Source organism: Rhizobium centroccidentale (genome assembly GCF_030182565.1).
GTDB lineage: Bacteria > Pseudomonadota > Alphaproteobacteria > Rhizobiales > Rhizobiaceae > Rhizobium.
In genome coordinates this window covers 1-53,012 of sequence record NZ_JAQJCG010000032.1, presented here as the reverse complement: position 1 = coordinate 53,012, position 53,012 = coordinate 1, and the positions used below count along the sequence as shown (strand labels likewise).

General features: G+C 59.1%; 56 protein-coding genes and 1 tRNA gene. 29 read left to right on the top strand and 28 right to left on the bottom strand.

The window, feature by feature from the left end:
- Positions 1 to 202 precede the first annotated feature (202 nt).
- A complete protein-coding gene (gene gnd / locus PH562_RS28675) occupies positions 203 to 1,228 on the bottom strand; it encodes a phosphogluconate dehydrogenase (NAD(+)-dependent, decarboxylating) (protein ID WP_285177151.1) in 1,026 nt (341 codons plus the stop codon).
- Between the two features lie 304 nt (positions 1,229 to 1,532).
- On the opposite strand from gnd, the gene tehA reads away from it, so the two are divergent.
- Together tehA and PH562_RS28665 are read left to right on the top strand one after the other, a co-directional pair.
- Complete coding sequence (tehA, locus tag PH562_RS28670) at positions 1,533 to 2,534, top strand: dicarboxylate transporter/tellurite-resistance protein TehA (RefSeq protein ID WP_285177149.1); 1,002 nt, start codon at positions 1,533 to 1,535, stop codon at positions 2,532 to 2,534.
- A gap of 30 nt (positions 2,535 to 2,564) precedes the next feature.
- Positions 2,565 to 2,936, top strand: coding sequence for a VOC family protein (locus tag PH562_RS28665; protein WP_285177147.1), 372 nt, complete (start codon positions 2,565 to 2,567; stop codon positions 2,934 to 2,936).
- 32 nt (positions 2,937 to 2,968) lie between these two features.
- Here the strand turns inward: PH562_RS28665 and PH562_RS28660 are convergent, their stop codons facing one another.
- Complete coding sequence (locus PH562_RS28660) at positions 2,969 to 4,102, bottom strand: citrate synthase (protein ID WP_285177146.1); 1,134 nt, start codon at positions 4,100 to 4,102, stop codon at positions 2,969 to 2,971.
- 84 nt (positions 4,103 to 4,186) lie between these two features.
- Here PH562_RS28660 and PH562_RS28655 point away from each other — a divergent pair, with 84 nt between their 5' ends.
- Entirely contained in the window at positions 4,187 to 5,275 is a 1,089-nt protein-coding gene (locus PH562_RS28655; protein WP_285177145.1) for a citrate synthase/methylcitrate synthase, read from the top strand.
- A 23-nt stretch (positions 5,276 to 5,298) separates the two neighbouring features.
- On the opposite strand, the gene PH562_RS28650 is transcribed toward PH562_RS28655, so the two are convergent.
- Positions 5,299 to 6,174 (bottom strand): LysR family transcriptional regulator, encoded by an 876-nt coding sequence (locus PH562_RS28650; protein ID WP_208409507.1) that lies wholly within the window; start codon positions 6,172 to 6,174, stop codon positions 5,299 to 5,301.
- A gap of 99 nt (positions 6,175 to 6,273) precedes the next feature.
- Between PH562_RS28650 and PH562_RS28645 the strand changes: the two genes are divergently transcribed.
- Positions 6,274 to 6,873 carry a LysE family translocator gene (locus PH562_RS28645; RefSeq protein WP_285177139.1) on the top strand — a complete coding sequence of 200 codons (600 nt, stop codon included), beginning with the start codon at positions 6,274 to 6,276 and terminating at the stop codon, positions 6,871 to 6,873.
- A gap of 25 nt (positions 6,874 to 6,898) precedes the next feature.
- Here PH562_RS28645 and PH562_RS28640 read toward each other — a convergent pair whose 3' ends face one another.
- The 4 genes from PH562_RS28640 to PH562_RS28625 all read right to left on the bottom strand — a co-directional run bounded on the left by PH562_RS28640 (position 6,899) and on the right by PH562_RS28625 (position 10,971).
- Positions 6,899 to 8,758 (bottom strand): CHASE2 domain-containing protein, encoded by a 1,860-nt coding sequence (locus tag PH562_RS28640; RefSeq protein WP_285177137.1) that lies wholly within the window; start codon positions 8,756 to 8,758, stop codon positions 6,899 to 6,901.
- A 12-nt stretch (positions 8,759 to 8,770) separates the two neighbouring features.
- On the bottom strand, positions 8,771 to 9,304 hold the full coding sequence (locus tag PH562_RS28635) for a FecR domain-containing protein (RefSeq protein ID WP_285177136.1): 534 nt from the start codon (positions 9,302 to 9,304) through the stop codon (positions 8,771 to 8,773).
- Positions 9,305 to 9,389: 85 nt separating this feature from the next.
- Positions 9,390 to 10,439 carry a HoxN/HupN/NixA family nickel/cobalt transporter gene (locus PH562_RS28630; protein WP_285177135.1) on the bottom strand — a complete coding sequence of 350 codons (1,050 nt, stop codon included), beginning with the start codon at positions 10,437 to 10,439 and terminating at the stop codon, positions 9,390 to 9,392.
- A gap of 139 nt (positions 10,440 to 10,578) precedes the next feature.
- Positions 10,579 to 10,971, bottom strand: coding sequence for a rhodanese-like domain-containing protein (locus PH562_RS28625; RefSeq protein WP_285177134.1), 393 nt, complete (start codon positions 10,969 to 10,971; stop codon positions 10,579 to 10,581).
- 63 nt (positions 10,972 to 11,034) lie between these two features.
- On the opposite strand from PH562_RS28625, the gene ftrA reads away from it, so the two are divergent.
- Complete coding sequence (gene ftrA / locus PH562_RS28620) at positions 11,035 to 12,087, top strand: transcriptional regulator FtrA (protein ID WP_285177133.1); 1,053 nt, start codon at positions 11,035 to 11,037, stop codon at positions 12,085 to 12,087.
- A 33-nt stretch (positions 12,088 to 12,120) separates the two neighbouring features.
- Here ftrA and PH562_RS28615 read toward each other — a convergent pair whose 3' ends face one another.
- The 4 genes from PH562_RS28615 to PH562_RS28600 all read right to left on the bottom strand — a co-directional run bounded on the left by PH562_RS28615 (position 12,121) and on the right by PH562_RS28600 (position 16,328).
- Complete coding sequence (locus PH562_RS28615; RefSeq protein ID WP_015339947.1) at positions 12,121 to 13,758, bottom strand: CTP synthase; 1,638 nt, start codon at positions 13,756 to 13,758, stop codon at positions 12,121 to 12,123.
- A 134-nt stretch (positions 13,759 to 13,892) separates the two neighbouring features.
- Positions 13,893 to 14,411 (bottom strand): preprotein translocase subunit SecG, encoded by a 519-nt coding sequence (secG, locus tag PH562_RS28610; protein ID WP_285177131.1) that lies wholly within the window; start codon positions 14,409 to 14,411, stop codon positions 13,893 to 13,895.
- A gap of 113 nt (positions 14,412 to 14,524) precedes the next feature.
- A complete protein-coding gene (tpiA, locus tag PH562_RS28605) occupies positions 14,525 to 15,295 on the bottom strand; it encodes a triose-phosphate isomerase (protein ID WP_092715299.1) in 771 nt (256 codons plus the stop codon).
- Positions 15,296 to 15,431: 136 nt separating this feature from the next.
- Positions 15,432 to 16,328, bottom strand: a complete 897-nt coding sequence (locus PH562_RS28600; protein ID WP_285177129.1) for a dienelactone hydrolase family protein — start codon at positions 16,326 to 16,328, stop codon at positions 15,432 to 15,434.
- A 206-nt stretch (positions 16,329 to 16,534) separates the two neighbouring features.
- Here PH562_RS28600 and parE point away from each other — a divergent pair, with 206 nt between their 5' ends.
- Together parE and PH562_RS28590 are read left to right on the top strand one after the other, a co-directional pair.
- Positions 16,535 to 18,598, top strand: a complete 2,064-nt coding sequence (gene parE / locus PH562_RS28595) for a DNA topoisomerase IV subunit B (protein ID WP_285177128.1) — start codon at positions 16,535 to 16,537, stop codon at positions 18,596 to 18,598.
- Between the two features lie 185 nt (positions 18,599 to 18,783).
- Complete coding sequence (locus tag PH562_RS28590; protein ID WP_285177126.1) at positions 18,784 to 19,962, top strand: AI-2E family transporter; 1,179 nt, start codon at positions 18,784 to 18,786, stop codon at positions 19,960 to 19,962.
- Between the two features lie 4 nt (positions 19,963 to 19,966).
- On the opposite strand, the gene PH562_RS28585 is transcribed toward PH562_RS28590, so the two are convergent.
- The 4 genes from PH562_RS28585 to PH562_RS28570 form a co-directional block, all read right to left on the bottom strand.
- Positions 19,967 to 20,434 (bottom strand): GNAT family N-acetyltransferase, encoded by a 468-nt coding sequence (locus PH562_RS28585; RefSeq protein WP_285177125.1) that lies wholly within the window; start codon positions 20,432 to 20,434, stop codon positions 19,967 to 19,969.
- Between the two features lie 120 nt (positions 20,435 to 20,554).
- The gene (locus PH562_RS28580) at positions 20,555 to 21,709 is read right to left on the bottom strand and encodes a DUF2336 domain-containing protein (RefSeq protein WP_285177154.1); all 1,155 of its coding nucleotides are present in this window, start codon (positions 21,707 to 21,709) and stop codon (positions 20,555 to 20,557) included.
- 113 nt (positions 21,710 to 21,822) lie between these two features.
- Positions 21,823 to 22,428 (bottom strand): flavin reductase family protein, encoded by a 606-nt coding sequence (locus PH562_RS28575; protein ID WP_285177124.1) that lies wholly within the window; start codon positions 22,426 to 22,428, stop codon positions 21,823 to 21,825.
- On the bottom strand, positions 22,428 to 23,015 hold the full coding sequence (locus PH562_RS28570; RefSeq protein WP_285177123.1) for a nitroreductase family protein: 588 nt from the start codon (positions 23,013 to 23,015) through the stop codon (positions 22,428 to 22,430). The genes PH562_RS28575 and PH562_RS28570 overlap by 1 nt, the downstream gene beginning before the upstream one ends.
- A gap of 153 nt (positions 23,016 to 23,168) precedes the next feature.
- On the opposite strand from PH562_RS28570, the gene PH562_RS28565 reads away from it, so the two are divergent.
- Entirely contained in the window at positions 23,169 to 24,239 is a 1,071-nt protein-coding gene (locus PH562_RS28565; protein WP_285177121.1) for a hypothetical protein, read from the top strand.
- A gap of 83 nt (positions 24,240 to 24,322) precedes the next feature.
- Here PH562_RS28565 and PH562_RS28560 read toward each other — a convergent pair whose 3' ends face one another.
- The 5 genes from PH562_RS28560 to PH562_RS28540 form a co-directional block, all read right to left on the bottom strand.
- Positions 24,323 to 25,162, bottom strand: a complete 840-nt coding sequence (locus PH562_RS28560) for a lysophospholipid acyltransferase family protein (RefSeq protein WP_285177120.1) — start codon at positions 25,160 to 25,162, stop codon at positions 24,323 to 24,325.
- Positions 25,163 to 25,308: 146 nt separating this feature from the next.
- Positions 25,309 to 27,297: a threonine--tRNA ligase gene (gene thrS, locus PH562_RS28555; RefSeq protein WP_285177118.1), complete on the bottom strand. Its 1,989-nt coding sequence runs from the start codon at positions 27,295 to 27,297 to the stop codon at positions 25,309 to 25,311.
- A 129-nt stretch (positions 27,298 to 27,426) separates the two neighbouring features.
- Complete coding sequence (locus tag PH562_RS28550) at positions 27,427 to 27,954, bottom strand: DUF1697 domain-containing protein (protein ID WP_285177153.1); 528 nt, start codon at positions 27,952 to 27,954, stop codon at positions 27,427 to 27,429.
- A 5-nt stretch (positions 27,955 to 27,959) separates the two neighbouring features.
- Positions 27,960 to 28,382: a membrane protein insertion efficiency factor YidD gene (gene yidD, locus PH562_RS28545; RefSeq protein ID WP_285177115.1), complete on the bottom strand. Its 423-nt coding sequence runs from the start codon at positions 28,380 to 28,382 to the stop codon at positions 27,960 to 27,962.
- A gap of 15 nt (positions 28,383 to 28,397) precedes the next feature.
- Positions 28,398 to 28,862, bottom strand: coding sequence for an iron-sulfur cluster assembly scaffold protein (locus PH562_RS28540; protein WP_285177113.1), 465 nt, complete (start codon positions 28,860 to 28,862; stop codon positions 28,398 to 28,400).
- Positions 28,863 to 29,263: 401 nt separating this feature from the next.
- On the opposite strand from PH562_RS28540, the gene folE reads away from it, so the two are divergent.
- The 3 genes from folE (at position 29,264) to PH562_RS28525 (ending at position 31,418) form a co-directional block, all read left to right on the top strand.
- Entirely contained in the window at positions 29,264 to 29,875 is a 612-nt protein-coding gene (gene folE / locus PH562_RS28535; protein WP_075856928.1) for a GTP cyclohydrolase I FolE, read from the top strand.
- Positions 29,876 to 29,900: 25 nt separating this feature from the next.
- Positions 29,901 to 30,350, top strand: coding sequence for a phosphoribosyl-AMP cyclohydrolase (hisI, locus tag PH562_RS28530; protein ID WP_285177112.1), 450 nt, complete (start codon positions 29,901 to 29,903; stop codon positions 30,348 to 30,350).
- Between the two features lie 108 nt (positions 30,351 to 30,458).
- The gene (locus tag PH562_RS28525; protein ID WP_113229827.1) at positions 30,459 to 31,418 is read left to right on the top strand and encodes a patatin-like phospholipase family protein; all 960 of its coding nucleotides are present in this window, start codon (positions 30,459 to 30,461) and stop codon (positions 31,416 to 31,418) included.
- 148 nt (positions 31,419 to 31,566) lie between these two features.
- Here the strand turns inward: PH562_RS28525 and PH562_RS28520 are convergent, their stop codons facing one another.
- On the bottom strand, positions 31,567 to 32,001 hold the full coding sequence (locus tag PH562_RS28520) for a CBS domain-containing protein (RefSeq protein ID WP_015339966.1): 435 nt from the start codon (positions 31,999 to 32,001) through the stop codon (positions 31,567 to 31,569).
- 165 nt (positions 32,002 to 32,166) lie between these two features.
- A complete protein-coding gene (locus PH562_RS28515) occupies positions 32,167 to 32,937 on the bottom strand; it encodes a rhomboid family intramembrane serine protease (RefSeq protein ID WP_285177111.1) in 771 nt (256 codons plus the stop codon).
- Positions 32,938 to 33,343: 406 nt separating this feature from the next.
- Here PH562_RS28515 and PH562_RS28510 point away from each other — a divergent pair, with 406 nt between their 5' ends.
- From PH562_RS28510 to PH562_RS28480, 7 genes are all read left to right on the top strand, one after another.
- Positions 33,344 to 34,003 carry a PAS domain-containing protein gene (locus PH562_RS28510; RefSeq protein WP_285177109.1) on the top strand — a complete coding sequence of 220 codons (660 nt, stop codon included), beginning with the start codon at positions 33,344 to 33,346 and terminating at the stop codon, positions 34,001 to 34,003.
- Positions 34,004 to 34,085: 82 nt separating this feature from the next.
- Positions 34,086 to 34,715, top strand: a complete 630-nt coding sequence (locus PH562_RS28505; protein WP_113229822.1) for a PilZ domain-containing protein — start codon at positions 34,086 to 34,088, stop codon at positions 34,713 to 34,715.
- 71 nt (positions 34,716 to 34,786) lie between these two features.
- Positions 34,787 to 35,749 carry a prolyl aminopeptidase gene (gene pip, locus PH562_RS28500; protein ID WP_285177107.1) on the top strand — a complete coding sequence of 321 codons (963 nt, stop codon included), beginning with the start codon at positions 34,787 to 34,789 and terminating at the stop codon, positions 35,747 to 35,749.
- A 392-nt stretch (positions 35,750 to 36,141) separates the two neighbouring features.
- Positions 36,142 to 36,747, top strand: a complete 606-nt coding sequence (locus tag PH562_RS28495) for a transglutaminase-like cysteine peptidase (RefSeq protein ID WP_285177105.1) — start codon at positions 36,142 to 36,144, stop codon at positions 36,745 to 36,747.
- Positions 36,748 to 37,083: 336 nt separating this feature from the next.
- The gene (locus tag PH562_RS28490) at positions 37,084 to 37,854 is read left to right on the top strand and encodes a hypothetical protein (protein ID WP_285177104.1); all 771 of its coding nucleotides are present in this window, start codon (positions 37,084 to 37,086) and stop codon (positions 37,852 to 37,854) included.
- A gap of 117 nt (positions 37,855 to 37,971) precedes the next feature.
- The gene (locus tag PH562_RS28485) at positions 37,972 to 39,477 is read left to right on the top strand and encodes a D-alanyl-D-alanine carboxypeptidase (RefSeq protein ID WP_285177102.1); all 1,506 of its coding nucleotides are present in this window, start codon (positions 37,972 to 37,974) and stop codon (positions 39,475 to 39,477) included.
- A 124-nt stretch (positions 39,478 to 39,601) separates the two neighbouring features.
- Positions 39,602 to 39,877, top strand: a complete 276-nt coding sequence (locus PH562_RS28480) for a hypothetical protein (protein ID WP_285177100.1) — start codon at positions 39,602 to 39,604, stop codon at positions 39,875 to 39,877.
- On the opposite strand, the gene PH562_RS28475 is transcribed toward PH562_RS28480, so the two are convergent.
- Together PH562_RS28475 and PH562_RS28470 are read right to left on the bottom strand one after the other, a co-directional pair.
- Positions 39,874 to 40,308, bottom strand: a complete 435-nt coding sequence (locus PH562_RS28475; RefSeq protein ID WP_113229817.1) for a DUF1489 family protein — start codon at positions 40,306 to 40,308, stop codon at positions 39,874 to 39,876. The two genes, PH562_RS28480 and PH562_RS28475, sit on opposite strands and share 4 nt — an antisense overlap.
- 58 nt (positions 40,309 to 40,366) lie before the next feature.
- Positions 40,367 to 41,776: an L-serine ammonia-lyase gene (locus PH562_RS28470; RefSeq protein ID WP_285177098.1), complete on the bottom strand. Its 1,410-nt coding sequence runs from the start codon at positions 41,774 to 41,776 to the stop codon at positions 40,367 to 40,369.
- Between the two features lie 198 nt (positions 41,777 to 41,974).
- Here PH562_RS28470 and PH562_RS28465 point away from each other — a divergent pair, with 198 nt between their 5' ends.
- The 3 genes from PH562_RS28465 (at position 41,975) to PH562_RS28455 (ending at position 44,204) form a co-directional block, all read left to right on the top strand.
- Positions 41,975 to 42,667, top strand: coding sequence for a DUF599 domain-containing protein (locus PH562_RS28465; protein ID WP_113229815.1), 693 nt, complete (start codon positions 41,975 to 41,977; stop codon positions 42,665 to 42,667).
- 61 nt (positions 42,668 to 42,728) lie between these two features.
- The gene (locus PH562_RS28460; RefSeq protein WP_285177094.1) at positions 42,729 to 43,718 is read left to right on the top strand and encodes an acetyltransferase domain-containing protein; all 990 of its coding nucleotides are present in this window, start codon (positions 42,729 to 42,731) and stop codon (positions 43,716 to 43,718) included.
- 12 nt (positions 43,719 to 43,730) lie between these two features.
- Positions 43,731 to 44,204, top strand: a complete 474-nt coding sequence (locus PH562_RS28455) for a methyltransferase family protein (RefSeq protein WP_285177091.1) — start codon at positions 43,731 to 43,733, stop codon at positions 44,202 to 44,204.
- 23 nt (positions 44,205 to 44,227) lie between these two features.
- On the opposite strand, the gene PH562_RS28450 is transcribed toward PH562_RS28455, so the two are convergent.
- Positions 44,228 to 44,617 carry a MerR family transcriptional regulator gene (locus PH562_RS28450; protein WP_069612249.1) on the bottom strand — a complete coding sequence of 130 codons (390 nt, stop codon included), beginning with the start codon at positions 44,615 to 44,617 and terminating at the stop codon, positions 44,228 to 44,230.
- A gap of 422 nt (positions 44,618 to 45,039) precedes the next feature.
- Between PH562_RS28450 and PH562_RS28445 the strand changes: the two genes are divergently transcribed.
- A complete protein-coding gene (locus PH562_RS28445) occupies positions 45,040 to 45,534 on the top strand; it encodes a peptide deformylase (protein ID WP_285177088.1) in 495 nt (164 codons plus the stop codon).
- 60 nt (positions 45,535 to 45,594) lie between these two features.
- Here PH562_RS28445 and PH562_RS28440 read toward each other — a convergent pair whose 3' ends face one another.
- Positions 45,595 to 46,134, bottom strand: a complete 540-nt coding sequence (locus PH562_RS28440) for a hypothetical protein (protein ID WP_113229811.1) — start codon at positions 46,132 to 46,134, stop codon at positions 45,595 to 45,597.
- A gap of 588 nt (positions 46,135 to 46,722) precedes the next feature.
- Here PH562_RS28440 and PH562_RS28435 point away from each other — a divergent pair.
- Entirely contained in the window at positions 46,723 to 46,878 is a 156-nt protein-coding gene (locus PH562_RS28435; RefSeq protein ID WP_285177086.1) for a hypothetical protein, read from the top strand.
- Between the two features lie 102 nt (positions 46,879 to 46,980).
- On the opposite strand, the gene lipB is transcribed toward PH562_RS28435, so the two are convergent.
- Positions 46,981 to 47,697, bottom strand: a complete 717-nt coding sequence (lipB, locus tag PH562_RS28430) for a lipoyl(octanoyl) transferase LipB (RefSeq protein WP_285177085.1) — start codon at positions 47,695 to 47,697, stop codon at positions 46,981 to 46,983.
- Positions 47,698 to 47,936: 239 nt separating this feature from the next.
- Between lipB and PH562_RS28425 the strand changes: the two genes are divergently transcribed.
- The 3 genes from PH562_RS28425 (at position 47,937) to PH562_RS28415 (ending at position 48,800) form a co-directional block, all read left to right on the top strand.
- Positions 47,937 to 48,021, top strand: a tRNA-Leu gene (locus tag PH562_RS28425).
- A gap of 292 nt (positions 48,022 to 48,313) precedes the next feature.
- A complete protein-coding gene (locus tag PH562_RS28420; protein ID WP_015339986.1) occupies positions 48,314 to 48,529 on the top strand; it encodes a hypothetical protein in 216 nt (71 codons plus the stop codon).
- A gap of 76 nt (positions 48,530 to 48,605) precedes the next feature.
- On the top strand, positions 48,606 to 48,800 hold the full coding sequence (locus PH562_RS28415; protein ID WP_285177083.1) for a hypothetical protein: 195 nt from the start codon (positions 48,606 to 48,608) through the stop codon (positions 48,798 to 48,800).
- A gap of 34 nt (positions 48,801 to 48,834) precedes the next feature.
- Here PH562_RS28415 and PH562_RS28410 read toward each other — a convergent pair whose 3' ends face one another.
- Positions 48,835 to 49,257, bottom strand: coding sequence for a helix-turn-helix domain-containing protein (locus PH562_RS28410; protein ID WP_285177082.1), 423 nt, complete (start codon positions 49,255 to 49,257; stop codon positions 48,835 to 48,837).
- A 218-nt stretch (positions 49,258 to 49,475) separates the two neighbouring features.
- On the opposite strand from PH562_RS28410, the gene PH562_RS28405 reads away from it, so the two are divergent.
- The 3 genes from PH562_RS28405 to PH562_RS28395 form a co-directional block, all read left to right on the top strand.
- On the top strand, positions 49,476 to 50,411 hold the full coding sequence (locus tag PH562_RS28405; protein ID WP_285177081.1) for a DMT family transporter: 936 nt from the start codon (positions 49,476 to 49,478) through the stop codon (positions 50,409 to 50,411).
- A gap of 81 nt (positions 50,412 to 50,492) precedes the next feature.
- Positions 50,493 to 52,502, top strand: a complete 2,010-nt coding sequence (locus PH562_RS28400) for an acetyl-CoA carboxylase biotin carboxylase subunit (protein ID WP_285177080.1) — start codon at positions 50,493 to 50,495, stop codon at positions 52,500 to 52,502.
- Positions 52,503 to 52,664: 162 nt separating this feature from the next.
- The coding region (locus PH562_RS28395) for an alcohol dehydrogenase catalytic domain-containing protein (RefSeq protein WP_285177079.1) at positions 52,665 to 53,012 on the top strand (348 nt) is incomplete at its 3' end.

Below are 53,012 nucleotides of genomic sequence, written 5' to 3'. Positions count from 1 at the left end.
ATCCGGCGACGGCTCATTACAAACCTCTATCTCTCGATAAAGGCATTGAATCATCAATGTTTCCATACGTCTACAAATATCCGCGCACAGGTCTCCTAGCCGCGGTGTCGGCATTTCTTCCGGCATGGCTCTAATTCAGGTAAGCAAAAGCCGGGAGGTTTGACCCACCCGGCTTATATCTCATCCAATCGGTGTCGATCGATTACTTGCCCGGCTTCTCATGGTGGCCGCCGAAGCCGGCGCGCATGGCGGAGAGAACCTTGTTGGCGTAATCGTCATTGCCACGCGAAGCAAAACGGCCGTAAAGCGCAGCGCTCAGCACCGGCGTCGGAACGCCTTCGTCGATTGCAGCCGAGATCGTCCAGCGGCCTTCGCCCGAGTCGGAAACACGGCCGGCATATTGCGAAAGGGCTGCGTCGCCATGCAGCGCGTCGGCCGTGAGGTCGAGCAGCCAGGAGGTAATCACGCTGCCGCGGCGCCAAACTTCCGAGATTTCAGCGATGTCGAGATCATACTGATAATACTGCGGATGCGAGAGCGGCGCGGTTTCGGCGTCCTTCTCGGCGTCCTGCTTGCCGATATTGGCATGGCGTAGAACGTTGAAGCCCTCGGCATAGGCGGCCATTAGGCCGTATTCGATGCCGTTATGGACCATCTTGACGAAGTGGCCAGCGCCGGATGGGCCGCAATGCAGATAGCCCTGCTCTGCCGTGCTGTTCTTGGCAGCCTCTTCCGAGCGCATTGCCGACGGGGCGACATCACCGACGCCAGGGGCCAGCGTTGCGAAGATTGGCGACAGATGCTGGACTGTGTCCTTCTCGCCGCCGATCATCAGGCAATAGCCGCGTTCCAGACCGAAAACGCCGCCGCTGGTGCCGACGTCGACATAGTGGATGCCCTTCGGCTTCAGCTCTTCGGCACGGCGGATATCGTCGTGATAATATGAATTGCCGCCATCGATGACGATGTCGCCCTCTTCCAGCAACGGGACGATCGCGGCCAGTTCCTGATCGACGATTGCAGCCGGCAACATAAGCCAGACGACGCGCGGCTTCGCAAGTTTCGATACGAAATCCGCGAGAGACTTGCTGCCGGTGGCGCCGAGCTGCTCAAGCCCCGCGACGCTTTCCGGACGCGCATCGAAAACAACCGCGCTGTGACCGCCTCTCATCAGGCGCTGCACCATGTTGTTGCCCATACGGCCAAGGCCAATCATTCCGATTTGCATATGTCAGTCTCCTAGGACGGTTTTAATCGTTTGAATGTTCAATAGAGACATTTCGCAGTATTTTCCAATGAACAAATGACGGGCGAGCTATGCACAGGCCGGACAGCGAAGAAAAATTCGCCCCTTCACGCATCTGTGATATCGCTTGGTCAAACCTCCCACTTTTCACCATGATCGCGCTTTGCCGGCTTCGAGGAAAGCTGTATTTTGCTCTGCCATTCGCATCGATGATTTAGCATCGGTCTCGGGTTCTTTGCATTATTCTCTTTGGGGCGGCGCTCATATAGGGCGTCAAAGGGGGCATATGGCTGCGTCTTTGAAATTACCGCTGGTTCCAGCTTCTTTTTTCGGTGTGGTTCTGGGGCTTTCCGGTCTCGCCAATGCCTGGCGCGTGGGCGCACGTATCTGGCACCTGCCGGCACTTGTCGGGGAAGTGCTGAGCTTTCTGGCGCTAGGCGTCTGGCTGATGCTGATCTTGCTCTACGCTTTGAAATGGATGGTGGCGCGCGAGGAGGCATTCAAGGAAGTGGCGCACCCTGTCCAATGCTGCTTCATCGGCCTTGTCGGGGTCGCGACTATGCTGGTGGCCGGGGGCCTCCTGCCTTATTCGCGTATCGGCGCCGAAACCATATTCCTGATCGGCGCCGTCTACACACTGGCCTTCTCCGTCTGGCGTACCGGAGGGCTCTGGCAGGGCGAGCGCGATATCGCCACGACGACAGCGGTGCTCTATCTGCCAAGCGTCGCCGGCAGCTTCGTGACCGCCATCGTCGGCGCCGCACTTGGCTTCCCGCAATGGGCGCAGCTTTTCTTCGGCGCCGGCTTCTTCGCCTGGCTTGCCATCGAATCCGCCCTGCTGCATCGTCTGCTGACGGGACCGGCGCTGGCACCGCCACTAAGGCCGACCCTCGGAATTCAGCTGGCTCCGCCGGCCGTTGGTGCGCTAGCCTATATAAGCGTCACGCAAGGCCCTCCCGATATGCTCGTCCATGCAATGATCGGCTACGGCCTGCTGCAGGCTCTGATCATGTTGCGCCTTCTGCCCTGGATCATGAAGGAGGGCTTCAGCCCCGCCTATTGGGCCTTCACCTTCGGCGCAACGGCACTGGCGACTGCCCCGATGCGCCTTGTCGAACGCGGCGATGTCGGCCCTGTCACGCAACTTGCCCCCATTCTCTTCGCCGCCGCCAATATCGTCGTGGGTTTGATCGCGCTGGCGACAATCTGGCTGATTGCCAACCGCAAACTCGTCATCGGCTGGGTCGCGCTTGCCGACCGCGACGCAGGCGCCGTTGGTCAGCGGTAGTAGAGCTCAATCTCACTTTTGGAGGGTGATGTGCTTGATCATGTGACGATCGGGGTTCGCGATCTCGAGCGATCGAAGATCTTTTATGACACGATACTGCGCTCTATCGGCATAGAGCGTCTTTATGCCGAAGGCGAAAGATTTGCGGGTTATGGTATCGGCCAGAAGGCTTTCTTCTGGATTGGTCAGCGCGGTGCTCTGCAAACAGGCGCCCATATCGCCTTTGCCGCCCCAAACAGAGGGCTCGTCGATGAGTTCCATCGGGTCGGGATCATCGCCGGCGGCATCGATAACGGTGCTCCGGGTCTGCGACCCCATTATCATCCGAACTATTATGGCGCTTTCATTCTTGATCCCGATGGCCACAATGTCGAAGCCGTTTATCACCTGCCGGTGAGTTGAGCAGAAAGCGCCTGCGCTCGGTAAGAATGAGATCATGGTACCGGCGGACCGACATAACGCGCACGCGGCCGAATGAGCCTGCCGCTGGTGGCCTGCTCCATGGCATGCGCAAGCCAGCCGACCGAGCGGGCGAGTGCGAAAATGATCAGCGGCGCATCCTCCGGAAGATGATAGGCGTGGATCATCGCCGTCAAAGCGAAGTCAACATTGACCCGCTCACCGATCAGCTGCTCGCCGACATCGCGAACCTTGGCGAAAAGCGGTGGCAGCGTGAAGCAGCCAAGCAAAGCCTCTCCGCGGATATCGACATCGGGATAAAGCTGATGGCCGAAAGCCGGCAATGGCCGCCCTTCCGCCAGATAGCTGCGGACCGCTTCATCCACGCCTGTCGTGGCTGCCCGCGCGATTAGCGTGCGCACGCTCTGCCACGCACCGCCATGCAGCGGCCCCGTCAGCGTCGAAAGACCGGATAGAGTGGCCGCAGATAATGTCGCGCCGGCGGACGCCGTGATCCGCGCGGTGAAGGTCGAAGCGTTCAGCTCATGATCGGCTAGTAAGACGAAACTACGGCGGATCACATCCTCGGCATCCGGACGGTTCCAGGCCGTAGCGAGGCGCCGATGCAGCGGCTGATCCCATGGGCCGGGAGCCAGTGCTTTGGCCACCGTACTCAACACGCTTTCAGCTTCGTTCTGCAGGGCAGGAAGCGAACGTCCCAGTGACGGCAGATCGCCCGTTATGCGCTCGGCAAGCATGGAGAATGCGCGGTCCAACGAAGGCGGCTCCTGCCGCGTCTCGCTTTGCTCGAATCGCAATGGCCGCTTCATGTCCCAAAGCAGCAGCGCGATATCTTCAAGGCTTGCGCTTTCGGCAAGCATCGCCACGTCCTTGCCGCGATAGAAAAGCCTGCCGTTCGAAACGGTCGATAGTGCCGATGGCAATACCGGATCGCCCCATTGAATAGCCTCGGCGGCCACCGCCTCTGTCTTGCGCCTTCCGGCATGGCGGGCGGCCAATCGTTTGACGTCATCGGCGAAATAGAGGCTGCGCCGTGTATCCGCGGGATCGGCTTTCGCGCGAATGCGCCCGCGGCTGACATTGGCGTAGAGCGTCTGTGATTTCGTTCCCAGCAGGTTCAGCGCCTGCTCCGCCGTCAGCCAGCTCATCGGTCCTCATATTGATCAATTGCATCAAGATTGACGTCAATAGGAATAGAGCCGATCTAATCGGATAGTCAAAGGAGAACCGTAATGAAAAGTGGTCTTGAAGATGTCATTGCCGCAGAAACCAAGCTGTCCGACGTCGACGGCGCTGCCGGTCGCCTAATCATCCGCGGCGTGTCGCTCGATGATCTGGTGGCGACTAGCCGCTTCGAGGATGTTGCGGCGCTGTTGCTGGATGGCCTGTTTGACGAACATATCGACGCAGCTTCCATCCGAACTCAACTCGGCGCGGCTCGCGTCGCGCTTTTTGCGCATGTGAAGGCTGCCGATGCTGCCGTCCTCACGCTGCCGCCGGTGGATGCCGTGCGAGCCTTGCTGGCGCGCGTGGCCGACGGTGAGGATTTCGCCACCGCGATCCGCCTGATGGCGGCACCGGCCGTTTTCCTGCCTGCGGTCTTAAGGCTGCAGAAGGGCGACGCGCCGATCGCGCCGGATGCCTCGCTCTCGCAATCGGGAGATATCCTGCGCATGCTGACAGGCCGTATGCCGACGGCAGAGCAGACGGCAGGCCTCGATGCCTATCTAGTGACGATTTCCGATCACGGCTTGAATGCGTCGACGTTCGCTTCCCGCGTCATCGCGTCGACTCACGCAGGCCTGACCTCTTCTGTGCTCGCGGCAATCAGCGCCCTTAAAGGCCCGCTGCATGGCGGTGCTCCCGGCCCTGTCCTCGATATGTTTGACGGTGTCGGCAAACCGGAAAATGCCCGCGCATGGCTGTCTGACGCGCTCGATCGTGGCGAGCGGCTGATGGGTTTCGGTCACCGCATCTATCGTGTCCGCGATCCGCGCGCGGATGCGCTGAAGACGGCATTGAAGCCGATCTTTGCCAGCGGACAGGCAGATGCCGGACGTATCGCCTTGGCGGAAGCGATCGAGACGGCAGCACTGACGCTGTTGAAAGAGCGCAAGCCGGATCGTCCCTTGGACGTCAATGTTGAATATTACACCGCCCTGCTGCTCGATGCCCTTGGCTTCCCCCGCAGCTCCTTCACCGGCGTCTTCGCGATCGGCCGCACGGTCGGCTGGATCGCTCATGCCCGCGAACAGACGCTTGACGGACGTTTGATCCGCCCGCAGTCGCGCTATGTCGGCCCACTGCCGAAGGCGGCATAAGCCATTCTATCGGAAGACGGAACTTAGGCGGCCGCGGATTGGCGCGGCCGCATCATGCCCTCGCGGATATGGCGGGCAAGCTCCAGCGCCTGTGGCGTCGCGCCACTTTTCGGCAAATGCAGATTGATCGAAAAGACCGGCAATTCGGGCAGACCCTGCTCGACGGTGAGGATATCGAGATCGGCCGGCACGGTCGAAGCGAGCCAGGCAGTGACGGCCAGGTCCGTACGCACAGTTGCCGTGGTCGCCTCGATATTGCCGTTCTCGAAAACCGTCCGCCAGCGCAGACCATCCTTGCCGAGCGCCGCGAAGACGGACGATCGGAAGGCACAGGTATCGGCGACCATCGAGATCGGCAGCGGCACCTTGCGATGGGCATTGCCGGTCTTCGCTCCGACCCAGACGAGCCGTTCCACAGCAAGACATTCACCCTTCGACGTGCCGTATGGTTCCTCCGCCACGCAGAGGTCGATAGCTCCCTTCCCCAGCTCTTTCAGCAGTTCTGGTGATGAAGCGCAGACCAGCGAAATCTCCACCTGCGGATGGCGCTCGGCATAGGATTTCAGCACCGGCGCCAGCGTTGCTCCAACGAGATCATAGGGAACGCCGAGCCGGACGCCGCCGCGAACCGTGCTTTCCGTCATGTCGTCCCAGATCTCGTCATTCAAGACCAGCAGGCGGCGGGCATTGCCGCGCAGGCGTTCTCCGGCTTCCGTCAGCCGCAATCCGCGCCTGTCACGCTCGAACAGGGTACAGCCGAGCATGTCCTCCAGCCGCTTGATCTGCTGGCTGACGGCGCCCTGAGTCATATGCAGCATATTGGCAGCAATCGTCATGCTCCCCTGGTCGGCAACGGTGGCGAAGGTTCTGATGAGGGCTATATCGAAGTTTCGGATCATCTCAGCATTATAAATACTAATGCATTGATCCTTCAATATTCGATTTCGTGATGTAGGAGCGCCCTCTATGCCTTTCTACAATATGGAGGAAGGCTGGATATGACGATCGAATCTCTGCTGCCGCTGATACTCTTCGCATTGGTTTCCACCATAACGCCCGGCGGTGCGACCACGCTTGCGACAGCATCCGGCGCTCACTTCGGCTTTCGCCGATCCATACCGGTCATGGGCGGCTTTGCCTTCGGCCTGGGCTCGATGGCCGGTGCGGCGGCAGCTGGGCTGAGTGGCGTTTTGATGGCCTTGCCGATGCTGCAGATTGCCATGAAGACGCTGGGCTCGCTCTATTTGATCTGGCTCGCTATTCGAATCGGCAGAAGCGGCCAGCCGCAGGAGGCCGGGCAGATGGTGAGGCCGACAGGCTTCCTTGCCGGCGTCTGGATGCTCTGGCACAATCCCAAGGGCTGGGCGATGACGATGGGGGCTGCCGCTTCTTTCGCTGCGTTGACAGAAAGTCCCGTCAGACTTGGAATTCTGCTCGGTTTGACCTTCTGCCTAATTGCAGCCTTCTCGCTCGCCGTATGGTGCCTTCTCGGGCAGATGCTCGGGCGTCTGCTGAAAACGGCATGGCAGTGGCGGGTGGTCAATATCTCTCTTGCGTGCCTGCTGGTGATTTCGATCATTCCGATGTGGAACGAATGAAACCAGACAAACGAGGCTGGTTTGATCACGGCCGGCTGCGCCAGAGCCATATGGCCAAGGTCCCGGCGCGACCACGCAAGCCTGTTTCGATCGGGCCATCGAGGCTCCCTTCACTGAAAGGCGCGCTGTCCCGACCGGCGGAAAGCAGCAGTTCGTCGCTGATGGCGATTTCGGCGCGATTGCTGGCTGCGACCTCCATCAGGCGGCTGGCGATGTTGACGGTGTCGCCAGTTGCCGTGATCTGCTGGCGACCTCCACCACCCAGCCGAGAGGCGACGATGGTGCCGGAATGCGCGCCGATCTTGAAGCCGATGCGAGACGCGACCGTCTCCGGCAGCGCCGAGAGCCAGCCTCTCATCCGCTCGGCCAAACGAATGCAACAACGCGCGGCATCGGCGGGATCGCTCGGCTTCGGCTGCGGTAAGCCGAAAAGGATCATCGCTCCATCGCCCATGAAGCTGGTGATGGCACCGCCGCATGCAGTCACTTCCTCCTCGACGAGATTATAGAAGCCATTCAGGAGTTCCCGTACGGCAGCCGGGCCGATCGTTTCGCTGAGACCCGTGAAACCGTTAATATCAATGAAGACGACAGCAGCTTGCTGATGCACCGGGCTTGCGAGGAAATCGGGATCACGGGCGAGATGTTCGGCAAGGCCGGGCGCCTCGATGCGCTGCAGGAGCTCGCTTTGCTCGGCGAAGCGCGTGGCTCGCCTGCGGTCGAACCAAAGCTGTGCTGCGCCGAACAGCAGCGCCGGCGGCATGGTCGCGGCAATCGGCAGGGCGGCACTCAGCCAGACCCCATGCTTGAAGGCGCTGACATTGATCGCGAACCAGATGAGCATGACGCCGAGGACTGTTATCAGCCCGATGGTGCTGCGTTGCCAGGAGAGAAGGCCGACAACAAGCAGCGGCAAACCGATGGCGAAATAGAGATCGATGAAGCGAATGTTGCGGTTGCGCACCAGACCGTCTCCTGCAATCAGATGCGTGATTGAGGTCGCGATCACTTCGATACCAGGCAGAACGGGATCGAAGGGTGTTGGAAAGACATCGCCACCGCCGGTAACAGTCGCGCCGATAACGACGATGTGATCCCTGATCGCAGCCTCCGGCAATTGCCCATTGAGCGCAGCACTGGCACTGACGGTGCGGATCGTGCCGCGCGGGCCGTAGAAGGAGAGCGGCATGAGATAGCCGGTATCGGTCTGGATGGACCTGTCACCGATCTTGATATGATCGGAGATGACGGTTGTCTGCTCGTTGGTTGCGGTGGAAACGACACGCAGCGAAAAGGATGGTTCGATCCGCTCGCCGCTGCGAAACAGCAGCGGCACGAAACGCGGCGTGCCCGCCTTGTCAGTCTGCACATTGACGATGCCATAGCTTGCGACATCGGCGAACCGCTGCTGTGGTTCGAGGAATTGCAGCGCACTGGGCACGCGGGCGAGAGGTTCCTTGCTATCTTCCGTGACGCGCTGGCGGCTTTCAGGAAAGATACCGGCCGCAGCCAGCACAACCTTGGTCCGTTTGAGCGATTGTTCCAATGCCGCATCGTCGGCATTGTCGCCGGCGTCGACTAGGAGCAGATCGAGCGCGACGGCTTTCGGCCCCAGTGCGGCGATGGCATCGATCATTTTGGCGAGCGTGGCGCGAGGCAAAGGATAGTGTCCCGCCATACGCGACGTCTCATCGTCTATGGCAACGATCGTGACGAGATCGGGTGGCTGGAAGCTACCGCCGAGCGTATTGCGGAGGTTCGTGAGCGTCGCTTCAGCGTTGTCGACGAAGGGAATGTCGCCGCGCAGATGCGCGATGCCGAGGCCCAGTCCCCAGACGGCAGTCAAGAGAAGCGCAATCAACGTCTGCAGCGGTGGTCGGCGCATGGCGTCGCGATCTCATTGACCGAGGCGGGCCATCAGAGCGTTTATGCGCGGCTGTCCCCATTGGATGACACGCAATGGGAAGCGGCTGCGATCGACATCGACGCCTTGCCCTTGGCCGAGCGTGACCCCTTGCCCGGTCGATATCTTGTTGACAGCGACGCGGCCACGCAAGACAAGCACGGACGTGTTGCCCCGCTTCACGTCGACGGCCCAGCGCGTGCCGCGCACGGCGGCGATTGCCTGTGGCGTCACCACTTCGAATCCGCCCCGAACGCGACCGGCATCCACATCGATCAACGCTGCCTTGCCGTCGAGCACAAGAGCATCCACATGGCCATCACGGTTCCGATCCGCAAGCCGATAGTGCGCGCCGCGCTCGACGATGATGCTAAGTCCAGCTTCGCAATTCAAGATCTGGCGCGTCGCGCTGACAGCAGGCTGCAACGGGCAATTCGTGACGGCTTGCGCGGAAGCCGTGCCGGCACTGACGATGCATAGGCTGCCTACTGCCAGCGCCAGGCTGCGAACATTGCTTGTGTGGATCATGATTGTGGCCCCTCATCGCCTATAACTGGAGCCGCGGACGGCGATTTCCAGTCACGGTATGCCCGATCCCTGGGACGATGATGCGTCATGAACGATTGATCTGCAAGTTGTCGTAGCCTCTGACTTTGTAGAGCACGGTCGAAACCAGCCAGCTCAGCAGGAAAATGCCGACGACGGCGAAACCGAAATTGGCAAGATTGTCATTGAGTTCGCCGATGAAGCTCCAGAAGCCGCCTTCAAGGCCGAGCTTGTCGGAAATCAGCCCCAGGGCCTCGATGCCGCCGATGAAGACGGCGACGACGACTGACGCCGCGGTGATGGTCAGATTGTACCAAAGCTTGCGCACGGGCTTGACGAAGGCCCAGCCATAGGCACCCGTCATCAGCGTGCTATCCAGCGTATCCATCAGCGACATGCCGGCGGTGAACAGCGCCGGGAAGACCAGTATGGTCCAGAAAGACATGCCCTGCGCGGCTTGAGCGGCCGAAATGCCGAGAAGCCCGATTTCCGTTGCTGTATCGAAGCCGAGGCCGAAAAGGAAGCCGATCGGATACATATGCCAGGAACGCGTCACGACCTTGAACATCGGACGGAAGATGCGTGCCAGAAATCCGCCGCCGGCAAGCAGCGTGTCGAGGTCTTCCTCTGCGATCCGCTCACCCCTCTGCGCCCGTCTGAAGGCGGACCAGACACCTTTGAGGACAAAGAGATTGGCAATGCCGATCAGCAGCAGAAAGACCGCTGAAACCGTCGTACCGATGACGCCGCCGATATCGTGGAAGGAATCGAGCTGGCTCTGCATGGCAGCGGCTGTGGCGGCAATCAGGATCGAGGCGATCACGACGATCGAGGAATGACCGAGCGAGAAGAAAAAGCCGACGGCATGGGGCTGCTTCTTTTCCTGAATGAGCTTGCGTACGACATTGTCGATGGCGGCGATGTGATCGGCATCGAAAGCGTGGCGTAGGCCGAACATATAGGCAAGAAGCGCAATGCCGAGCGAAGACGGGCGGTCTTCAAAGGCGACCCAGGCCCAAGCCCACGCGGCAATATTGAAAGCGATCAGCAGCGTGAAGGTGATGGCGATCTTCGCTTTCGGCCGCTCGATGCCATCATCAAATGGATTGAGGATCATACTTTTGTTCCCGTTATGCTTACTCGCACAGTGTCACGGAAAGGAAAGCGGCGCGACAGGTAAATGACGTAGATGCCGAAGTTTTTTGCAGTGTCGCAAAAACGGGCAGACCCGGCATATGCCAGCTCTGCCCTCGCGCTCAGCCCTTCTCGAACGGATAACCCTCATCGGCCCAGCCGGTCATACCGCCGATCATGACCTTCACGCGCTTGCCGAGCATGCCCAGGCGCCAAGCCGCCTTGTCGGTGCCGTTGCAATGCGGCCCGGCGCAATAGACGACGAAGAGCGTATCGTCAGGCCATTCCGCCATCTTCCTCGCGGTCATCTTGCCATGCGGCAGGTTGATCGCACCCGGGATATGCTTCTCTTGAAACATGGCTGGGCCGCGGACATCGAGCAGGACGAAATCGACATTGCCCGATGTCATGGACTGGTGGACGTCGGAGCAATCGGTTTCGAAGCCAAGCCTCTTGGCATAGTGCTCGGCGACGAGACTGGGATCTGCGGCGGGGATTTCACTGACTAGCGACATGGACACTCCTTTTTGCTTCGGTGCATTCATGCCTGAGCGATCCCGTGGTTGAAATTGGCCGAAATGCCATATAACGTCGATATCATGCCAAACTCAGGTAACCCCAATCTTCACGGCCCGCATGTTGTCACCCTCGTCTATGACGGGCTGTGCACATTCGAATTCGGCGTCGCCTATGAAATTTTCGGCTTGCCGCGACCGGAGATGGGGGAGGATTGGTATCGCTTTTCCGCCTGCGCGATCGAGGAAGGCCCTCTGCGCGCCGGGGGCGGGCTGACGATACAGGTCGATCATGGCCTTGAGGTCATCGCCGATGCCGATCTGATCGTCGTGCCCGGTTGGCGTGGTATAGGCACGGCAGTCCCTACCCCGCTGATTGCCCAGCTGCAAGCGGCCAGCCGTCGCGGCGTTCGCATTATGTCGCTTTGCTCCGGTGTTGCCGTCCTCGCCGCCGCAGGATTGCTCGCTGGCCGCAAGGCGACGACGCATTGGCGCTATGTCGATTCCATTGCGGCGCGCTATCCGGATATATCAGTCGACGCCGATGTTCTCTATGTCGATGAGGACAAGGTGCTGACCGCCGCCGGCAGTGCCGCGGCGATCGATCTCTGCCTGCATGTCGTGCGTCGGGACTTCGGACCGGATGTCGCCAACGGCGTCGCCCGCCGTCTCGTGGTTCCGCCCCATCGCGAAGGCGGCCAGGCGCAATATATCGAGACGCCGGTTTTGAGGCAGCGCGAGGGAGCGCGTTTGGGCCCCCTGCTTGAATGGATGCGCGAGCGTTTGCAGGAAGATCAGCCCATCTCGGCACTTGCAGCGCGGGCCGGCATGAGTGTTCGGACCTTCCAGCGCCGTTTCGAGGCGACCACCGGCATGGCGCCGGGCGAATGGCTGCTCAGCGAGCGGCTGCGGCGTGCTCGCGATCTCCTGGAGAAACAGGCGGCCATTTCGCTTGACGATGTGGCAGTGGCAAGCGGATTTGGATCGCTCGCCACCATGCGCCATCATTTTCGGGAGAGGCTTGCGGTAAGCCCGAGCGACTACCGCAAGCGATTTGCAGTCCTCAAAGCAGTTCCGGGAAAAGTGCGTAGCGATTTTCCGTCCGGAACTGCGTAAAAGCAAAGATGTAGAGCACTTCGGTGAAGCGCTCTATACCAGCCGGCTTTGTTCCGTCGCTGCTTCGATGAAGCTGGAGAACAGCGGATGCGGTTCCAGGGGACGGGATTTCAGTTCCGGGTGATACTGGACGCCGATGAACCATGGATGATCCGCATATTCGATCGTCTCAGGCAGCACGCCATCCGGTGACATGCCGGAGAAGGTCAGGCCGCAATCTTCCAGCTTATCCTTGTAGTCGATGTTGACTTCATAGCGGTGGCGATGGCGCTCCGAAATATCGGTGGAGCCGTAGATTTCCGAAATCTTCGTGCCCTTCTTCAGCGCCGCCTTGTAGGCGCCGAGGCGCATCGTGCCGCCGAGATCGCCGGATGCCGTGCGTTTCTGCAGCTCGTTGCCCTTCAGCCATTCGGTCATCAGGCCGACGACCGGCTCTTTGGTCGGGCCGAATTCGGTCGACGAAGCATGTTCGACACCCGCCAGATTGCGGGCCGCTTCGATGACGGCCATCTGCATGCCGAAGCAGATGCCGAAATACGGCACCTTGCGCTCGCGCGCGAAACGGGCAGCCAGGATCTTGCCTTCCGAACCACGCTCGCCGAAACCGCCGGGAACGAGAATGCCGTGAACCTTTTCGAGATACGGTGCCGGATCTTCCTTTTCGAAGACCTCGGACTCGATCCATTCGAGCTTCACCTTGACCCGGTTGGCAATGCCGCCGTGGTGCAGTGCTTCGATCAGCGACTTATAGGCATCCTTGAGCCCGGTATATTTGCCGACGATGGCAATGGTCACCTCGCCTTCCGGCGTGCGGATGCGATTGCAGACCTCTTCCCACTGTTCGAGACGCGGCTTCGGAGCCGGCTCGATGCCGAAGGCGGCCAGCACCTCGTTATCCAGGCCTTCCCTGTGGTAAGCCATTGGCACGTCATAGATGTTCGCAACATCGAGCGCCTGAATGACGGCAGATTCCCGCACGTTGCAGAACAGCGAAAGCTTGCGGCGCTCGGCTTCGGGAATTTCCCTGTCGGCACGCACGAGCAGGATATCGGGATGAATGCCGAGTGCCTGCAGTTCCTTGACGGAATGCTGTGTCGGCTTGGTCTTCAGCTCCCCGGCAGCCGGAATATAGGGCATCAGCGTCAGGTGAACGTAGACTGCCGTGCCGCGTGGCAGATCATTGCCGAGCTGGCGGATCGCTTCCATGAAAGGCATGGCTTCGATATCGCCGACCGTGCCGCCGATCTCGCAGATGACGAAATCATACTCGTCATTGCCTTCGGTCACGAAATCCTTGATCTCGTTGGTGACGTGCGGAATGACCTGGACGGTCGCGCCCAGATAATCGCCGCGGCGTTCCTTGTCGATGATGTTCTTGTAGATCCGACCGGTGGTGATGTTGTCGGTCTTGGTGGCCGAGCGGCCGGTGAAGCGCTCGTAGTGGCCGAGATCGAGGTCGGTTTCCGCTCCGTCGTCGGTGACGAAGACCTCGCCGTGCTGGGTCGGGCTCATCGTGCCCGGGTCCACGTTCAGATAGGGGTCGAGTTTGCGCAGGCGGACTCGATAACCACGAGCCTGCAACAACGCTCCGAGAGCCGCAGCCGCAATTCCTTTTCCGAGGGAAGAAACCACGCCGCCAGTGATGAATACATATCGCGCCATGGGAGTCACCGGATACCTTTTCACAAATGATTCCGCTAGCCCTAAAATTCGTTTCCGGAATTTTGGCTACAGAATGCGGAATATGGACAAAACAAAACCGGCAGATCCGAGGACCTGCCGGGGATGATCTTCGACGACCGGGATTACTTGCCGGTCGGGACGCCGCCGTTGTCGGCTGGCGCGGGAGTCGTCGTCGCCGGCGCGGTCTGCTGACCGGTTGCGGCCGGAGCCTGCTGGGCAGGAGTTGCCTCATTCGTCGCGGCAGGCGGTGTCGCCTGCGACTGCGGAGCGACGGCACCGCTGTTCGGCACACCGCTATTGTCGGCCGGCTTCGGTTGGGTCGTGGCCGGAGCAGCGCCCTTCGGGCCGCCGAGCGAATCGAGGATACCGTTGCCCTGGCCGGCCGTGCTCGGAATACGGTTGAGAATATCCGTCGGACGAGCTTCGAAGCGGGATAGCACGTTCATGCCGAGCGCGAGCGCGAAGAACAGCGCCGCAAGAATGGCCGTGGTGCGCGTCAGCGCATTGGCCGTACCGCGCGCAGACATGAAGCCCGATCCGCCGCCGATGCCAAGGCCGCCACCTTCGGAGCGCTGAATCAGCACCACGCCGATAAGGGCGACGACGATCATGAGATAGATGACAAGCAGTACGGTTTGCATAGATCCAGTCCTGCCCGGTGCGGGCATCAAAAATAAAAGCTCGCGGCTCTTTACATGAGGCTCTCGCCTATTCCAAGCCCTTTTAAGGCCGGAACTCCGGGCAAGTTGTTGCTTCAGGCGAACTGCCGTTCGAATGCGGCATAAATGGCGAGAAAATCGGTGGCTTTCAAGCTCTGGCCGCCGACAAGCACACCGTTGACATGCGGAACATCCAGAAGGTCGCGTGCATTGGCGCCGCTGACCGATCCGCCATAGAGGATTCGCATATTCGCCCCCTCCTTGCCGAAGCGCTCGATAAGCTCGGCGCGAATGAAGGCATGTGCCTCCTCGACGTTTTCCTGGGTTGGAACGACGCCAGTGCCGATCGCCCAGACTGGCTCATAGGCGATCACGGTCGTCTGCGCCGTGGAGCCATCCGGAATGGAACCTACGAGTTCCCGCTTCAGCACCTCGAGCGTCTGGCCGCTATTGCGCTCGTAAGCCGTTTCGCCGATGCAGATGATGGCGATCAGCCCGGCATCGTGCGCCGCCTGCGCCTTGGCGCGCACCAGCATATCGCTTTCGGCATGGTTCCTGCGCCGCTCTGAATGGCCCACGATGACATGGGTACCGAAGCAATCGGCAATCATCTCGGCCGAAATATCGCCGGTATGGGCGCCGCTGACCTGCTGGTGACAATCCTGAGCGCCGATTGCAAGCGGACTGTCGTCGCAGAGCGCGGTCGCGACATAGAGCAAGGTGGCCGGGGGGCAGAGCAGCGTATCGATCTTCTCCGACAGCGGCGCCTTGACGCCGTCCGCGATCGCCTTGATCTGATCCAGGCTCGCGCGCGTGCCGTTCATCTTCCAGTTTCCGGCCAGAAGCGGCCGTATGGTCTTCGTCATTCCGATTTTCTCCCCCTTGATCCAGCTTCGGACTAACAAAAAGGAAAGGGAAAGGAAAGTTATCGAATGCGGCCGAAACCAGCTCAAATCGTTTGAAAAATGCTTATCCGGAAAATAAGTCGGATTGCGCCAGCGTTTAAGACGCTTGCGGATCAACGATCCAGTTGAGCACTTTGCGCCAATCGGTCATGCGGACGGGCGTTCCATGATTGCCGGTCTCGAAAAGCGTGAAGCGTGTCGGATAATGCGCTTTGTAAAGCTTCTCAAACAAGGCCTGCTGGTCTGCAGCCGCATAGACCGGATCCTTGCTGCCATGCGTGAACCAGAGCGGCAGCTTTGCCTTGTAGAAAGCGCTCTTGGTGAAATCCGGATCGGTGACACCGCTCAGGATTGCCATGCCCTTCAGCCGCTTGACGCTTTCGGCATCGCGGGTGATGCCCCAGCAGATGAAGCTGCCCATGGAGGCGCAGGTCAGGATGACGGGCTTGCCGCCCGATTGCTCGTAAGAGTAGCGGATCAGCGCGGCGATATCGGCGACGCCATTGCTGTCGAAACCTTTGACGCTCGGTGCGTAATAGGTGCCGCCGTTGCGATAGGCGAGATTCTTCAGCCGGTTGAAATTACCGCCGAATGTATAGTCGTTGGAGCCGAGCCGACGGTCACCGCCGCGGCCATGGATGAAGATCACGGTAAACGCCTGCTTCGATGCGGGACCTATGCGGGTGACATCGACCTTGCGGTCACCGATCTCAAGCGTTTCGTCTTCCTGCGCCTTCCAGCGTACGCCGGTATCAACATAGGCAGGCTTGACGCGCTTTTCCGGAATCTGGTCGCGGCCGTTAATGTCCCGCATTTCCTGGTAATCGATCGTCTGGAACGCGCCGTTGTCATGGCTCTCGATTACCGTCTGGTTGGAAAACAGTTCGTCCTTGAATGGCTTGAGCATCTCGGCAGAGGCTCCAGAGGCGGTCGCGAGTAACAAGATGCCCGAGATTGCGGACAGAACGGGCAAATGAGCTGTGGACATTGGCATGCGGATACTTCCTCCGGTCGGCCATCGGGCTTGCCATTCGTCACCCGGCAACGCAAATCTCTTTCAAGAATCTGCCCCATCGTGGGGCGCCATCGCTCTTGTGCGCTGTTTCTGGCAGAATCACGATGATTCGCGAATAGCGGCGACAAATGCGATAATGAAGGGGTCTGGCCCCACCAGAACAAATCTGAGCAGCTTGAAATTCTATGGACAATAGCAACGATCTCTTCTCCGGACTCCCCCGCTCCCCCAAGCCGGAGGCAGCGGAAAAGCCGGCCGTAAAGACAGAAAAGCCGGCTCCTGCGCCCGCACAGCGCGCGGTTCCGACGACTTCCTCGTCAGAGGAATATGGCGCAAGCTCCATCCGTGTTCTCGAGGGGCTCGAGCCTGTCCGCATGCGTCCCGGCATGTATATCGGCGGCACGGACGAGAAGGCGCTGCACCACCTTTTCGCCGAAGTCATCGACAACTCGATGGACGAGGCCGTGGCCGGTCACGCCAATTTCATCGAAGTCTATCTCGATCGGGAAGGCTACTTGACCGTCACGGACAATGGTCGCGGCATTCCTGTGGAAAACCATCCGCAGGTGCCTGGCAAATCGACGCTCGAAGTCATCATGACCAAGCTGCATGCCGGCGGCAAATTCGACGGCAAGGCTTATGAAACCTCGGGCGGTCTGCACGGTGTCGGCGTGTCCGTCGTCAATGCGCTGTCGGACGACCTGGAAGTCGAAGTTGCCCGTAACCGCAAACTCTATCGCCAGCGCTTCTCGCGGGGCCTGCCGGTCGGCGGCCTGGAAGAGCTGGGCGACGTGCATAATCGGCGCGGCACCCGCGTCCGCTTCCATCCCGATCCACAGATCTTCGGCGATCACGCCCGCTTCGATCCGGCCCGCGTTTTCCGCATGGCCCGTTCCAAGGCCTATCTGTTCGGCGGCGTCGAGATCCGCTGGGGCTGTGACCCAGAGTTGGCACCTGAAGGCGCCGATGTTCCGGAAAAGGCGGTCTTTCACTTCCCGGGCGGCTTGAAGGATTATCTCAAGGCGACGATGGGCAATGAGTTCACCGTCACCCGCGAAATCTTTGCCGGCAAGTCGGAGAAGGAAAGCGGCCACGGCTCGCTCGAATGGGCGATCACTTGGTATGGCGGCGACCCACAGATCCATTCCTACTGCAACACGATTCCGACCCCGGAAGGCGGCACGCATGAGGCGGGCCTGCGCATCGCCTTGACCAAGGGGCTAAAGAGCTACGCCGATCTCACCCAGAACAAGCGTGCGGCCAATATCACGACCGACGACGTGATGATTTCGGGCGTCGGCATGCTGTCGATCTTCATCCGCGAACCGGAATTTGTCGGCCAGACCAAGGACAGGCTCGCGACGGTCGAAGCTCAGCGCATCGTCGAAAACGCTCTGCGTGACCCTTTCGACCATTACCTTACCGACAATCCGGCCGAAGCTGAGAAGCTGCTGGAGTGGGTGATAGAGCGCTCCGAAGAGCGCATGCGCCGCCGCAAGGAAAAGGAAGTCAATCGCAAGACGGCTGTGCGCAAGCTGCGCCTGCCCGGCAAGCTGGCCGACTGCTCGCAGAACTCCGCCGCTGGCGCGGAACTTTTCCTGGTCGAGGGTGACTCGGCCGGTGGCTCTGCCAAGCAGGCGCGCAACCGCATGAATCAAGCGATCCTGCCGCTGCGCGGCAAGATCCTCAACGTCGCCAGCGCCGGTCGCGAGAAGCTCTCCGCCAACCAGCAGATTGCCGATCTGGTGCAGGCGCTCGGTTGCGGCACGCGCTCGAAATACCGTGAAGAAGACCTTCGTTACCAGCGCATCGTCGTGATGACGGATGCCGACGTCGACGGTGCCCATATCGCCTCGCTGCTGATCACTTTCTTCTATCAGGAGATGCCTGAGCTGATCCGCCAGGGCCATCTCTTCCTGGCCGTGCCGCCGCTCTACAAGATCACCCAGGGTTCGAAATCGATCTATGCCCGCGACGACGCGCACCGGCAGGAGTTGATGGCAACGGAATTCAAGGGCAAAGGCAAGGTCGAGATCAGCCGTTTCAAAGGTCTGGGCGAAATGTTGCCGGCCCAGCTCAAGGAAACCACGATGGACCCGGCCAAGCGCACGCTGCTGCGCGTCGAGATCGACGAAATCGATTTCGAGGGAACCCGCGATGCCGTCGATAACCTGATGGGTACCAAGGCCGATGCTCGCTTCCGCTTCATTCAGGAGCGCGCTGCCTTTGCCGAAGACCTGGATATCTGACGCAGAAAACTTAGTCTTTTGCGTCAAGATGCTTCGCCACCTCTTGCTAACTTCATCGCGACGCGCAGGCCAGTCGTGCTATTGTCATGACGACTGAATAAGAAGCGTGAAGCCGTTGCTCTTGAAACGGCCTAGATCATACCCCATAACCGGATGATCTAGTAAAGAGGGGCGAAGTAAGACCGGTGGGTGTATTTGAACGTCATAAGCCAAAGGAACACCGGTGGCTGGGGCCGAGCGCGCATGCGCGCATGCCTTTGATCCCATCCATTTCCGCGGCGCGCTGGCTGCTGATTTTGATTGCGATTGCCGGCATCTATTTCTTTTACGGCTTTCTCGTTCCGGTTCTGGCCGCAGCGGTGATCGGCTTCGCCACTTGGCCGCTTTATAGCGATATCGTGCGCCGTACCGGCGGCAATACGACACTCGCCGCCACCATCGCCATCGCATTCATCGTCACCTTCCTTGTTCTGCCCATCGTCCTATCCGCCATCTATATGGCTGGTGAGGTGCGCGAGTGGTTCAGCTGGGCGATCCATGTGAACCGCGAGGGTGCGCCGCCGCCGCAATGGATTCTCGCTTTGCCGGTCGTCGGCTCCTGGCTCGGCGAGCAATGGACGCAATATGTCGGCAGCCCAGGCTCGCTCGGCGAGTTGGCGCAGCTGGTAAGCGGTGCCCATATTGGCAATATCTACAGAGCAGTGCTTGCAGCCGGTGGTGGTGCATTCCATGTCGTGCTGACCCTGCTCTTCATGCTGATCGCGCTGTTTTTCATCTATCGCGACGGCTCGACCTTCGTTCGTCAAGTCGATCTGCTCGGCGAACGTATCCTTCCCAATCGCTGGGAGCGGATTTCGCGGGTCGTACCGGCGACGATCAGTTCCACCGTCATGGGCATGACACTGATCGCCATCGGTGAAGGCATCGTTCTCGGTGTGGCTTATTGGATTGCCGGAGCTCCATCGGCCATCACGCTCGGCGTTCTCACCGGCGTCATGGCTCTCGTGCCGGGCGGCGCACCGCTCTCGATGTCGCTTGTGTCGATCTACCTCGTCGCCAGCGGCTCGCTTTGGGCGGGTATCGCCCTCTTCCTCTGGGGCACGATCGAACTTTTCATTGTCGATAAGACGCTTCGTCCCAAGCTTGTCGGCGGTCCGATCAAGCTGCCCTTCCTCCCCACCTTTTTCGGCCTAGTGGGCGGCGTGAAGACCATGGGATTTCTCGGGCTCTTCATCGGCCCGGTCCTGATGGCGATCATCGTTGCCATCTGGCGCGAATGGATTCGCGAGGCCGAATTGACCGAGGAACAGCAGGCGCAGGAACCCGAACTGCAACTGCGTGTTCGGGACGCTGCCGAGGGCTGATTGCTCAGCTCGTTTGTTCCAACCGTTTTTCCATGAAGAGGCTCAACGGATCCGGCTGATAGCTGCCGAAAGCCGGAATTTCGCGATAGCCGAATTTCCGGTAGAGGCCGATCGCCTCCGGCTGATATATGCCGGTTTCCAGCCGCACCGCGGACAGGCCCTTTTCGAGCGCCGCCGCTTCGAGCGTTTCCATGAGCCTGCGTGCGACGCTTTGGCCCCTTGCAGCCGGATCGACGAACATGCGCTTGATCTCCGCCGTGCCGTCGCCGGCCTCCACCAGCGCGCAACATCCGACGATCATCTCCTCCACTCTGGCAACCCAGAAGGTCACCTCAGCCTTCTCCAGCGAAGACAGATCAAGCATATGGTTGCTTTCCGCCGGATAGAGCGATTCCGCATAGGCGCTGGACATGTCGAGAAGGCGAATGACGCCTTCCTGATGCGGGGGTTCGATAGCAATCGTCAATGACAAGATAAACCTCGGAACCTAGAGCATGTCGCGCAAAAGTGTGCAGCGGCGCAAAATCAAAGACCTAAAGCGTGGGAAGCGAATCTGAAAGATCGAGCCGCGCTTTAGAACGCCTGCTGAATATCACGCAGCGGCTAGTGTCGCCAGCGCGGCGAAACTCCGTGCTGCCTGCCGCCGTTCGGCATTCGCAAGCTTCTCCACCATGTCGAGGAGCTGTACCGCAGCGGCGGGAGCTGGCTCCGCTAAGCGGAACTTGCGCAGCAGGCGCGAAGAAACATCTTCCAGCATCGCACTGCCGTTCTTGCGGGAGGATTCACGCCATATCATCGTCGCCTCGACGAAGATGGTGCTGATATCTCGGGGCAGTCCGGCGCTTTCGTAGAGCGCCCGAATGGCGTAGACGCGACCCCTCGAGATGATGGAGCGCACGCGCCGTTCGTCGCAGCCGGAAAGGATGGTGATCGCGCAAGCGAAGAAATCGACCTTGCCGGAGCACAGCGCATGCATCAGGAATGCCGGCGTCAGCCAGCCGCTCTGCCTGAGATGCTCGACCAAATCAGGCAATTGCTCGTGCTGCGCCGTTCCTGCGATCGTGACAGTTGCGGATTCGGTTGCTTCACGCGTTACCTGCAGCAGCCTGGAGCTGCCGACAAAACTCTGGACGAGCGCCGATTCCGAAAGCGCGTCGCTGACCTGACGCATCAGCAGGTGCCTGATATCGGAAGATAGCATATCGCGGGAAAGAAGCAGCCCACGTATCTCGGCGCAATCACCCATGCGCTCCGCGATACGTTTGAGCGAAGCCTGTGAAATCAACGCACCGTCATTTTCCAACAGACACAGAATTTCTGTCTCTCCGCCGATCTCGGCAAGAGCGGCGCAGACTGCACGCGATACCTGCCCGCGGGAGGCAATGAGAACCCGTGCCACATCGCTGCCATGTAGTGCGAGATCGACGAGATCGGCATCGGTGAACACGGGCGAAAACAGGATGATTTGCCCTGCAATTTCAGGCTGATCCTGGGCAAGGGACAGAATGACATTGCGTGGCGCGCTGGCCGAATGGGCAACGGCTTCAGCAAGCGCCAGCCGCACGCGGGGAGACGGATCGTCGAGCAGATAGGTCATGGCCATCTCGGCGGCTGCGCGCTCGTCCTTCGGCATCTCCGAGTGCAGATAGGCCCTGCCGAGTGCATTGGCCGCCCGGGTCCTGCTTTCTGCCTTGGCGGTTTCAGCCCAGCGAAGGAATGCTTCTATGATCACGTAACGCCCCGATATCGACGAGGCGATTCTTGCCCCGCAAATTCATATGCTTCACGTTATCGGGCAAAGGTTTACGGGACGTTTACCCTGCTCATTAACCTTTCGCCTATCGGCACGAGGGACGTTCCTCAGGGCGCCTTTGGCCTGATCATTTCGAAGACGTCGCTGCTCTCGCTATAATCCATGTAGCCCATGCGCGCGACGGGACGTGCCAGCGCCATGTCCAGCCTGCCGTCGCGAATGATCGTCTCGTCGATACGGATGCCGACGACCTGGCCGATCACCATGATGTTTTCCGACGCCTCACCATCGAGACCCTTGGGCTGCAGAATTTCGGTCACCCGGCATTCGAGCACGGCAAAGGCCTCGGCGACATAAGGCGCGTCGACCAGCTCGCCCGGCTTCGCCGTCAGTCCGGCGAGCTCGAATTCGTTAATGCCATAGGGAACGGCAATCGATGAATGGTTCATCTTCTCAACAATATGGCGGCTGACGAGATTGGCGGTAAAGACGCCGGTTTCCTCGACATTGCGTACGCTGTCCTTTCGACCGGCGGAAGAGAACATCACCAGCTTTGGCCGATCGCTGACGGCATTGAAAAAGGAATAGGGCGAGAGGTTCAGCGAACCGTCCCTGCCCTTGCTGCCGATCCAGCCGATCGGCCGCGGCGCAACGATTGCCTTGAACGGATCATGCGCCAGACCGTGGCGATTGGTGTCTGTCGTATAGAACATTACGCGTCCTCACCGCCGATCCAGGTCACCGTTTCCGATAATTCCGGGCGTGGGCGTTCGACCGGCGGAAAGCTTGTCGAACCGATATGGATGAAGCCGGCAATCTTCTCGCCCGGCTGGACGCCGAGCAGCGGATAAGCGCGCTCGTCGAAGGCGAACCATTCGGTCAGCCAGTTGGAGACCCAGCCATGCGCATTGGCCGCGATCAACAGGTTCATGCAAAGCGCGCCTGCCGACATCAGCTGCTCCCACTCCGGAATCTTGAAATGCGGCGCCGCCTTGCTGACGACTGCAATCACGACGGGCGCTCGGGTGAAGCGGGTCCGCTCGACCTGGATCATTTCCTCCGACAGGTCAGGCTTGGCTTCCAGCGCTAGTTTCAGCAGCTCTTCACCGATACGGGCACGCTCACCGCCGCGATAGACGATGAAGCGCCAGGGCGCGAGCTTGCCATGATCCGGCACACGCGAGGCCAGTCGGAGAATCTCCTCGATTTCGGCCTTGCCAGGTCCCGGTTCCGACATCTGGAACGCAGGGATGGATCGGCGCACCGCGAGATAGTCGACCAGCTTGATATCGGTTTTCATTGAGGAACTGCCTTCATTTTGGCTTGTGGTATGATGAGGTCTTGAATTTGCCACCGCATTGGTTTTGAAGTGGCGTGTGTTTTATCGGAAGTCAATCGGTTGGTATCCATGTCAGGCATTTCATCCGCTCGCCGATTGAGCGCGGCTTTCGCAATGCTTGCGAGCCTGAGCACTGCCGTGTCGGCACAGGATGCCTTCAAGGAATTCAAGCAGCTCGACGGCAGCGTCAAGATGCCGAAGCTCAACGCCTTCGTGGCACCGAGTGGTGAGAATTCGGCCGCGCGGACATTGCGCGACGTTTCCCTCGAAGCCAAGCTCACGCCCCAGAGCGGCCCACAGCAGCAGGGTCTTGCCTGGTATGTCTTCAGCCCGGTTGCGGGCGCTGACGGCAAACTGCCGCTGGTCGCCAGCTCGCGCGGAGGCTCTGCCTCCTTCCATCTTCTGCCCGGCGATTATTTCGTCAATGTCTCTTTCGGCCGCGCCGGCGTCACCAAGCGGCTGAGCGTGCCTGAAAGCGGCGACACCCAGAAGCAGACGATGGTTCTCGATGCCGGCGGCATGGTCCTGAACGCCGTATCCGGGCCCGATGTCCGCATCCCTCCGAACGAGCTGAGCTTCTCGATCTATTCGAGCGAAACCAAGGAGGACGGCGAGCGCGGTCTTGTCATGGACGACGTCAAGCCGAACACGCTGGTCGGCCTTAGCGCCGGCACCTATCACGTCGTTTCCGAATACGGCGAGGTCAATGCCGTCATCCGGGCCGATATCCAGGTGGAAGCCGGCAAGGTGACGGAAGCGACCATTCAGCACAGGGCGGCAAAGATCACGTTCAAGCTGGTTTCGGATGCCGGCGGCGAGGCGATCGCCGATACCGCCTGGTCGATCCTGACGGCTGCGGGCGATATCGTCGGGGAGAGCGTCAGCGCCTTTCCGACCATGGTGCTTGCGGAAGGCCGCTACACGGCCGTCGCCCGCAACAAGGACAAGATCTACCAGCGCGATTTCACGGTCGCCGCCGGCATGAATACGGATGTGGAAGTGCTGATGAAACAGCAGCAGCCGCAGGATGCCGATACCGAACAGTCGGCCCGACAGCTGCCGATCCAGATGCCGCCAATGCGCCAGAGCCAGACTCCTCCGGCCACGACCAACCAGCAGCCGCTGCCCACCTATGAACAACTGGCGCCGGCCGCTGGCGGCGACGACGGCGATAGCATGGATTGACAACCGAGACTCGCGTTTAATCGTCGGCTGGTGCTATCAATGCAGTCACCGTTCGGTGATGAGGAGCTCGAAACCCTTTTCGCTCATCCTGCCCTGCGCCGCAGCACCTTTCTCGGCGGAGCCATGGAGAAGACTGCGCCATAGAGCTTCGTCAGCAGATCCTTGCGATCGCTGCCCTCGCTGAGCGCCTCCCAGCTCCTGGGAGCACCGATATGTGCCGTTATGGTGCTGCCCGAGAGACGCCGGAATTCGCGGATCAGCAGCGAGATGCGCAGGGTCATCGAGATCCGACTCGCCAAATGGAACAGCCGGCCGTTCTGCCCCTCGAAATAGATGGGGATGACGCTGGCGCGCGCCGCCTGAATGAGTTTTGCCGGGAATATTTTCCAGGGAAGATCTTCTGCCCGGCCGAAACCCTTCTTGGCGGTTGCGACGCCTCCGGCTGGAAAGACGATGATCGTCGTGCCTTCCTTCAGCAGGCGAACGGCCTCATGCCGGGTCTTCATGTTGATTGCCATCGCTTCTTTGGTTTCCTCGAAGGAAACCGGCAGCGAATAATCGCTCATTTCCGGTACTTTCAACAATTCATTGTTGATCAGGACCTTGAAGGGGCGCCCCAGTTGCTCGGCAAGCGCCAGCACCGCGATCCCGTCGCCGATGCCGTAGGGGTGATTGGCGACGATGACGATCGGCGCCTCGGGGATCTGGTTTGGCGGCCACTCGCCCTTGATGAGCAGGCGCACGTCGATGAGATCGAGCATCTTGCCGAAAACCCGCTCGCTCTTGCCGACGATATCGGTGCGCCAGATATCGTAGAGCCGGGCGTAACGGTCCCGGCCGGAAAGACCTTCGATGGAGCGGATGAACCAGCGCTTGATCCGCGTATCCCGTTCATTGGCGTAGGATAATTCTTTGAATTCCAAGTGCGCGACGGGGCTGCCCCGCTCCTATGGTCTCAGTTGCGTCACATGCTGCAGCCACAGCAACGCGTTGATTCATCAACTATATGAAAGCTGTATGTCAGTTCTCTGACGGCACCCTGAAGGTGCCGCCAGATATCGATCGGCCGTCAGGCGGCCTTGACGCGTCGTGCTTCGCGCTTGCGCAGAATGTCCGGCGGCGTTGCTTCGAGAGCAAGCGAGGCGATCGCCTCGTCGAGCGACATTGACGTTTGCGACTGGCTGCCGAGGCGGCGGATATTGACCGAACGTTCTTCGGCTTCCTTCTTGCCGCAGACGATGATCACCGGAACCTTTGTCACCGAATGCTCGCGGATCTTGTAGTTGATCTTCTCGTTGCGGAAGTCGGTCTCGACATCGAGGCCGGCATCGCGCAGCGCTTCGGCAACTTCTTCGCCGTAGGCATCGGCTTCCGAGGTGATCGTCGCGACGACGACCTGCAGCGGCGAGACCCAGAGTGGCATATGGCCGGCGAAGTTCTCGATCAAGATGCCGAGGAAGCGTTCCATCGAGCCGCAGATGGCGCGGTGGATCATCACCGGCTGCGTCTTTTCGGAATGCTGGTCGATGTAGAAGGCGCCGAAGCGCTCCGGCAGGTTGAAATCGACCTGCGTCGTGCCGCACTGCCATTCACGGCCGATGGCGTCCTTGAGTGTATATTCGAACTTCGGACCGTAGAAAGCACCCTCGCCCGGCAGAATGCCGGTCTTGATGCGCCCTTCGGACTGCGCCTCGATCGTCTTCAGCACGTCCATCATCACGCTTTCGGCGCGATCCCAGAGCTCGTCCGAACCGACGCGCTTGTCAGGGCGGGTCGAGAGCTTGACGACGATCTCCTTGAAGCCGAAGTCCTCATAGACTGACAGGATGAGATCATTGATCTTCAGGCACTCGGCCGCCATCTGCTCATCGGTGCAGAAGATGTGCGCATCGTCCTGCGTGAAGCCGCGCACGCGCATCAGACCATGCAGCGCGCCCGAGGGCTCGTAGCGATGGACGGCGCCGAATTCCGCAAGACGGATGGGCAGTTCGCGGTAGGACTTCAAGCCATGCTTGAAGATCTGGATATGGCCTGGGCAGTTCATAGGCTTCAGGGCGAAGACGCGATCGTCGTCGGTATCGTCACCGGCAACTGTCACTTTGAACATGTTGTCACGGTACCAGCCCCAGTGACCCGAGGTCTCCCAGAGCGACTTGTCGAGTACCTGCGGCGCGTTGACTTCCTGATAGTCGCCCTGCAGCCGCCGGCGCATATAGGACACCAGCGTCTGGAACATGCGCCAGCCCTTGCCGTGCCAGAAGACGACGCCGGGGCCTTCTTCCTGGAAATGGAACAGGTCCATTTCGCGGCCGAGACGGCGATGATCGCGCTTTTCGGCTTCGGCAAGAATGTGCAGATAGTTATCGAGATCGGCTTGTTCCGCGAATGCCGTCCCGTAAATGCGGGTCAGCATCGGATTGTTGCTGTCCCCACGCCAATAAGCGCCGGCGACCTTCATCAGCTTGAAGGCGTTGCCGATCTGGCCAGTCGAGGCCATGTGCGGACCACGGCAGAGGTCGAACCAATCGCCCTGGTAATAGATCTTCAGATCCTGACCTTCCGGGATCGCATCGACCAGCTCCACCTTGTAGCGCTCGCCCTTGGCGGCGAAAACTTCCCTCGCCTTTTCGCGCGACCAGATTTCCTTGGTGAACGGCTTGTTGCGCAGAATGATCTCGCGCATCCGCTTCTCGATGACCGGGAGGTCATCGGGCGTGAAAGGCTCGTTCTTGGCGAAATCGTAATAGAAGCCGTTTTCGATGACCGGACCGATCGTCACCTGCGTTCCCGGCCAAAGCTCCTGTACGGCTTCGGCGAGAACGTGAGCAGTGTCATGGCGGATCAGTTCCAGCGCGCGGTCGTCCGAGCGGGTAATGATCTCGATCCTGCCGTCGGTCACCGGATCGGAAAGGTCGCGCACGGTGCCGTCGATAGCGATTGCGACAGCCTTTTTGGCCAGCGACTTGGAAATGGATTCGGCGACATCGCGCCCGGTCGTGCCGGCAGCGAAGCTGCGCACGGAATCATCGGGAAATGTCAGGGAAACGGATTGGGACATCGATATTCTCCTTGTCCAGTCCCGCCAACGAATGCGGGTGGTTTCGAAAGATACGGACTTAAGTAAATGCGTACTTAAGTCCGCGCGCCTGATAGCGGTATTTCGTATTCTAGTAAAGGAAAAGCGGCGCTAGGCCCGGATCATCTCGGCTAAACCGCGCACGGTGTTCCAGTTTCGCATCGTTCCGATGCCGAGCCGCTTTGTCGTCAAAGCCAGTAGCATTTTCGTCTCGCTGGCTTTGAGGCCGAAATCAATCCAGAGATCGCCGTTGACAACGGCCATGCGCTCATCTCGCTTGTATCTCGCGAGCATATCAAGAACGTCCGGTTCGAGCGGCTGGCGCATCACCCGGACGATGACCTCGCTAGCGATCCCGTCGAGGAAAGGATTGCCCTCGGCAAGCTTCAGCCATGCGTCGGCATCACGCGCGATGATATCGACATGCTTGCCGAAAGCCGCGGCGAAACCCGCTTCGAGTTGTGCCTCGATCGACGCAATCGGCTGCGGCTCGGCTTCGAAAACGAGATTGCCGGTCGAGACAAGCGTTCGGGCATTGCGAAAGCCCAAACTCTCCGCCATGGCCTTGAGATCGGCCATAACAACTCTGCGGCCCGGGTCGAGGCCAATGCTGTAGAGCAGTGCGACATAGACCGCCATGCGGGTCAGGCAGCCTTTCGCCCAAGGCGGAAATAGCGCCAGGGCGTCCACCAATGATAGCGGCGCTCCAGTTCGCCGGGCACCGGATCGAGCCCGCTTGTGCCTCCCGGCCCGCAGCGCGCCACGCGAAACAACGTCATCCAGCCGCCAGCCCAAAGTCCGTGGCGGGCAACGGCCTCATAGCCATATTCCGAGCAGGTCGGGATATGGCGGCAGGAATTGCCGATGAAGCCGGAAAGCGTCAGCTGATAGAGGCGAATGAGGCCCATTCCGAAAAGCCGGTCGGGCGTCTTGCGAAAGGGGCCGGAATAATTGCGCGATTTGACCAGCTTGTCGCCGGATGGTGACGCATGACGTCGCGCGGACCTCGGAGGAGCTGCACCACCCTCATCTTCATCGTCGTCCTGCATAAGACAGAATTGGCACATCGCACCAAGCCTCGGTCAAACAGCTTCTGCAGTCTTGGCGATGCCGCCCGTCCGCGCCTCCTCGATCTGCCCGATCGCGTCGACAACGGCATCGAATGTCAGCATGGTCGAAGCGTGACGCGCCTTGTAATCCCTGACCGGCTTCAGATAGCGCATGTCCTCGAAGCGGCCGTCAGGCCCCTCGCCGTCGGCCTTGAGCATGGCGAGCATGTCCTCGCGAGCCTTGCGCACCTCATCGGCGGTGGCGCCGACGACATGAAGCGCCATGATCGAGGATGACGCTTGGCCGAGTGCACAGGCCTTGACGTCATGGGCAAAATCGGTCACCACATCGCCGTCCATTTTCAGCCAGATTTTTACGCGAGAACCGCACAGTCTGGAATGGGCCTGGGCACTGGCATCGGCGTCAGGAAGACTGCCGATGCGGCCGATATTGCCGGCAAACTCTAGGATTTTGCTGTTGTAGATGTCGTCCATCACAGATTTTGCTCCGATGCACCCGCTAGAGCATGATGCCGAAAAGTGTAGGCGGTTTTCGGATGACATCATGCTCTATTTATTTGATCTAGAGCGGATTCAAATTTTAGATCGAGCAGACCTAAAATCATCCGGCTCTAGTGTTTCGTAACAAAAAACACAGCGTGTCCGTTTAGGACACTTTCACAGGGACAATGCCATACTATATGTATGTCGTTCGAAGACCATCGAAATGCAATGGTCTTCTGTAAGTTTGATGGGAAACCGTGCAGGACGGCAGGCTTGTCCGCCAGCCAGAACGCCCCGGAGCCCGCCAAAGGTACAAAATCTCCGTACCTCGGGGAATGCCAGTGGCGAGTCCGACAAGATGACATCCGCACAGCGGATCAGGAGAACCACAGGTAATGGACGCCATTGTAAAGAACTTTCCGCAAGTCACTGATTCTGAACGCCCGTCGCAGCAGGAAGCTGAAGACGCAATCCGCGTCCTCCTTCGCTGGGCCGGCGATGATCCGCGTCGCGAAGGCCTGCTCGATACGCCTGCGCGCGTTGCCAAGGCCTATCGCGAGCTCTTCGGCGGCTACGAGCTGAATCCCGAGGATGTGCTCGGCCGCACTTTCGAAGAGGTCTCAGGCTACGACGACATCGTTCTTGAGCGGGACGTCCCGTTCTACTCGCATTGCGAACATCACATGGTGCCGATCATCGGCAAGGCGCATGTCGCCTATCTGCCGAGCGGTCGTGTCCTTGGCCTGTCGAAAATCGCCCGTGTCGTCGATATTTTTGCCCGCCGCCTGCAGACGCAGGAAGCTATGACTGCCCAGATCGCCAATGCGATCGACGAGTCCCTGCGTCCGCGCGGCGTCGCCGTGATGATCGACGCCGAACATATGTGCATGTCTATGCGCGGCATAAAGAAGCAGGGCTCCTCGACGCTGACGATGACCTTCACGGGTGCCTTCAAGGCCGATCCGGCCGAGCAGGCCCGTTTCATGTCCTTGGTCCGGGGTCGCTGACCGGGCTTCAACGAAAGAGCCGGAAATGAACCTGATTTTCAATGCTCCTTCCGAAGATAAATCCGAGTTGGAGGATGCAGGCGATTTCACGCCCCGTTTCGACGATCGCGGCCTGATCACCGCGATCGTGACGGATGCTCATGACGGCGAGTTACTGATGGTCGCGCATATGAACGCCGAGGCGCTCGAGCTGACGATCAAGACCGGCACGGCGCACTATTTCAGCCGCTCACGCGGCAAGATCTGGAAAAAGGGCGAAACCTCCGGAAACCTTCAGACGGTGAAGGAAATCCGAACGGATTGCGATCAGGATGCAATCTGGCTGAAAGTGGAGGTCGCCGGACATGATGCGACGTGCCATACTGGCCGCCGTTCCTGCTTCTACCGAACGGTCGAACTCGAAGATGGGAAGCCGGTGCTGAATGTGGTCGACGATCACCTGCATTTCAATCCGGAAGAAGTCTACAAGCAGTAGACCTATCGGTGATGGTTGTTTCAACAAGCCACAACCAGTATACGATTTGGAAACGAAAAAGGGACAGTATTTTAGCCGAGGCACACGGAGCCTCGGAGGAGGCGAAAAATGCTGAATTGGGGGTTGAATCGTCACATCGGCGCACAGAGCTCGACCGGTTCAGGCCTTACGCAGGATACGTCTACCCCGCTTCTCCCTCCTGCTCCTCCTAAGAAAGTGAAGATTGCCTTGGCGCTTGGCGGTGGCGCTGCGCGCGGCTGGGCGCATATCGGTGTTTTGCGCGCGCTCGATGAAGCCGGCATCGCAGTCGGCATGATAGCCGGCACGTCGATCGGCGCCCTCGTCGGTGGCTGCTATCTCGCGGGCAAGCTTGACGAACTCGAGGCGTTCGCGCGTTCGCTGACCATGCGGCGCATCGCCAGCCTGCTCGACCTCACCATCGGCGGAAGCGGATTGTTCGGCGGCATGCGGCTCACCAAGCGCATGCAGGAACATCTGGAAGGATTTTCCATCGAAGATCTCGACCGTCCCTTCGTCGCCGTCGCGTCGGAGCTGAACACAGGCCATGAAGTCTGGATTGCCAATGGCTCTCTCATCACTGCACTCAGGGCATCCTATGCCCTGCCCGGCATCTTCGAGCCGGTGCGCTCCAACGGCCGTACGCTGGTCGATGGCGCCCTGGTCAATCCGGTGCCGGTTTCCGTCTGCCGAACTTATGAGCAGCCATTGGTGGTTGCGGTAAACCTGCACTACGATCTCTATGGCCGGTCCGCGGTGGTCAAGCACAATGTCGGCTCGCCCAACGGCGATCTGCTGCGTCGCGAAGATGCGCCCGCCATGAAACTCGGCATGACGGGTGTCATGGTGCAGGCTTTCAACATAATACAGGATCGAATTGCGCGTGCGCGCCTCGCCGGCGATCCGCCCGATCTGGCGCTGCATCCGCGCCTCAGCGATATCGGCCTTTCGGAATTTCATCGTGCTGGCGAAGCAATAGAACGTGGCTACGAGGAAACATCCGCAAGATTGACCGAGATCCGGCGCATGCAGGAGGCCTACGCGCGTTGAGCTGTGATAAACCGGCAGCTCAGTAAATCCCTCAACCGAGGGGAGGCTCCGCTAACCCTGCACAATCGGCGCTTTGCTTGGAGTTCAGGCCGTTGCTTGCTGCAAGCGACCCACCGCGCCGATTGCCGCGGCGACGCCGAACCGCTTCTTATCCGGCGATATAGGCCTTGATCTGCTCGGCCTCGAGTTCGATCTCGCGGATGCGCCATTTGACGACGTCGCCGATGGAGATGATGCCGGAAAGCTTGCCCTTCTCCTCGACGGGAACGTGGCGGAAGCGGCGCATCGTCATCAGTTCCATCAACTCGTCGGTGGTCGTATCTTCCTTGCAGCGGTGCACCTTGGCCGTCATCATCGATGCAATCGGTTTGTCGAGGCATTCCTGCCCCTGCTTGGCAACGGCATTAACCACATCCCGCTCTGTGAAGATGCCGGAAATCTTGCCGCCCGGTCCGACGACCACGATGGCGCCGATGCGATTCTCGTTGAGAATTTTCGCGGCCTCGGCAACGGTCGTATTGCCGCCCGTCGTCACGACGTCACGGCCCTTGGCTTCAAGTATGGCCTTTACGGAAACTGACATTCGATCCTCCCATCTCGAAAGCATGATGAACACCTGAAGCGTCCGATATGTTCCGAAATTACCCCCGGAGCTCAAACCGGCGCCTTGCCCGTCGGTCGGTCGATCTCCTCATCCCACGACCGACGGATAGTAATGGTGCGCCAGTGTCAGTAAGAAAGCAACAGCTCATTCATCGGGTGGTAAAGCTTCCTGAGCTTCCACGGGCGGCTGCCGGTCGAAGGGTGCGAAAAGCAGGAATCCGAACAGGAAACCACCGATATGAGCATCCCAGGCCACCGGCTGCGAGCTGTCGCCGGCAAGGTTGATGCCGAAAGCGACGAGTGCATTACCGGCGACCCACATGACGATATAGGCGACGACGGTGCGGCTTCGAAGCGACTGGAAAATGCTGAGACGCGGGTTGAGATGCGCCTGCCGCATGGAAACTCTGCGACCGTCCATGACCGGAAACGCAAAGCGGCAAGCCGCCCCCATCAACGCCGAGACCACGCCCGATGCCCCGATCAAAAGCGTCTGGTCTCCCCAATAGAGCGCCGCATGCAGGAAGGCGGAGGCCGCGGACGAGAAAATCCAGAAAATCACATAGCGCAGTGCACCGATGCGTCGCGCCACGGGTGCTGCAAAGACCATCAGCCAAAGGCTGTTGAAGACGATATGCTCGATCCCGCCATGCAGCAGCGAGTAGGTGACCGGCGTCCAAAGCCATTCCAGCCCCTGCTGCGACAAGGGAAAAACATAGCGGGCCGGGATGAAGCTGAAGGCGAAATAAATCCAGTTCAGCGTATCGTCCGACCACCAAGGAAGGTTCATGACCGCAAAAATGACGATCAGAACAGCAAGGCTCGCCAAAATCGCGGGAGGCAGGTTGAAGGCCGGCACATGCTGCTGCGGCCGCGGATTTTCCGGCTCTGGGCGCGGCAGCTGTTCATCGTCCATGTCTTGCTCGGCTTATCGATAGAGCAATTCCAGGAAAAGTCCGTCCGGAATTGCGTAAAACAAAAGGGATGGAGCGTTTTCGCGATTCGACGAAAAGCGGAAAGGCTCCGGAAGTCATCGACACATACCGTAGCAAAAATCAAAAAAAAAGCCGCCCGCAATATGGGGCGGCGTGCCGGGATGCTCCTCTCCGGATTGGACCTCGATGGCCCGTCCGGCTGCCGGGAAATTCGTGCTGAAGGTCACTTCGTGAAGTGATGAACAAAGCCTTACACCCACCATCCGGCAGAGCAACTAAAACTCCTTGTTAACCCTAATGGCCCGGTTCTGGCATGGAATTCGCAACGTCGGAGTCGAAGGCAATGAATGCCTTTGTATTTGAAATGAAATGGGACACGGACGCATTATGCGCCAGAAGACGAGCATCGATATATTTACCTATTGGGAGCACATACGCGGCAACGCGGATGCCCCCTTGCGCAATTTGATACAACCATCGGCGATCGGCCATATTCTTCCCGAACTGTTCATCCTGGAAAATACGGCCGACGACAATCCACGCTTCCGCCTGGCCGGCACGGCGATCTGCAACCTCATGGGACGCGAACTCCGCGGCGAGCATTTCGCAGCGCTCTGGGCTGGCAGCCAGCAGGACGATCCGATGCGCATCGCCGCCGGCGTGATGAGGCACGTCGTTCCCGCATCGATCCATGCGACGGGCTATTGCATCAGCGGCCGCAGCATGACCTTCGAACTGATATTGCTGCCGGTTCGCACATCGAGCGACACTTGCGACAGACTGCTCGGCTGTCTGACGCCTACCGTTTACGCGACATGGCTCGGCAACGAGCGCCTGGAATTTCTGGCGCTGGATCGCAGCCGCTTGCTTCGCGACCGCCCTGTCCGGCTCGTGGATACGCCGCCCCATCCCGATCCGACAGATCTTCTGCCGCATCAGAGAAGCAGCCTGGGCGAATGGATGCGCCGAAAGTTAATTCAAGCAAAAAATGAGCGCGAGAGAACCGGAATTGACCCAGCTCGGAACAAAATCGATGATCATCTCTAAGTCAAGCCTTGGGAAAGACAACCTTACTTTAAGGAGTTGCGGCTAATAGTTGGAAGAGACGCAATAGGGTTCAAGACGCTTCATGCACTCATTCCAGCCGGCCCATGCGACGCGGCCCAACCAAATGACAGGCAATGCCGTTCGCAATGATCAGCGGACCTTTCAACGGGTTCCGATCAATATGCAGGGCCGCCTGATGCTGGCTAACTACGAGGAATTCGAGTGCCTGGTCACAGAGATGTCGCCGGGTGACCTTCATGTCACCTGCCTGGGACGTCCGCGCGCCGACGAGCGCGTCATCGCCTATATCGATCACCTCGGCCGCGTCGAGGGCAATGTCGTGGCCATCGATGGGCGCGGTTTCACCATGTCGATCAATGCGACCGAACGGAAGCGCGAAAAGCTTGCCGCCCAATTGACCTGGCTTGCCAACAAGCACGAACTCGGCTTGCCGGAAGATCGCCGCCATGATCGTCTGACGCCGCGCAATACCCGCAGCGAGCTCACGCTCGAAGACGGCACGCAATATGTATGCCGCATCATGGACCTCTCGCTCTCGGGCGCAGCCGTCGATGTCGAGATACGCCCCACGATCGGAATGCCGGTGCGCCTCGGCAATATGCGTGGGCGCGTCGTCCGCCATTTCATGGAGGGTGTGGCGATCGAATTCCTTTCGCTGCAGTCGCGCGAGACCTTGCGCGAATTTCTCTGATATTGTCATCCTCCTGTCACGCGGCGTCGCGAAACAGCGATGCCTGTCTTCTCCTCAGCGCGTGACGGCAAATGCTTTACCCGGACACAATTCCTTTTGACGAGGGCCTGCTTGAGGTCGGTGACGGCCAGCGGATCTATTGGACGCAATCAGGCAACCGCCAAGGCAGGCCCGTTCTTATCCTGCACGGCGGTCCAGGGTCAGGAAGTTCCGCCGGAACGCGACGTTATTTTGACCCGCATTATTATCGGATCATTCAGTTCGACCAGCGCGGCTGCGGTGGCAGCCTTCCGCATACGTCGGAACCAGTGGTCGATCTCTCGGCCAACACGACATGGCACACGATTGCCGATATCGAGCAATTGCGGTCGCGCCTCGGCGTTGAAAGCTGGATCGTATTCGGCAATTCCTGGGGCTGCACGCTTGCGCTCGCCTATGCCGAAACCCATCCGCAGCGAGTGGAACACTTGCTCCTCGTCGGCATCACCATGACCAGACAATCGGAAATCGACTGGCTCTGCCAAGGTCTCGGTCGTTTCTTTCCGGAGCAATGGGCACGCTTTCGGGCTGCCGTGCCCGAAGAGGATCGTGATGGTGATCTCGTCGCTGCCTATTATCGCCTTCTGCTTGACCCAGATCCCGCAATCCACGTGAGAGCTGCCAGAGACTGGCACGAATGGGAGGGCGCCTCGATCTTGCTCGATCCGCGCGAGACCCTTCCGTCTCGGTGGTCCGATCCTCGCTATCTGACGGCCCGTGCCCGGATCATCACCCACTACTTCCACCATCTGGCCTGGCTCGATGAGTGGCAGATCCTGCGCGACATCCATCGGCTCGCCGGAATCCCCTGCACGATGATCCAGGGCCGGATGGATCTCGAGGCGCCGCTGGTAACCGCCTGGCAATTGTCGCAAGCATGGCCAGAGGCGGAATTGGTGGTCGTCGCCAACGCTGCCCACTCGCCGGCCGTCGCGGAAATGGCTGCCGCGATCATCCGCGCAACCGACGGGCTTCGCGGCGATTTCAAGCAATAAAAATCAAAATATTTTTTTGAGCCGGCTTTCCCAAAATGGGACAGATTGAGGTTCTTGCTGTCATTTCCAGCACTCGGCAGGCCTATCGCGAGGTGGGCTCTGTATCAATACAACACGGTTGCTGCCCAAATCTGCGTCCGGACGTTAACGATTCTCATTGTTGAAAACCGTTCTGAAACAGCCGGATATCGAACTCTCGCTTCGCTGCACTTCATACCAAAACTCTTCAAATTTTAATCGAATTTGCCGTGAACTTGAATCAAGTTTTCTGCGTGTTTTATGAGAATTTTCTCCAGATTTGATTCAACTAAGCCCTTAATTTAACTGTGCAATTTTGCGTCAGGTAAAATCACGCGTGTCATTCTGATCCCAATAAAAACAGGGACAGGGACATGAACTTCCAAATCGTACTTCGCGGCTTTGCCGCTTTGGCGCTTTCCACTCTTGGCTTCTTCGGCCTTGCTCAGGCAGCACCTGCCAACATGACGATAACAGGCGACGCCGCCCCTCCGATCGGTCACTATGAATTCTGCAAGGAAAACCCACGGGAATGCGCCTATTCCGGCGGTGACGCGGGCCCGATGATCCTGAACCAGGACAGCTGGAAGACGATTCTGAAGATCAATTACACGGTCAACACGACCATCAAGCCGATGACCGATATGGAACTTTACGGCGTCGAGGAGAAGTGGGCGATTCCGACCACCGCCGGCGACTGCGAAGATTTTGCGCTTCTGAAGCGCAAGCAGCTCATCGATGCCGGCTTCTCACCTTCCGATCTGCTCATGACCGTCGTGCTGCAGCCAAACGGCGAAGGTCATGCCGTGCTGACGGTACGCACGGATCGTGGCGATTTCATTCTCGATAACATGCGCAACAAGGTGAACCTCTGGTCCGAGACCGAATATACCTTCCTCAAGCGCCAGTCCGCCGATCATCCCGCTCGCTGGGTCAAGATCCAGGATGGCCGGGCCGTCGCGGTCGGCAGCTTGAAATAAGCGTTCTTCACACAGGATCATCGGCGACCTAGCGCCGATGGTCAAAGTCAGAGGCCCGGTCTCGTCCCCTGATTTCTGTCCAGGCCGGTGCCTCTGAGCCGTTCCCACTGTCCCGGGGAACGGCTCTTTTTCGTTTTGTAACTGGCTCCAAAGCCAAGTCTGAAAATATCCAGAGAATTTAAGTCTATCATTAGCATGGCTTGCGATGCATATTTAACCGTCGATTAACCATCGTGGCGCCAATCATCATTTCCAACGAGACTCAAAAAAGTCAGGCACCGCGAGGCTTTGTCGTCGATGACGGCACCCGGAGCGGAAGGAAATGAAGGCAAGAGTATGGCTCCTCCTCTGTCATCCGCCGCAATGATCGACGAAAGACCGCTGATATCGAGCGGCTTTGTCTATCGGCTCACAGCAGGCGTCGCCATTCTGGCAGCCCTGACCGTCGCCATATCCGTTGGTGGACGCTGGCTTGGCGGGAAAATTTCGCTTGCAGGCCATACGACGGATACCAAGCCCATCTCCGTCACGATCGGCGACGACACAATGCGTCTGGCTGCAAACACCATCCGCTTTCCAAGCGAGCGTTCGGACGGTACGGCCGAGCGCGTCGATCTCTATCTGACCTGGCCGCAGATGCAAGGTTACACCGAAGCTGATCGCATGCGCTTCGACGATATCTCGCAATCGTCCTCATTGATCTTCCTGCAAATCAGCCAGAGCACGATGTCCCACGACATGTCTGGCCGGCTCGGCCCGATCTATTCGCAACTGATGGATGGGGCAGCCTATGGCGGGCCCTTCGGCCTGACGGCACATCGGCTTCGCGCGGATGCCGGCTATAACGACGAAATTCTTTTGACGGCGCCGCGGCCCGGTGAGACCGATTATGTCGTGCGCTGCCTCCTGCCCTCCTCGCCCGCACTGGCAACCAGCGGCGACTGTCAAAGGGACATCAAGGTCGGTAGGGATTTGAGCGTTCTCTACCGTTTTTCCAGCAATCAGCTGGGTGATTGGCGCGCGATGGATGCAGCCGTCCTGAACTTCGTCAATATCCACCTTGTGGATAATGCCGCGCCTGCGGCGACAGCTGTGGGCGGCCGCTAAAATGGCGCAGAAACATGAAACCAACTGTTCATCATAAACCGATTGGTAACGCTAAGCCTCTACTGTTGAACGGAATGGCCGTTCATGGAGGCGTCGGCCGAATAATCGAGAATGTAAATGCAAGCAGAGAGTGATTTAGTGTCCAGATCCGTTCTTTCCGTTTCGTCGTCTCAAACCGGTAAGATTCTGGCGAGAGCGCTTCTTGGTTTTTCGATTGCAACGGCGACAGTCGCGGTGACTGTCGTTGACGCAAGCGCGGCCGGTCCGAAATATGCCGGCATCGTCATCGATGCCAATACCGGTAACGTTCTCTACAGTGAAAACGCCGACACGCTGCACTATCCAGCCTCGCTGACGAAGATGATGACGGTCTATCTGACCTTCGAAGCGCTTGAAGCCGGCCGCATCACCCTCGATACCCCGGTTGTGTTTTCAAAAAACGCCGCAGCGCAGGCGCCGACCAAGCTCGGTATTGGCCCCGGCCGCTCCGTGACTGTCCGCGAGGCGATCCTCGGCATCGTCACAAAGTCTGCCAACGATGCCGCAATGGCGCTTGGCGAGATGCTTGGCGGTTCGGAGGAAGGCTTCGCCCGCATGATGAACGACAAGGCGCGTGCGCTCGGCATGACGCGCACGACCTATCGCAACCCGAACGGCCTGCCAAACACAGCGCAGATGACGACGGCGCGCGATCAGGCCCGCCTTGGCATCGCCTTGCGCGAGCATTTCCCGGAATATTACGGCTTCTTCTCCGAAACGAGCTTCCGGCTCGGCAATCGCACGATCCTTGGTCACAATCGTCTGGTCGGCTCCGTACGCGGCGTCGATGGCATCAAGACCGGTTACACGCGTGCCGCCGGCTATAATCTCGCGACTTCCGTGAAAGTCGATGGCCGCTCCATCGTCGGCGTCGTCCTTGGCGGCGCTTCGACGCCAGCTCGCGACAATCAGATGCGCAAGCTGATCGCTGATTATCTGCCCAAGGCATCGACAAAGCATATCGATTCCAATGTGATCGCGCAGGTGCCAGCCGTATCCCCCAATGTGAAGGCGGCCAGCGCGCGCATGGCGGATATCAGCCACGCGAATATCAAGAATAACGGAACTACCGAAGTCGCCGATTCCGGCCCTTCCAGTGCGGCGGCCTTCGCAGCAGTAACGCCGCAATCTTCCTCCTCCAATCCGTTGCTTTCGACAAAAGCGGAGCCCGCGAAGCGGCCCACCTATGACGAAACAGCCTCCACCGGATCTACAAACGATGCTGATGAGGATGAGATCGATACCGTAACGACCGCATCGACCTCCAAGGGCGATACGAAACTCGTCAAGCTGCAGCGAGCCGAGAAATCTGAAAAGGTCGCAAAGGCTGAAAAAGCTGAGCGCGGGCCTACCGGCTGGATCGTTCAGATTGGCGTTTCCTCCAGCAAGGACGGTGCGACCGACCTGCTTGATACCGCGAAGAGCAAGGCCGGCAAGGCATTGCGTTCGGCTAAACCCTATGCCGTCGCCTTCGACGGCGGTTACCGCGCCCGTTTTGGCGGTTTTGAAGATCAGAGCGAAGCGGTGAATGCCTGCAAGGCGCTCAAGCGTGCCGGCGTAAAGTGCTGGGCGAGTATGGAATAGGCATGTGGCGGGTGTTTTCACGCCGCATGATATGAAATTGGTCGGGCCTTCTATGGCTCCGATCTTCCGGTTCCGATTGTCAAACGGGCCGGCCCTGAGTTTGTAATGTGTACGGGGTTTTGAAATGGCAATGAACGAGAACTTTCCCGGTTTCTCGCTCGATAGCGGGGGCAAGATGAAACAGAAGGGCTTTGCTCTTCATCCGCTGCATGAGGCAGCGATGCGGCTGGCGGACCTGGGTCTCAGCCGCTCACGCTCGCGCAACAAGACGAAAGACTTGATCGGCGTTCTACTTTGCCACGGCGCTCGCGCCTGGCGCTATTCGCAGCCGGAAGCCCATATTCATCTGCACATCACCGCCCCGACCGGCCGCGCGCCGATCATGATGCGGCTGCGTTAAAGCAACCCGAGTTCGGAAAGTTCCCGCCGCAGATCGGCGGGCAATTCGGCTGCCGCGCCGAGACTATCGAGATCGCGCGGCACGTCGTCCTGCGGCAGGTACCGCCAGCCCTGAAATGGCCGCTTCGGCTGCCCTGTCGTCTCCACAACACTCGGGTCGAGAATAAGTCGGCAGCGCTGAATACCATCAGCGTCGGTAAAGGTCTCGATGCCAAGCAATTTTTGCCGCGCCTGCACCTGCCCCTTGATCACCCAATAAAGCGAGCCGCCGTCCAACAGCTCGTCTATCCGTTTCGGCACCATGCGCGTCGTGTGGGTTGTATGCGGCTCAAGCCCAGCAGCAATGGCGTTCATCGCCCGCTCGGAAACCCATTCGCGCAGATCATCAAGCGAATCCGCGCCAACGCACAATTTAATGAGATGCAAAGCCATAATGCCGTTGAAGTCCTTTTGACCGACAGCGTCAAGCTTTTAGATCAGGCGTCCACACTCAACACTCCACGACATTGACGGCCAGGCCACCGGTGGAGGTTTCCTTGTATTTCTCGCTCATGTCGTGACCCGTCTGGCGCATGGTTTCGATGCAGGCGTCTAGCGGCACGAAATGCTGGCCGTCGCCCTTGATCGCAAGCGAAGCGGCAGTGACCGCCTTGACTGCACCAAGCGCGTTACGCTCGATGCACGGCACCTGCACCAGGCCGGCGATCGGGTCGCAGGTCATGCCAAGATGATGTTCAAGCGCGATTTCAGCCGCATTTTCGATCTGTTCCGGCGTCGCCCCCATCACTGCGGCAAGTCCCGCAGCCGCCATCGCGGCCGCCGAGCCCACCTCGCCCTGACAGCCGACTTCGGCGCCCGAGATCGAGGCATTGTGCTTGATGATGCCGCCGACGGCAGCAGCCGTCAGAAGATAGTTGCGAATACCGTCCTGATCCCAGTCCTCATGGAAATGCTGATAATAACGGATCGTTGCCGGAATGACGCCCGCCGCTCCATTGGTCGGCGCCGTCACGACGCGGCCGCCGGCCGCATTCTCTTCATTGACCGCCATGGCGTAGACGCTGAGCCAGTCGTTGGCGAGCAGCGGATTGATGCGGTTGCTGCGCCACTCTTCCTGCAATTTATCATGGATGGCACGCGCACGCCGGCGCACCTTCAGTCCGCCTGGCATGATGCCATCGACCTTGAGACCGCGATCGATGCAGCTGCTCATGGCCGCCCATATGCGGTCGAGGCCGGCATCCAGCTCCTCGCCGCTCATATGTGTCTCTTCATTGGCGCGTTTCATCTGCGCAATCGAAAGGCCGGAACGCTCGGACATTTCGAGCATCTGCTTGGCGCTGGCAAAGGGGAACGGAACGCGCTCGCCGGCCGGGGCAGGCTTTTTCCGGTCGGCCTTCATCTGCTCCAATTCGGTATCGGTAACGACGAAGCCGCCGCCGACGGAATAATAAATGCGCTTGACCAGCAAGCGCTCATCCTTATCCAAGGCGGAGAAGCTCATGCCGTTGGCATGACCGGGCAGCGGCACTTTCTTGTCGAAGATGAGGTCGGTCTTGGGCTGGAACCGATAGGCCGGATGGCCCGGCGGCATGATGCGCCCGCTGCGCTCCACTTCGTCGATAATGGCATCCATATGGTCGGGATCGACGCTATCCGGCCTCTCGCCCATCAGGCCGAGAATAACCGCCCTGCCCGTGCCGTGGCCAATGCCTGTGTGGGCGAGCGAGCCATGCAGGCTGACCTTGATCGACTCGACATGCACATTCGAAGACGGGCGTGGCCATTCGTTCGAAAGAACGAGATCAAGGAAGCGATTCGCGGCCGACATAGGCCCCATCGTGTGCGAGCTGGACGGTCCCACACCGATCTTGAACACATCGAAAACTGAGAGAAACATGGACCTTTGGTGCCTCCAGGCAAATCGATTTCCGGCAAGGCTACGCTATCGGGGCAAGCTTGCACGGCGATTTGCCGACATCGGATTTCATGGCAGCGACATTACATATAGGCATTCGGGGAAGCAAACAGAAGGCCATTGCATGCGCCACGCGCTGCGCTACAGTCCACACCGGATTGATCTGGAGAATCTCCCTTTATGACGACTGCCGACTATGTCGCCCTCGCCCTCTTCATCTTTCTCTGGGTCGCGCTGAACTGGATCACCAGCAGCGCCAGCTTCTTCAATCGCACAAGCCTGACGCTGGCGATGAATGCGCGCCGGCGCGAATGGATCTACAACTCGCTGCGCCGCGACCTGAAAATGATAGATACGCAGATCCTCTCGGGCCTGCAGAACGGAACCGGCTTCTTTGCCTCCACATCGATCTTCGCCATCGGCAGCTGCTTTGCGCTTCTTGGCGCCACAGATAAGATCAACGCCTTTTTTTCGGATATGCCCTTCATTCTCAACGGTGGTCGCACAGCCTTCGAAATCAAGGTGGCCGGGCTTGCCTGCCTCTTCGGCTATGCCTTCTTCAAGTTCGGCTGGGCTTACCGCCTGTTCAACTATTGCACCATTCTCTTCGGTTCCCTGCCGATGCGCGAGGACGCTCTTCTCGATCCCGCGGGTGCGGAAAGAGCCGCCGAGCGGGTGGTGCGTATGAACATTATCGCGGCGCGCAATTTCAACGCCGGCCTCAGGGCAATCTTCCTGTCGATCGGCTATCTCGGCTGGTTTCTGAGCCCTTACGTTTTCATGGTCACGACCATGTTCATCATCATCGTGCTGGTTCGCCGGCAGTTTTTTTCCGATGCCCGTCTGGCCATTATGGATAGCGATGTGCCATGACATGCCCGCGTCGTCTCAAGCGGCGCTCGTGATCTGAGTTCATGCCTGGAAGGACCCGCCAATGGTCGCTATCGCCGAGAGTGCCGATGCACCGCAAAAGACGCCCCGCATCGGCATTCTGGACACGGCGCGCGGCGTCGCGCTCTTGGCCATGGCAAGCTATCACTGCACCTGGGATTTCGAATTCTTCGGCTATCTCGATTCCGGCACGGCGGAAACAGGCTGGCTGAAGCTTTACGCCCGCGTCATCGCCAGCACTTTCCTGTTCCTGGCAGGGGTCAGCCTCGTGCTTGCCAATACGCCGGAAATCCGCTGGCGCTCTTATTGGCGACGACTAGGCATGATCGTCGCGGCGGCCGCTGCCATCTCTCTCGTCACCTTCATCGGCATGCGCGACGAATGGATATTTTTCGGCATCCTCCACAGCATTGCGGCCGCGAGCCTCATTGGGCTCCTCTTCCTGCGTCTGCCGGCATTTGCCACACTTCTCGTCGCGATAGTGCTTACCGCCGGCATTGTCGTCGACAATATGATTGCACCCCTATCGCTGCATTCGACATTTTTCGACGCGCCCTGGCTATGGTGGGTGGGGCTTTCGGAAAACATCCAGCGCTCGAACGACTATGTGCCGCTTTTCCCATGGCTGACGCCATTCTTGTTCGGCCTCGGCACCGCGCAATTGGCGACATCTCTTGGCTGGCTTAAGTCGTTGGCGAAATTCGGTCCCGGCCGCAATCTCATTGCCCGTGCCGGTCGGCACAGCCTGATCTTCTATCTGGTCCATCAGCCGGTGCTGTTCGGTCTCGTCTATCTTCTGTCGCTGGTCGCTCCGGCTCCGCCGCAGGACGCGACCGCCGGCTATATGGGGCAATGCGTGGCCTCTTGTACTCGATCGGGCAGCGAAGCCATGTGCCGCAGCTTCTGCCAATGCACGCTCGACAAGTTGCAGACTCAAAATCTCTTCAAACCATTGGAATCTGGGGCGATCAAAGCAGATACCGATGAACGCGTAAGCCGAATCGCGATACAATGCACGGATGAAGCGCAATGACAGGGTTATTCTATGAATGCCTATCGTTCGAAGTCGCTGAGTTTTCCGTGGCCGCCGCTGCTCTATAGCCTCGCCATCATGGCGGCGCTGTCTCTGCAGCGGTTGTATCCTCTGCCTTTGCCCTTCATCTGGGCGCTGATTTCATGGGTGGTCGGCGCGCTTTTGACCGCCTTTGCGGTGACGTTGAATGTCTGGGCCGTCAAGACACTGATGGAACGCCGTACGACCATTCTGACCCAACGCTGCAGCGCGCATCTCGTGACCTCCGGCCCCTTTCGCTTCACCCGCAATCCAACCTATCTCGGCTATACCTTGCTGACCGCAGGCCTCGGTCTTCTGATCGGCAATCTCTGGTTCCTGGCCATGGCGGCAGCGGCCGCCGCCTTGACGACCTTGCTCGTCATCCGCTGCGAGGAGATGCATCTCCTCTCGCGATTCGGCTGCGAATTCGAATTTTACTGCAAGCACACGCGGCGCTGGCTTTGAGAAGCTGAGCGCTTAATAGCGGATCAAGTTCCCACGCCGATTTCGGCCAGCCGGCCGAGACAAGCCTCTTCGACATTGTCGAGTTCGCTCAGCGTATCGTCGATATCCTTGCGCTTCTGACGCAGCTCGTCGCGCTTTTCGTCGACGCGCTTCATCAGCAGCTTCAGCTGGCCGATTTCACCCGGAGGCTCCTTGTAGACCTGGATGATTTCGCGAATTTCGGCGATCGTGAAGCCGATGCGGCGGCCGCGCAGGATTTCCATGATGAGACGCCGGTCGGCCGGACGGAACAGACGCGTGCGGCCCCTGCGCTCGGGGTGAATGAGGCCTTCGTCCTCATAGAACCTAAGGGTTCGGGTCGAAACGCCGAATTCCCGAGTGAGCTCCGTTATGCTATAGTATCCGTCGACCAAGAATCCGCCCCTATCTGCTCCCCATGATAATATTGACTTTTACGTAATAGTCAATTTTCACGGGTTGCAGTCAGTTCCCGACCCGCTAGTGCAGCACAAAACCGCAGGCTCACAAGGCCTGAGAGGGCGAAATTTCCCGAAAATTCGATGGGAATGGTCATAAAGACCGCAGACGCCTAAGCCATGCGATGTGCGAATCAATGCGATGGAAGTACGAAATGGTGGAATAGAATGGCAGACATCATTCGGCTAGAAGGCCTCCGGCTCGCCCAACGTCCCGAATTGGGTTCACTTAAAATCGATAAAAACAATTGGATGATGGAAAAAGCTCATAGGGAAGCTCAGCTGTTAAGGGGTGGCATTGCCGTCGTCTTCTCCTTATCCTGGCAGCCTCCTACCCAATGTCCTCCATAGAGAGTGCCGTGTCCGCCCGCCCCATCATCCGCTTTCCGAATCCGCTATTACGAACCGCCTGCACTGCCGTCACGGCCTTCGACGACGATCTGCGAGTGCTCGTCAACGACCTGCTGGATACGATGCGGGCCGCGCCCGGCGTCGGCATCACCGGCGCGCATATCGGCGTCCTCAAGCGAGTCGTTGTGATCGAACTCAGCCGCGAGGATGGTGTGCGTACCTATATCAATCCGGAAATCCTATGGTCATCGGCGGAGACCATGCGGCATATGGAGGGCAGCGTTTCGATGCCCGGAGCGACGGAGGAGATCGTCAGGCCGAAATCGATCCGGTTTCGCTATCGGGATGTCGCCGGCGAAACTCATGAAGCGGAGGCGCATGACTTTCTGGCCATTTGCATCCAGCACGAGATCGACCAGTTGGACGGCATTTTCTGGCTGCAGCGGCTTTCCAAGCTCAAGCGCGACCGGCTCGTCAAAAAATGGGAGAAGACGCGGGATTGATATAAGCAAAAGAAAACGGGCGCCCGAAGGCACCCGTTTCGTAGTTCGTCAGCTTCGCAATCAGCCCTTGAGCTTGGAATTGCAGAGGCTGTAGTAGCCGCCGCCCTTCTGGATCCACTTCAGGCCGCCGAGCGAATTGCTGGTCTTGGCGGCATTATAGGCGTCTACGCAGGTGTGGAAGCGGCCCTTGCCGGGCGTCTCGGTAGCATATTTGGGATCGACCTTTGCCGGGAAGGTTACACCAGCCGGAGCAGCCGTGGTCGGCTTTGCCGGTTCTGCTGCCGGCGGCTTGGTGGCATCGGGTTCGCTGGCGTCGACCTTGGCTGCCGCAGTGGTCTTCGCCGGCTTGGCAGGCGTCGTAGCCGCTGGTGCGGTGGCTGCGGGAGCGGTGGTCGTCGTAGTGGCGCTGGCGTCCGCACTGCACTGCGTTGTGCGGAAGTCATTCCACTTCTGGCCGTTCAAGGTACCAGCGGTCTTGGCCGCCTGGTATTTGGCGCTGCACTCTTTCATGGTTAGCGCAGAAGCCGAAGAAGCGAGGCCCATCGAGCCTACAACTGTGAGAGACGCAAGAGACATCAACAGGATGGCACGACTTGTCATTGGCATATCCTCCGCTCTATGACGAATGTCGAAACTATTAATCGTATCGTCCATATCGATTGTCAATCGACGCGCGATCTGGGGGCGACGGAAGACACCATATGCGGACGAACATGAACGCAAACTGTACAAAAATAGCCATCAAAAAGAGTGGCTTGACTGTAGTGACAATCCCGGATGGCGGTTCATCGGCGCGCTGAGTTCATCCGGAGATGGAAGAATCGATGGTGCCGATTCATATTGCAATCTTGCTTCTGCTATTTGCACGTCAGCGATGCATAAGGGCGATTCCAGACCAAATACAACCTGTCGTGAGCTTCGGCCTTGAAGTGCGAGCGCCTCGCCCTAGTTTCGGTTATGCAGTTCCCCTCTCTGTGCCCTGGATGCTCTCCCTTCCAGGGCATTTTTCTTTCAATGCACTTTTCCTGTCGAGCGGAGCGTGCAGCGAAAATGGACCATCGCACCAAATGATTCGCCACATCTCCCAAATGGGCGTAGGCTGTCTTCACCGTTGGCTACCGAACCCGTAGGCGCCATCGGCTGAGAGAGATGATTACTCTCGCCTGCAGAGGTCAAGGAGTTACCCGCATGACCTCGCATGATAGCGATAATATCCTGAGCGATCAGAAACTGCATGATCTTCTCAAGGCGGAAGACAGCATTGATCTCTTGGAGAAATCGAAACGGTTCGTTCTGGATGAACCGGAACTGCCCTTGGCAGAAGAGCGCTCGCGTGAGCTATAGCAGTTTTCGCCATGAATCCGGACAGGTCGTTTGACCTGTCCTGCTCAGCGTTAGAATTCAGCGCAGCCTCCGGCATGGTCTTCGGGCAATCGCCAATCACCTTCACGGGTCATTGATGGTTTCGCCGAAGACCTGTTCGAACGCCTCACGCAGGCGAATATCGACATCCGCCATCATGACTGGCAGACCGAGATCGACGAGGCTAGTGACGCCATAGGCCGAGATTCCGCAAGGAATGATACCGGTGAAATGCCCGAGATCGGGATCGACGTTCAGCGACAGGCCGTGAAACGTCACCCATTTGCGCACGCGGATGCCGAGAGCTGCAATTTTATCCTCGGCCACAGTGCCGTCAGCCAGAATCGGCTTCTCCGGGCGCCTGACCCAAACGCCGACTCGATCCTCTCGCCGCTCGCCGCGCACATTCATCGAATCGAGCGTGCGGATGATGACCTCTTCGAGCGCGCCGACGAAGGCTCGGATATCCTGCCGCCGACACTTGAGGTCCAGCATGACATAGGCGACGCGCTGACCTGGCCCGTGATAGGTATATTCGCCGCCGCGTCCGGTCGCAAAGACCGGGAATCGATCCGGCTCGATCAGATCGGCGGCATTGGCACTGGTGCCTGCAGTATAGAGCGGCGGATGCTCGACCAGCCAGACGAGCTCCGGCGCCCGCCCCTCGGCAATCGCGGCCACTTCCGCCTCCATCGTGGCTACGGTCTCTTCATATGGCACGAGGCCATCGCTGATCCGCCAGCGGACCGGCGGCGTGCCTTGAACGGGAAACATTTGGTGAGAAAGTTCGGTGCGAAGCATATGGCAGTCCTTTGCGCGCCGCGCCGGCCGCATATGTGGAAAACCTGCGTGCCAACGAGTTGTCCACATATGGCGCTATTCGGGCGGGAATTCAAACATGTAAGGCGTTTCCGCTGCATCCGGACCAGCTCGATCGGACGAGCTGTGAAGGAATTTAAAAAAACTGACATATCGCTCTTGTGCCCCCCGAATGCTTTTGCTACATGCAGCCGCGCCGGAGCAATCTGGCCTACCACGATGCGGTCGTGGCGGAATTGGTAGACGCGCAGCGTTGAGGTCGCTGTGGGGCAACCCGTGGAAGTTCGAGTCTTCTCGACCGCACCAAGAACCCGGCTTTGGCCGGGTTTTTTGTTTTTAAAACAATACCTAACCAACGCTTGTTTCAGCGCGATGTTATCCCGCATGCCATCCTCCACCTTGCCGACGGCATGCAAGCCGATCAAAGCGTCGGGAATATTGCGGCGCTGCCCCTTATCCAAACAAGTTGCTCACGAAATTCATGCCAAGAGGCAGTTCGCATACCCTGATGGGCCGGAACAGCCGTCGTATTTCCATGGTCACTTGACTTCGCGCCCCTCTCTGGCACCGTGAACGTCTTCAGACATGGGGAAAACGGATGACGCCGGAACGCTTTTCAGAATGCCTTCTGCATATACGCTGGACGCCCATCAATCTGGCGAGCGCTCTGCAATGTGACCTGTCATGGGTGGAGGCGCTGGAAGCTGGAAATGCCAAAGTCCCGGAAGGGTTGGCGGAGTGGCTAGAAACCCTCGCGCAATGCCATGAGAAAGCCGGTGTCCCAACCACCTATCGCGGCCGTGGACACGATTGAGGTTGAAGGAGACGAGCTGGGAGAACGATGACAGTCCCAAAATGGCGATAATTCATTCCAAACGGAGGAATTGGAGATGAATGATGATTTTCGCTTGAAGCTTATCAAAATCCGAGGCGAAAAGATCGCCCATCGCAACGAACTGCTGGCGATGAAGACGCAGGGCATTGACGCGAAAGAGATCGGAGAGGTCATCGATCTTGACGACATGATCGCCCGTGAACAACTCGCGATCGACACCCTCGACGATACGATTGCCAGATTAAGCTAGAAGTACCTAAGCCGCGCCACGTGGGAAACCGCGCTCAATGCGCCACATCCTTGCTGAGATTGCGCAGCCGGATCTGATGGTCGAGGCGTTCGAGCTGCTTTGTCGTCGTCTCTATCAGCCGGCCGATCTCCTGATAGGCCGTGCGCAGCCGCGATAGCTCGTTCCTGACGGCTTCCAGGGCGCGCTCGTCGCTGTCCTCCCCAGGTCCGTCGCCCGATCCGGTCATCAGCCACGCCGGAGAAACATCGAAAAGAGCTGACATCTTGGCCAGCGCGGCGGGATTGGGTTCGGCGCGATCGGATTCCCACGCGAGCATTGTCTCCTCGCTGACGCCAAGCTGTCCGGCCAGCGTTTCGAGACTGATTCCCGCGGCATCGCGCGCCATGGACAAGCGCCCTCCAAGCGTATCACCGCCTTCATCCGAAAAAACGGTCGTCTCTTGTTCTGGTTTGAACATCGGTGCGATCCCTTTCCTGGTCGCGCCAGCCATTTTTCGCGGCGCAGTCATGTTTTAGCCGGTTCCAAAGCTCCAGATAGGTCTAAGGGCGTCATCTCGCCAGGGAGATCTGTCCCATTTGGAAAAGTATGGCACTTTCGGATGGCTGCCACCGCGTCTTGCAACCTGCTCTCAAGCGCGTCTTGATTGCATGTTAGTCCTGTGTTTGAAGTTGACGCATGCCCGTCTCTTCCGCCGTTTCCACGCAGCAAAATCCGCTTAGAGGCATGACGATCATGGCAAGCGCCATGATCCTGCTGCCGACGATGGACGCGATTGCCAAGTACATGGCGAGTTTTGAAGGCATGTCGCCGGGCCAGGTGACATTCTATCGCTTCTTCTTTCAGCTTGTGTGCATGCTGCCGCTCCTTGCGACCGCTACCGGGAGGTCGGCCTTCTCTGCAAAGCGGCCCTGGTTGAATCTGCTGCGTGGCGCATTGCATGGCGCTGCGAGCCTACTCTTTTTCGCCGCGGTCAAATACATGCCGCTTGCCGATGTCTTCGCGATCTATTTCGTCGAGCCCTTCATGCTGACGGCCCTTTCTGCCCTGTTTCTCGGCGATAGGGTCGGCTGGAGACGCTGGCTGGCAATCGCCGTCGGCTTCGTTGGCGCGATGATCGTCATCCAGCCAAGTTTCGAGATTTTCGGATTGAAGGCGCTGCTGCCCGTTGCCTGTGCATTTCTCTATGCGCTGTATCTTTTCATGAACCGCGCCGTCGGCGAGGCGGATTCGCCGATCACGATGCAGATCATGGCCGGCGTTGGTGGCACGCTGTTCATGTCGATCACCCTGCTGGTCGGAGCATCCGCTGGCATCGCTGACTTCGAGCCGTCCCTGCCCGCGTCGACGCTTGGACTGGTGCTTCTGCTGATTCTCGGTTCGATATCAGGCTACGCGCATATGCTCGTCGTCAGAGCCTTCCGGCTGGCGCCACTGTCGCTGCTTGCTCCATTCCAGTATTTCGAGATCATTTCCGCTACCGTCCTCGGTTACGCAATTTTTGGCGATTTTCCCAATCTTTCCAAATGGATCGGCATCGCCATTATCGTCGGCTCCGGCCTCTTCATCATCTGGCGGGAACGCGTTCAATCGAGATTGAAAAAAACCGCGTGAGCGCGGACATGTTGCGCATGGACCAGGCAAGCAATTTATGGATAAAACACTGACTGAATAGAGTATTTGGGCGGAGATTGCATGTTCAAGAAAATCCTGATCGCCAATCGCGGCGAGATCGCCTGCCGCGTCATCAAGACCGCGCGACGAATGGGCATCCTCACGGTCGCCGTCTACTCGGATGCGGATCGGGACGCATTGCATGTCGAAATGGCCGATGAATCCGTGCATATCGGCCCAGCTCCCGCAGCCGAAAGCTATCTCGTCGCTGACAAGATCATCGCTGCCTGCAAGGAGACCGGAGCCGAGGCAGTTCATCCGGGTTATGGCTTCCTGTCCGAGCGCGCCTCCTTCTGTGCGGCGCTGGAGAAGGAAGGTATCGTTTTCATCGGCCCGAAGCCAAAGGCGATCGAAGCCATGGGCGACAAGATCGAATCGAAAAAATTCGCCAATGCCGCCAAGGTCTCCACGGTTCCGGGCTATCTCGGCATCATCGATGATGCCGATCATGCCGAAAGGATCGCTGCCGAGATCGGCTATCCCGTCATGATCAAGGCATCCGCCGGCGGCGGCGGCAAAGGTATGCGCATCGCCTGGAGCAAGGATGAGGTACGCGATGGTTTCGAGCGCGCCCGTTCGGAGGCGAAAAGCTCTTTCGGCGACGACCGCGTCTTCATCGAGAAATTCGTCGTCGATCCCAGGCACATCGAGATCCAGGTGTTGGCCGACGCTCACGGAAATGTCGTCTATCTCGGCGAGCGCGAATGCTCAATCCAGCGCCGGAACCAGAAGGTCGTCGAAGAAGCTCCCTCGCCGTTCCTTGATGAAGCAACGCGCAAGGCCATGGGCGAGCAATCCGTGGCGCTCGCCAAGGCCGTCGATTATCAAAGCGCCGGCACGGTCGAATTCATCGTCGATCACGACAAAAACTTCTATTTCCTCGAAATGAATACCCGCCTGCAGGTCGAGCATCCGGTGACAGAGCTGGTGACCGGCGTCGATCTCGTCGAGCAGATGATCCGCGTTGCAGCGGGCGAAAAACTGCCGTTCAAGCAGGCGGATATCAAGCTCAACGGTTGGGCGATCGAAAGCCGCTTGTATGCGGAGGATCCCTATCGCAACTTCCTGCCCTCGATCGGCCGTCTGACGCGCTATCGTCCGCCGCGCGAAGGCAAGACGGAGACATCGGTCGTGCGCAACGACACCGGCGTCTTCGAGGGCGCGGAAATCTCTATTTATTACGATCCGATGATCGCCAAGCTCTGCACCTGGGCTCCGACGAGGCTGGAGGCAATCGAAGCGATGGGCGAAGCTTTGGATGGTTTTGTCGTCGATGGCATCGAGCACAATATGCCGTTCCTCTCGGCTCTGATGAAGCATCCGCGCTGGCGCGAAGGCCGCCTCTCCACGGGCTTCATTGCCGAAGAATATCCCGATGGCTTCGCGCCGGTGACGCCGGACGAGGAGCAAACCGCTTTGCTGTCGGCAATCGCCCTTTCCTGCAGCCTGATCGAATCCAACCGCCGCGAACGCTATGCCGACCGGCTGCGTCCAGCCGCCGCGCCACTGCGGGAGAGCTGGGTCGTCAAGCTTGGTGCCGCCTATCTGCCTGTGACATTGCTTGAAGGCGTGGTGATCATTCCCTTCGAGATGGACATGCAGATCGGCGCCCAAACCGTAACTGTCGCAACCGACTGGCGTCCCGGCGATCCGGTATGGGCTGGCACGGTCGGCGGCCGCAAGCTGACAGCCCAGATCCGCACCGTGCTCAATGGTCTGCGCATCGATTGGCAGGGTATTTCCGTCCGGACCAGGGTGTTCACGCCGCGTCAGGCTGAACTCGACAAGCTGATGCCGGTCAAATTGCCGCCGGATACCTCGAAGCTGCTGCTCTGCCCCATGCCGGGCCTGGTCGTAGCGATTGCTGTTGCTGAGGGACAGGAGGTCAAGGCGGGCGAAACACTGGCCATTGTCGAAGCGATGAAGATGGAAAATGTCCTGCGCGCCGAACGCGATCTGGTCATCGGCAAGATCAACGCCAAGCCGGGCGAAAGCCTCGCCGTCGACGCAGTGATCATGGAATTCGCCTGATCGAGAAGCTGCGCCATCGGGGCCATATCAGAAAAGCTGCGCGGCGATTGCTCGGCTAAAACATGACAATTGCGACGCTAAGTGTCTGATTTTGGCTTGAGCCGCCCCGTGCGCCCATGCCAATGTCGCGCGGACCAAATCATAGCAGGAAGGGACGAGATCATGGACGTAAGAGCAGCGGTCGCGGTTGCGGCAGGCAAGCCGCTTGAGGTGATGACAGTTCAGCTGGAGGGGCCAAGAGCCGGCGAAGTGCTGATCGAGGTCAAGGCGACCGGCATCTGCCACACCGATGATTTCACCCTGTCCGGTGCCGATCCGGAAGGCCTGTTCCCGGCGATCCTCGGCCATGAGGGCGCCGGCATCGTCGTCGATGTCGGACCGGGGGTGACCTCGGTCAGGAAGGGCGATCATGTCATTCCGCTCTATACCCCCGAATGCCGCGAATGCCCGTCGTGTCTCAGCCGCAAGACCAATCTGTGCACCGCAATCCGTTCGACCCAGGGCCAGGGC

Bases quoted from the DNA above. Each gene is read 5' to 3' on its own strand.
- PH562_RS28420 (WP_015339986.1), top strand. From the start codon at position 48,314: ATGACGCCGGAACGCTTTTCAGAATGCCTTCTGCATATACGCTGGACG.
- lipB (WP_285177085.1), bottom strand. From the start codon at position 47,697: ATGCTTCGCACCGAACTTTCTCACCAAATGTTTCCCGTTCAAGGCACG.
- PH562_RS28565 (WP_285177121.1), top strand. From the start codon at position 23,169: ATGCTTGCGAGCCTGAGCACTGCCGTGTCGGCACAGGATGCCTTCAAG.
- PH562_RS28415 (WP_285177083.1), top strand. From the start codon at position 48,606: ATGAATGATGATTTTCGCTTGAAGCTTATCAAAATCCGAGGCGAAAAG.
- PH562_RS28650 (WP_208409507.1), bottom strand. From the start codon at position 6,174: ATGATCCGAAACTTCGATATAGCCCTCATCAGAACCTTCGCCACCGTT.
- PH562_RS28600 (WP_285177129.1), bottom strand. From the start codon at position 16,328: ATGCCAATGTCCACAGCTCATTTGCCCGTTCTGTCCGCAATCTCGGGC.
- PH562_RS28655 (WP_285177145.1), top strand. From the start codon at position 4,187: ATGAAAAGTGGTCTTGAAGATGTCATTGCCGCAGAAACCAAGCTGTCC.
- PH562_RS28575 (WP_285177124.1), bottom strand. From the start codon at position 22,428: ATGTTCTATACGACAGACACCAATCGCCACGGTCTGGCGCATGATCCG.
- PH562_RS28440 (WP_113229811.1), bottom strand. From the start codon at position 46,134: ATGACAAGTCGTGCCATCCTGTTGATGTCTCTTGCGTCTCTCACAGTT.
- PH562_RS28660 (WP_285177146.1), bottom strand. From the start codon at position 4,102: ATGAGCTGGCTGACGGCGGAGCAGGCGCTGAACCTGCTGGGAACGAAA.
- PH562_RS28405 (WP_285177081.1), top strand. From the start codon at position 49,476: ATGCCCGTCTCTTCCGCCGTTTCCACGCAGCAAAATCCGCTTAGAGGC.
- PH562_RS28495 (WP_285177105.1), top strand. From the start codon at position 36,142: ATGAACTTCCAAATCGTACTTCGCGGCTTTGCCGCTTTGGCGCTTTCC.
- ftrA (WP_285177133.1), top strand. From the start codon at position 11,035: ATGCCATATAACGTCGATATCATGCCAAACTCAGGTAACCCCAATCTT.
- PH562_RS28625 (WP_285177134.1), bottom strand. From the start codon at position 10,971: ATGTCGCTAGTCAGTGAAATCCCCGCCGCAGATCCCAGTCTCGTCGCC.
- pip (WP_285177107.1), top strand. From the start codon at position 34,787: ATGCTTTACCCGGACACAATTCCTTTTGACGAGGGCCTGCTTGAGGTC.
- PH562_RS28525 (WP_113229827.1), top strand. From the start codon at position 30,459: ATGCTGAATTGGGGGTTGAATCGTCACATCGGCGCACAGAGCTCGACC.
- PH562_RS28635 (WP_285177136.1), bottom strand. From the start codon at position 9,304: ATGATCCACACAAGCAATGTTCGCAGCCTGGCGCTGGCAGTAGGCAGC.
- folE (WP_075856928.1), top strand. From the start codon at position 29,264: ATGGACGCCATTGTAAAGAACTTTCCGCAAGTCACTGATTCTGAACGC.
- PH562_RS28505 (WP_113229822.1), top strand. From the start codon at position 34,086: ATGCACTCATTCCAGCCGGCCCATGCGACGCGGCCCAACCAAATGACA.
- PH562_RS28460 (WP_285177094.1), top strand. From the start codon at position 42,729: ATGGTCGCTATCGCCGAGAGTGCCGATGCACCGCAAAAGACGCCCCGC.
- gnd (WP_285177151.1), bottom strand. From the start codon at position 1,228: ATGCAAATCGGAATGATTGGCCTTGGCCGTATGGGCAACAACATGGTG.
- PH562_RS28630 (WP_285177135.1), bottom strand. From the start codon at position 10,439: ATGATCCTCAATCCATTTGATGATGGCATCGAGCGGCCGAAAGCGAAG.
- PH562_RS28550 (WP_285177153.1), bottom strand. From the start codon at position 27,954: ATGGCGGTCTATGTCGCACTGCTCTACAGCATTGGCCTCGACCCGGGC.
- PH562_RS28645 (WP_285177139.1), top strand. From the start codon at position 6,274: ATGACGATCGAATCTCTGCTGCCGCTGATACTCTTCGCATTGGTTTCC.
- PH562_RS28400 (WP_285177080.1), top strand. From the start codon at position 50,493: ATGTTCAAGAAAATCCTGATCGCCAATCGCGGCGAGATCGCCTGCCGC.
- PH562_RS28480 (WP_285177100.1), top strand. From the start codon at position 39,602: ATGGCAATGAACGAGAACTTTCCCGGTTTCTCGCTCGATAGCGGGGGC.
- PH562_RS28410 (WP_285177082.1), bottom strand. From the start codon at position 49,257: ATGTTCAAACCAGAACAAGAGACGACCGTTTTTTCGGATGAAGGCGGT.
- PH562_RS28515 (WP_285177111.1), bottom strand. From the start codon at position 32,937: ATGGACGATGAACAGCTGCCGCGCCCAGAGCCGGAAAATCCGCGGCCG.
- PH562_RS28475 (WP_113229817.1), bottom strand. From the start codon at position 40,308: ATGGCTTTGCATCTCATTAAATTGTGCGTTGGCGCGGATTCGCTTGAT.
- PH562_RS28485 (WP_285177102.1), top strand. From the start codon at position 37,972: ATGCAAGCAGAGAGTGATTTAGTGTCCAGATCCGTTCTTTCCGTTTCG.
- PH562_RS28490 (WP_285177104.1), top strand. From the start codon at position 37,084: ATGGCTCCTCCTCTGTCATCCGCCGCAATGATCGACGAAAGACCGCTG.
- PH562_RS28455 (WP_285177091.1), top strand. From the start codon at position 43,731: ATGAATGCCTATCGTTCGAAGTCGCTGAGTTTTCCGTGGCCGCCGCTG.
- PH562_RS28510 (WP_285177109.1), top strand. From the start codon at position 33,344: ATGCGCCAGAAGACGAGCATCGATATATTTACCTATTGGGAGCACATA.
- thrS (WP_285177118.1), bottom strand. From the start codon at position 27,297: ATGTCCCAATCCGTTTCCCTGACATTTCCCGATGATTCCGTGCGCAGC.
- tehA (WP_285177149.1), top strand. From the start codon at position 1,533: ATGGCTGCGTCTTTGAAATTACCGCTGGTTCCAGCTTCTTTTTTCGGT.
- PH562_RS28570 (WP_285177123.1), bottom strand. From the start codon at position 23,015: ATGAAAACCGATATCAAGCTGGTCGACTATCTCGCGGTGCGCCGATCC.
- hisI (WP_285177112.1), top strand. From the start codon at position 29,901: ATGAACCTGATTTTCAATGCTCCTTCCGAAGATAAATCCGAGTTGGAG.
- PH562_RS28465 (WP_113229815.1), top strand. From the start codon at position 41,975: ATGACGACTGCCGACTATGTCGCCCTCGCCCTCTTCATCTTTCTCTGG.
- PH562_RS28640 (WP_285177137.1), bottom strand. From the start codon at position 8,758: ATGCGCCGACCACCGCTGCAGACGTTGATTGCGCTTCTCTTGACTGCC.
- PH562_RS28435 (WP_285177086.1), top strand. From the start codon at position 46,723: ATGACCTCGCATGATAGCGATAATATCCTGAGCGATCAGAAACTGCAT.
- tpiA (WP_092715299.1), bottom strand. From the start codon at position 15,295: ATGACGAAGACCATACGGCCGCTTCTGGCCGGAAACTGGAAGATGAAC.
- parE (WP_285177128.1), top strand. From the start codon at position 16,535: ATGGACAATAGCAACGATCTCTTCTCCGGACTCCCCCGCTCCCCCAAG.
- PH562_RS28470 (WP_285177098.1), bottom strand. From the start codon at position 41,776: ATGTTTCTCTCAGTTTTCGATGTGTTCAAGATCGGTGTGGGACCGTCC.
- PH562_RS28520 (WP_015339966.1), bottom strand. From the start codon at position 32,001: ATGTCAGTTTCCGTAAAGGCCATACTTGAAGCCAAGGGCCGTGACGTC.
- secG (WP_285177131.1), bottom strand. From the start codon at position 14,411: ATGCAAACCGTACTGCTTGTCATCTATCTCATGATCGTCGTCGCCCTT.
- yidD (WP_285177115.1), bottom strand. From the start codon at position 28,382: ATGTGCCAATTCTGTCTTATGCAGGACGACGATGAAGATGAGGGTGGT.